This window comes from Streptomyces sp. NPDC096339 (assembly GCF_044762985.1).
GTDB lineage: Bacteria > Actinomycetota > Actinomycetes > Streptomycetales > Streptomycetaceae > Streptomyces.
On the sequence record NZ_JBIWFI010000036.1, the window covers coordinates 1 to 57671 of the forward strand.

At 72.6% G+C, this 57671-nt stretch carries 44 protein-coding genes and 1 pseudogene (1 of these 45 running past the window's edge); 13 read left to right on the forward strand and 32 right to left on the reverse strand.

The window, feature by feature from the left end; translation table 11 throughout:
* The 11 genes from ACIQ5Y_RS32265 to ACIQ5Y_RS32315 all read right to left on the reverse strand — a co-directional run.
* Window positions 1-1600: type I polyketide synthase (locus ACIQ5Y_RS32265; protein ID WP_403888483.1), on the reverse strand; the 1600-nt coding region annotated here is incomplete at its 3' end.
* A gap of 157 nt (window positions 1601-1757) precedes the next feature.
* Window positions 1758-2660 carry an alpha/beta hydrolase gene (locus tag ACIQ5Y_RS32270; RefSeq protein WP_403888486.1) on the reverse strand — a complete coding sequence of 301 codons (903 nt, stop codon included), beginning with the start codon at window positions 2658-2660 and terminating at the stop codon, window positions 1758-1760.
* A gap of 2 nt (window positions 2661-2662) precedes the next feature.
* Entirely contained in the window at window positions 2663-2857 is a 195-nt protein-coding gene (locus ACIQ5Y_RS32275; RefSeq protein ID WP_403888488.1) for a ferredoxin, read from the reverse strand.
* A 47-nt stretch (window positions 2858-2904) separates the two neighbouring features.
* Window positions 2905-4134 carry a cytochrome P450 gene (locus tag ACIQ5Y_RS32280; protein WP_403888491.1) on the reverse strand — a complete coding sequence of 410 codons (1230 nt, stop codon included), beginning with the start codon at window positions 4132-4134 and terminating at the stop codon, window positions 2905-2907.
* Window positions 4131-5303: an acyltransferase family protein gene (locus ACIQ5Y_RS32285; protein ID WP_403888494.1), complete on the reverse strand. Its 1173-nt coding sequence runs from the start codon at window positions 5301-5303 to the stop codon at window positions 4131-4133. Before ACIQ5Y_RS32285 ends, ACIQ5Y_RS32280 begins: the two co-directional genes overlap by 4 nt.
* A 65-nt stretch (window positions 5304-5368) precedes the next feature.
* Window positions 5369-7135, reverse strand: a complete 1767-nt coding sequence (locus tag ACIQ5Y_RS32290; protein ID WP_403888497.1) for a dipeptide ABC transporter ATP-binding protein — start codon at window positions 7133-7135, stop codon at window positions 5369-5371.
* Complete coding sequence (locus ACIQ5Y_RS32295; RefSeq protein ID WP_403888500.1) at window positions 7132-7992, reverse strand: ABC transporter permease; 861 nt, start codon at window positions 7990-7992, stop codon at window positions 7132-7134. The genes ACIQ5Y_RS32290 and ACIQ5Y_RS32295 overlap by 4 nt, the downstream gene beginning before the upstream one ends.
* On the reverse strand, window positions 7989-8939 hold the full coding sequence (locus ACIQ5Y_RS32300; protein ID WP_403888503.1) for an ABC transporter permease: 951 nt from the start codon (window positions 8937-8939) through the stop codon (window positions 7989-7991). The genes ACIQ5Y_RS32295 and ACIQ5Y_RS32300 overlap by 4 nt, the downstream gene beginning before the upstream one ends.
* Window positions 8939-10576 (reverse strand): ABC transporter substrate-binding protein, encoded by a 1638-nt coding sequence (locus tag ACIQ5Y_RS32305; protein ID WP_403888506.1) that lies wholly within the window; start codon window positions 10574-10576, stop codon window positions 8939-8941. Before ACIQ5Y_RS32305 ends, ACIQ5Y_RS32300 begins: the two co-directional genes overlap by 1 nt.
* Before the next feature lie 56 nt (window positions 10577-10632).
* Window positions 10633-11676: an LLM class flavin-dependent oxidoreductase gene (locus ACIQ5Y_RS32310; protein WP_403888509.1), complete on the reverse strand. Its 1044-nt coding sequence runs from the start codon at window positions 11674-11676 to the stop codon at window positions 10633-10635.
* A 108-nt stretch (window positions 11677-11784) separates the two neighbouring features.
* Window positions 11785-13242: a DHA2 family efflux MFS transporter permease subunit gene (locus ACIQ5Y_RS32315; RefSeq protein WP_403888512.1), complete on the reverse strand. Its 1458-nt coding sequence runs from the start codon at window positions 13240-13242 to the stop codon at window positions 11785-11787.
* 79 nt (window positions 13243-13321) lie between these two features.
* On the opposite strand from ACIQ5Y_RS32315, the gene ACIQ5Y_RS32320 reads away from it, so the two are divergent.
* Window positions 13322-14044: a TetR/AcrR family transcriptional regulator gene (locus ACIQ5Y_RS32320; RefSeq protein WP_403888515.1), complete on the forward strand. Its 723-nt coding sequence runs from the start codon at window positions 13322-13324 to the stop codon at window positions 14042-14044.
* Here the strand turns inward: ACIQ5Y_RS32320 and ACIQ5Y_RS32325 are convergent.
* The 8 genes from ACIQ5Y_RS32325 to ACIQ5Y_RS32360 form a co-directional block, all read right to left on the reverse strand.
* The gene (locus ACIQ5Y_RS32325; RefSeq protein WP_403888518.1) at window positions 14034-14516 is read right to left on the reverse strand and encodes a flavin reductase family protein; all 483 of its coding nucleotides are present in this window, start codon (window positions 14514-14516) and stop codon (window positions 14034-14036) included. The genes ACIQ5Y_RS32320 and ACIQ5Y_RS32325 overlap by 11 nt on opposite strands.
* Window positions 14517-14530: 14 nt before the next feature.
* On the reverse strand, window positions 14531-15625 hold the full coding sequence (locus tag ACIQ5Y_RS32330; RefSeq protein WP_403888521.1) for an alpha/beta hydrolase: 1095 nt from the start codon (window positions 15623-15625) through the stop codon (window positions 14531-14533).
* Window positions 15622-16395 carry a 2-oxo acid dehydrogenase subunit E2 gene (locus ACIQ5Y_RS32335; RefSeq protein ID WP_403888524.1) on the reverse strand — a complete coding sequence of 258 codons (774 nt, stop codon included), beginning with the start codon at window positions 16393-16395 and terminating at the stop codon, window positions 15622-15624. Before ACIQ5Y_RS32335 ends, ACIQ5Y_RS32330 begins: the two co-directional genes overlap by 4 nt.
* The gene (locus tag ACIQ5Y_RS32340) at window positions 16392-16619 is read right to left on the reverse strand and encodes an acyl carrier protein (protein ID WP_403888527.1); all 228 of its coding nucleotides are present in this window, start codon (window positions 16617-16619) and stop codon (window positions 16392-16394) included. The genes ACIQ5Y_RS32335 and ACIQ5Y_RS32340 overlap by 4 nt, the downstream gene beginning before the upstream one ends.
* Window positions 16616-18499 (reverse strand): HAD-IIIC family phosphatase, encoded by a 1884-nt coding sequence (locus ACIQ5Y_RS32345; protein ID WP_403888530.1) that lies wholly within the window; start codon window positions 18497-18499, stop codon window positions 16616-16618. The genes ACIQ5Y_RS32340 and ACIQ5Y_RS32345 overlap by 4 nt, the downstream gene beginning before the upstream one ends.
* A gap of 1 nt (window position 18500) precedes the next feature.
* A complete protein-coding gene (locus tag ACIQ5Y_RS32350) occupies window positions 18501-19538 on the reverse strand; it encodes a 3-oxoacyl-ACP synthase III family protein (RefSeq protein ID WP_403888532.1) in 1038 nt (345 codons plus the stop codon).
* Between the two features lie 31 nt (window positions 19539-19569).
* Entirely contained in the window at window positions 19570-19974 is a 405-nt protein-coding gene (locus ACIQ5Y_RS32355) for a hypothetical protein (protein WP_403888535.1), read from the reverse strand.
* A gap of 102 nt (window positions 19975-20076) precedes the next feature.
* Window positions 20077-22707: an RHS repeat protein gene (locus tag ACIQ5Y_RS32360; protein ID WP_403888538.1), complete on the reverse strand. Its 2631-nt coding sequence runs from the start codon at window positions 22705-22707 to the stop codon at window positions 20077-20079.
* Between the two features lie 242 nt (window positions 22708-22949).
* Here ACIQ5Y_RS32360 and ACIQ5Y_RS32365 point away from each other — a divergent pair, with 242 nt between their 5' ends.
* Entirely contained in the window at window positions 22950-25841 is a 2892-nt protein-coding gene (locus tag ACIQ5Y_RS32365; RefSeq protein WP_403888541.1) for an ATP-binding protein, read from the forward strand.
* Here the strand turns inward: ACIQ5Y_RS32365 and ACIQ5Y_RS32370 are convergent.
* The 4 genes from ACIQ5Y_RS32370 to ACIQ5Y_RS32385 are packed head-to-tail and all read right to left on the reverse strand — an operon-like array spanning window position 25778 to window position 28900.
* Entirely contained in the window at window positions 25778-26491 is a 714-nt protein-coding gene (locus ACIQ5Y_RS32370) for a 4'-phosphopantetheinyl transferase (protein ID WP_403888544.1), read from the reverse strand. The two genes, ACIQ5Y_RS32365 and ACIQ5Y_RS32370, sit on opposite strands and share 64 nt — an antisense overlap.
* The gene (locus ACIQ5Y_RS32375; protein WP_403888547.1) at window positions 26488-27357 is read right to left on the reverse strand and encodes a metallophosphoesterase family protein; all 870 of its coding nucleotides are present in this window, start codon (window positions 27355-27357) and stop codon (window positions 26488-26490) included. Before ACIQ5Y_RS32375 ends, ACIQ5Y_RS32370 begins: the two co-directional genes overlap by 4 nt.
* Window positions 27354-28124, reverse strand: a complete 771-nt coding sequence (locus ACIQ5Y_RS32380; protein WP_403888550.1) for a thioesterase II family protein — start codon at window positions 28122-28124, stop codon at window positions 27354-27356. The genes ACIQ5Y_RS32375 and ACIQ5Y_RS32380 overlap by 4 nt, the downstream gene beginning before the upstream one ends.
* Window positions 28125-28126: 2 nt before the next feature.
* Window positions 28127-28900, reverse strand: coding sequence for a BTAD domain-containing putative transcriptional regulator (locus tag ACIQ5Y_RS32385; RefSeq protein ID WP_403888553.1), 774 nt, complete (start codon window positions 28898-28900; stop codon window positions 28127-28129).
* Window positions 28901-29118: 218 nt separating this feature from the next.
* Between ACIQ5Y_RS32385 and ACIQ5Y_RS32390 the strand changes: the two genes are divergently transcribed.
* On the forward strand, window positions 29119-29322 hold the full coding sequence (locus ACIQ5Y_RS32390) for a DUF6059 family protein (RefSeq protein ID WP_403888556.1): 204 nt from the start codon (window positions 29119-29121) through the stop codon (window positions 29320-29322).
* Window positions 29323-29391: 69 nt separating this feature from the next.
* On the opposite strand, the gene drmB is transcribed toward ACIQ5Y_RS32390, so the two are convergent.
* Genes drmB through ACIQ5Y_RS32410 form a run of 4 tightly spaced genes read right to left on the reverse strand, consistent with a single transcriptional unit; the run spans window position 29392 to window position 41212 of the window.
* Window positions 29392-31248: a DrmB family protein gene (gene drmB, locus ACIQ5Y_RS32395; RefSeq protein ID WP_403888559.1), complete on the reverse strand. Its 1857-nt coding sequence runs from the start codon at window positions 31246-31248 to the stop codon at window positions 29392-29394.
* 3 nt (window positions 31249-31251) lie between these two features.
* Window positions 31252-34503 carry a helicase-related protein gene (locus tag ACIQ5Y_RS32400; RefSeq protein ID WP_403888562.1) on the reverse strand — a complete coding sequence of 1084 codons (3252 nt, stop codon included), beginning with the start codon at window positions 34501-34503 and terminating at the stop codon, window positions 31252-31254.
* Entirely contained in the window at window positions 34500-36416 is a 1917-nt protein-coding gene (locus tag ACIQ5Y_RS32405; RefSeq protein ID WP_403888565.1) for a UvrD-helicase domain-containing protein, read from the reverse strand. Before ACIQ5Y_RS32405 ends, ACIQ5Y_RS32400 begins: the two co-directional genes overlap by 4 nt.
* Window positions 36413-41212 (reverse strand): DEAD/DEAH box helicase, encoded by a 4800-nt coding sequence (locus ACIQ5Y_RS32410; protein ID WP_403888569.1) that lies wholly within the window; start codon window positions 41210-41212, stop codon window positions 36413-36415. The genes ACIQ5Y_RS32405 and ACIQ5Y_RS32410 overlap by 4 nt, the downstream gene beginning before the upstream one ends.
* Window positions 41213-41724: 512 nt before the next feature.
* Between ACIQ5Y_RS32410 and ACIQ5Y_RS32415 the strand changes: the two genes are divergently transcribed.
* The 3 genes from ACIQ5Y_RS32415 to ACIQ5Y_RS32425 are packed head-to-tail and all read left to right on the forward strand — an operon-like array spanning window position 41725 to window position 45724.
* Window positions 41725-43812 carry a helix-turn-helix transcriptional regulator gene (locus tag ACIQ5Y_RS32415; RefSeq protein ID WP_403888572.1) on the forward strand — a complete coding sequence of 696 codons (2088 nt, stop codon included), beginning with the start codon at window positions 41725-41727 and terminating at the stop codon, window positions 43810-43812.
* On the forward strand, window positions 43809-44786 hold the full coding sequence (locus tag ACIQ5Y_RS32420) for a hypothetical protein (RefSeq protein ID WP_403888575.1): 978 nt from the start codon (window positions 43809-43811) through the stop codon (window positions 44784-44786). The genes ACIQ5Y_RS32415 and ACIQ5Y_RS32420 overlap by 4 nt, the downstream gene beginning before the upstream one ends.
* Window positions 44783-45724, forward strand: a complete 942-nt coding sequence (locus ACIQ5Y_RS32425; RefSeq protein WP_403888578.1) for a DUF6339 family protein — start codon at window positions 44783-44785, stop codon at window positions 45722-45724. Before ACIQ5Y_RS32420 ends, ACIQ5Y_RS32425 begins: the two co-directional genes overlap by 4 nt.
* On the opposite strand, the gene ACIQ5Y_RS32430 is transcribed toward ACIQ5Y_RS32425, so the two are convergent.
* Window positions 45714-47609, reverse strand: coding sequence for an alkyl/aryl-sulfatase (locus tag ACIQ5Y_RS32430; RefSeq protein WP_403888581.1), 1896 nt, complete (start codon window positions 47607-47609; stop codon window positions 45714-45716). The genes ACIQ5Y_RS32425 and ACIQ5Y_RS32430 overlap by 11 nt on opposite strands.
* 326 nt (window positions 47610-47935) lie before the next feature.
* Between ACIQ5Y_RS32430 and panD the strand changes: the two genes are divergently transcribed.
* The 3 genes from panD to ACIQ5Y_RS32445 are packed head-to-tail and all read left to right on the forward strand — an operon-like array spanning window position 47936 to window position 49382.
* A complete protein-coding gene (gene panD, locus ACIQ5Y_RS32435) occupies window positions 47936-48355 on the forward strand; it encodes an aspartate 1-decarboxylase (protein ID WP_403888584.1) in 420 nt (139 codons plus the stop codon).
* Between the two features lie 11 nt (window positions 48356-48366).
* The gene (locus ACIQ5Y_RS32440; protein ID WP_403888687.1) at window positions 48367-48711 is read left to right on the forward strand and encodes a GNAT family N-acetyltransferase; all 345 of its coding nucleotides are present in this window, start codon (window positions 48367-48369) and stop codon (window positions 48709-48711) included.
* The gene (locus ACIQ5Y_RS32445) at window positions 48708-49382 is read left to right on the forward strand and encodes an aspartate/glutamate racemase family protein (protein ID WP_403888587.1); all 675 of its coding nucleotides are present in this window, start codon (window positions 48708-48710) and stop codon (window positions 49380-49382) included. Before ACIQ5Y_RS32440 ends, ACIQ5Y_RS32445 begins: the two co-directional genes overlap by 4 nt.
* Before the next feature lie 229 nt (window positions 49383-49611).
* On the opposite strand, the gene gndA is transcribed toward ACIQ5Y_RS32445, so the two are convergent.
* On the reverse strand, window positions 49612-51057 hold the full coding sequence (gene gndA, locus ACIQ5Y_RS32450) for an NADP-dependent phosphogluconate dehydrogenase (RefSeq protein WP_403888590.1): 1446 nt from the start codon (window positions 51055-51057) through the stop codon (window positions 49612-49614).
* A 185-nt stretch (window positions 51058-51242) separates the two neighbouring features.
* Between gndA and ACIQ5Y_RS32455 the strand changes: the two genes are divergently transcribed.
* A complete protein-coding gene (locus ACIQ5Y_RS32455) occupies window positions 51243-52553 on the forward strand; it encodes a transglycosylase family protein (RefSeq protein ID WP_403888594.1) in 1311 nt (436 codons plus the stop codon).
* A 111-nt stretch (window positions 52554-52664) separates the two neighbouring features.
* On the opposite strand, the pseudogene ACIQ5Y_RS32460 reads toward ACIQ5Y_RS32455, so the two are convergent.
* A pseudogene (locus ACIQ5Y_RS32460) lies at window positions 52665-53399 on the reverse strand (DMT family transporter); the annotation flags it as partial.
* Between the two features lie 270 nt (window positions 53400-53669).
* Here ACIQ5Y_RS32460 and ACIQ5Y_RS32465 point away from each other — a divergent pair.
* Window positions 53670-55157 (forward strand): SDR family NAD(P)-dependent oxidoreductase, encoded by a 1488-nt coding sequence (locus tag ACIQ5Y_RS32465; protein WP_403888597.1) that lies wholly within the window; start codon window positions 53670-53672, stop codon window positions 55155-55157.
* Between the two features lie 83 nt (window positions 55158-55240).
* Here the strand turns inward: ACIQ5Y_RS32465 and ACIQ5Y_RS32470 are convergent, their stop codons facing one another.
* Window positions 55241-55726, reverse strand: a complete 486-nt coding sequence (locus tag ACIQ5Y_RS32470) for a hypothetical protein (protein WP_403888599.1) — start codon at window positions 55724-55726, stop codon at window positions 55241-55243.
* 340 nt (window positions 55727-56066) lie between these two features.
* Here ACIQ5Y_RS32470 and ACIQ5Y_RS32475 point away from each other — a divergent pair, with 340 nt between their 5' ends.
* Both ACIQ5Y_RS32475 and ACIQ5Y_RS32480 read left to right on the forward strand, forming a co-directional pair.
* Entirely contained in the window at window positions 56067-56240 is a 174-nt protein-coding gene (locus ACIQ5Y_RS32475; protein WP_384589656.1) for a hypothetical protein, read from the forward strand.
* A gap of 253 nt (window positions 56241-56493) precedes the next feature.
* Entirely contained in the window at window positions 56494-57477 is a 984-nt protein-coding gene (locus ACIQ5Y_RS32480) for an NAD-dependent epimerase/dehydratase family protein (RefSeq protein WP_403888602.1), read from the forward strand.
* A gap of 17 nt (window positions 57478-57494) precedes the next feature.
* On the opposite strand, the gene ACIQ5Y_RS32485 is transcribed toward ACIQ5Y_RS32480, so the two are convergent.
* Window positions 57495-57671, reverse strand: the 3' portion of a protein-coding gene (locus ACIQ5Y_RS32485) for a lipase maturation factor family protein (protein WP_403888604.1). Its footprint extends 1275 nt past the window's final position; only the last 177 of its 1452 coding nucleotides appear in the window; its start codon lies off the right edge, out of view; the stop codon is at window positions 57495-57497.

The following is a 57671-nucleotide window of genomic DNA, read 5'->3' on the forward strand; positions in this document are numbered from 1 at the left end:
GGCTTCCCTGTCCGGTGAACAGGAACGTGGTCCGGGCGGGGCCCGAGGCGTTGCCGGTGACCACGCCGGGGTGGTCCTCACCCGCCGCCAGCGCCGCCACACCCGCCAGCACGCCGTCCCGGTCTTCGCCCACCACCACCGCGCGCTCCTCGAAGAGCGTCCGGGTCGCCGCCAGCGAGTAGGCGGTGTCCACCAGGCCGTACGCCGTCCCCGCCTGCTGTTCGTGCAGCCGCCCGGCCTGGGCGCGCAATGCCCCGCCATCGCGGCCCGACAGCAGCCAGGCCACGGGAGCACCGCCCCGCGAGCCGGTGGCGGCCCCGGGGCGGGTCTCCCGTACGGCGTCCGCCTCGGCCACCACCACGTGGCAGTTCGTCCCGCCCATGCCGAAGGAACTCACCCCGGCGATCAGCGGACCGTCCTGCTCCGGCCAGGCGCTCTCCTCGGTCTGGACCCGCAGCCCCAGCTCCTCCAGGGCGATCGCCGGATTGGCCTCCCGGAAGTTCAGGCTCGGCGGAATCCGCCGCCGCGACACGGACAGGGCCGTCTTCAGCAGCCCGACCAGGCCCGCCGCGCCCTCCAGGTGACCCACGTTCGTCTTCGCCGAGCCGACCAGCAGGGGAGCGTCCGCGGGCCGGCCGCCACCGAGCGCGGCCCCCAGGGCCGCGGCCTCGATCGGATCGCCCACCGGCGTGCCCGTGCCGTGCAGTTCCACGTACCGGACCGATCCGGGACGGGTCCCGGCCCGGGCGTGCGCGGCCCGGATGACGGCCTCCTGCGCGGCCCGGTCCGGGACGGTGAGGCCCTCGGAGGCCCCGTCGTTGTTGACCGCGCTGCCCAGGATCACGCAGTGCACGCGGTCCCCGTCGGCGACCGCCCGGTCCAGCGGCTTGAGGACCACGGCCACACCGCCCTCACCGCGTACGTAGCCGTTCGCGCGGGAGTCGAAGGTGAAGCACCGGCCGTCGGGCGACAGGGCGCCGAACTTCGCGCTGTCCGCGCTGCTGCCTGGCGAGAGGATCAGGTTCACCCCGCCCACGACGGCCAGATCGGCGTCCCCGTGACGCAGCGCCTCCGAGGCGAGGTGCACCGCGACCAGCGAGGAGGACTGGGCGGCGTCCACGGTCAGGCTCGGGCCCGTCAGCCCGAGGACGTAGGAGAGCCGGTTCGCGATGACGCCGCGGCTGAGCCCCGTCACCGAGTGGCGGTCCGCCGCTCCCTCGCCGCGCCGGTGGTGCAGCGCCGCGTAGTCGTCCCAGATGGCACTCGCGTACACCGCGGTCCGGGTGCCCGCGAGCGAACCGGGCACGATCCCGGCCTCCTCCAGGGCCTCCCAGCCGAGCTCCAGCATCAGCCGCTGCTGCGGATCCATGGCCGCCGCCTCGCGCGGCGAGATCCCGAAGAACGCGGCGTCGAAGCGGTCGACCTCGTCCAGGAAGGCGCCCCGGGAGGGAGCCGCCGCGGACCAGCGGTCCGCCGGCGGTTCCCCGACCGCGTCCTCACCCCTGCTGAGCAGGCGCCAGAACGCGTCCGGGTCCTCGGCCCCCGGCAGGCGGCAGGCGAGACCGACGACGGCGATCGGTGCGGAGCGGGGCTTGGCCATGGTGTCTCACGTACTCCCTCGTCGAGGACGAATGCGGTACCAGGCTCACCACCAGCTCTAACGGTGTTCTTACGGCGTTCTAAACCCGGCCGTACGACCCGCCCGCCCCGCACCCGCCCCCGGTCCGCCGCCCCGCGAGGGGGCGGTCGGGCGGCGGTCAGGGCTCCGCCCAGAGCCCCGCCCGCAGTGCCGTCAGGTGCTCCACACCCACCCGCCGCTGCTCCTCGGGCGGCAGGCCGCCGCCGAACGCGTGCCAGGCGCCGGGGAAGTTGTGCACCTCCACGTCCACCCCGGCCTCGGCGAGCCGCAGTCCGTACCGCAGGCCCTCGTCGCGCAAGGGGTCCATGCCGGCCGTGGACAGGTACGCGGGCGGCAGTCCGCGCAGGTCCGGCGCACGGCCCGGTGCCGCGTACTCGGGCACCGGCAGCCCGTCCGCCGACTCCCGGCCGAGGTACAGCTCCCAGCTCTCGGCGGCCAGGCGCCGGCTCCACACGGGCGTGTCCTCGAAGGCCCGCATCGACGCCGTCACCAGCCGGTCGTCGAGCACCGGGGTGCTCAAGTGCTGGAAACAGAGCGCCGGCCCGCCCCGGTCGCGCGCCATCAGGGCCAACCCCGCCGCGAGCGCCCCGCCCGAACTGGCCCCGGCCACGGCGAGCCGGGCCGGGTCGGTGCCGAACTCCGCCGGATGGCCGGCGAGCCACTCCAACGCCGCCCAGCAGTCGTCCAGCCCCGCCGGGAAGGGGTGCTCCGGGGCGAGCCGGTAGGACACGGCGACCACCACCGCCGAGGCGTGCAGTGCGGCCTGCGCGGCTCCGAAGTGCACGGCGTCCACGTTGCCGAGACAGAAGCCGCCGCCGTGGATCCACAGCACCCCGGGCAGGGCCGGGGCCGGCGGCCGCTCGGGCCGGTACACCCGTACGCGCACGTCGGGTGCGCCCGCCGGCCCCGGCACCAGCGACTCCCGTACCGCGACACCCGGTACGGGCGGCAGTTCCCCGATCGCCAGCAGCGGACCGCGGTGGTCGGCCACCGCGTCGGCCAGTCGTCCCACCACCGGCATCGTCAGACCTCCAGCGCCAGTGCCTGCGAGGGGCACAGGGCTACGCTCTCCCGGGCCCGCGCCGCCTCGTCGGCGCCGTCCACCCGGGCCCGCAGGACGAGCACGGTCCCTTCCTCCGACTGGTCGAAACGGTCGGGGTCGGACAGGACGCACTGCCCCGCCCCCAGACACCGCTGGGTGTCGGCCGTGATCCGCATGGTTCTCAGGTCCCTTCTGCTGTACTGACGACCGCGGTTGCGGTGCGCTACCAGGTGACGGGCAGTTCCCAGACGCCCTGGACGCCGCCCGGCTCCTTGAGGGGCAGGGCCCCGGCCGGGACGGCCAGGCGCAGCCCCGGGAGCCTGCGGAACAGGGTGGACAGGGCGATCTCCATCTCCGCGCGCGCCAGGTTCTGCCCGATGCACTGGTGCACGCCGTGCCCGAAGGAGATGTGGTGCCGGGCGCCGCGCCCGACGTCGAAGGCGTCCGCGCCCGGGAAGGCGTCCTCGTCGCGGTTGGCGGTGGAGATCACCACGATCACCCCGTCACCGGCCCTCACCTGCCGGCCGCCCAGTTCGGTGTCGGTGGTCGCGAACCGTGCCACCCCGTCCGCGATGGCCATGTAGCGCAGCAACTCCTCCACCGCGCCCGGCAGCAGGGCCGGGTCGGCGCGCAACGCGGCCAACTGGTCGGGGTTCTGCAGCAGCGTCAGCACACCGAGCGCGATCGCGCTGGCGGTGGTCTCGTGTCCCGCGACGAGCAACAGCAGCGCGATGTCGACCAGGTCCCGGTGCGAGAGGTGGCCCGGGGCGAGCTGCTGCGCGATCAGGGTGTCGAGCAGGCCGTCACCGGGCTCCCGCTCCTTGCGCCGGATCAGACCGTCGAGGTAGGAGCTGAGCTGGGCGAACGCGTCGGCGCTGTCCTCCAGGCTGGTGGTGCCGGTGACGACCCGCCGTGACTGGTGCTCGAAGAACGCGTGGTCGGTGTAGGGGACGCCCAGCAACTCGCAGATCACGATGGACGGCACCGGCAGGGCGAAGTCCGGCACCAGATCGGCGACCGGCCCCTTGGCCTCGATGGTGTCGATCAGCTCGTCCACCAGCCGCTGGATCCCGGGACGCAGGGCCTGCACCTTCTTCACCGTGAACGTGGACAGCAGCATGCGCCGCTGCACGGTGTGCTCCGGCGGGTCCATCCCGATGAAGTTGCGCACCTTGCGGGCGGCCTCGAACCGGGGAGCGGTGGCGGGGTAGTGCGGGTGCACCCGGTCGGAGGAGAAGCCGGCCGCGTCGAGCAGCACCTGCCTGGCCTCGGCGTGCCCACTGACGGCCCACACCCGGCGGCCGTCGTAGAGCTCCACGAGGGAGACCGGTCCCTCCTCCCGGTAGCGCTCGTACCCGGTCGGCGGCTGGAAGGGGCAGCCCCGGGCCTGCGGGTAGGCGGCGAGCGGCCGCCCGGCCGAGGTGCCCTCTCCGGTGGTGATGTCGGTGGTCATTCCTTGGCCTCCAGGACGGGGTGGGGTTCTGCGGCCGCCGCGCGCGGCGCGGGCGGGGCCGCACGGGGGGAACCGAACCGGCGGACGAAGGGGTTCTCCACCGTCTCGTGGAGCACCCAGGCCAGCGCCAGAGCGGCCGCCAGAGCGGCGACGAGCAGCCCGGCACCCGCCGCGCCGGACAGGTCCCGGCCGGCGACCAGCCACCGGTACGCGTACGAGACGACCAGGCCGTGCACCATGTAGAAGGCGAAGGACAACTCCCCGAGCCGCACGAGGACCCGGCCGCGGAACGGCGAGGGCGTCCCCCTCTCGTCGGCCGTGGCCGCGGCGGCCACCAGCGGTGTCAGCCACAGCGCGCCGGTGCCCGCGATGCCGAACAGATAGGGCACCGCGGAGTCGAGGGCGTAACCGCCGACGGCGATGGCGGCGGCGGGCAGCAGCCCGAGCCGGGGCCAGGCGCCCTCGATGACCAGCCGGGCCGCCACCATGCCGAGGGCGAACTCCAGGGCACGGACCGGCGGGAAGAAGTAGACGAACCAGATCTGCTCGAAGGACAGGGTGCCGTCGTCGATGAAGGGGAGCGGGGTGCCGGAGACGAGGTACTGGCCGACGAGCGGCGCGATCAGGGTGAAGGCGGCGAGCGACGCGGCGAGCGGCCACAGCCGGGCCGTCGGGACCCGGTTCAGCAACCGCAGCAGGAACGGGAAGGCGAGGTAGAAGAACGCCTCCACGGACAGCGACCAGCTCACCGCGTTCATGGTGTTGGGGACGGTGAGGTCGGGGATCCAGGCCTGGAGGAGGAACAGGTTCGCCAGGGTCCCCTTCACGGTGAAGGGATCCGCCGCGATCAGCATCAAGACGGCCGCCGCCGCGAAGGTGACCAGGTGATTGGGGTAGATCTTCGCCAGCCGGCGTCTCCAGACGCGCGGCGCGGTGTCGTCGGGGCGGGCCGACCAGGTCAGCACGAAGCCGCTCAGGACGAAGAAGAAGGTGACGCCGTGGAAACCGGCGTGGGCGAACACGTCACCGAGCGCCTCGCCCGCGGCGCCCTCGACGAAACGGGTCTGCCAGGTCGTGTGGAAGAGGAACACGAGCAGCGCCGCGAGGAACCGCAGCCCGGTCAGGGACTGAAGTCTCGCGGCGCGTGGCGGTGCTGGTGGGCGGGACATGGAGGGACCTCCGGCTGGATCGGGATTCGGGCGCGCCCAGGCTGGCAGCCCGTTGTTGGCCGGATCTAAAGCCGTTCTTTCGCCCCGCCGCCGGACGTGCCCCCGGACGTGCCGCCGGACGTGCCGCCGGACGCATCGCCGGACGTGCCCCCGGCCGTGGCTCCGGACGCGGCCCCGTGCGGGCGCCGGGCCCGCCGGGGCACCGCCTCCAGCAGGCCCCTGGTGTAGGGGTGGGAAGGTGCCCGGAAGACGTCCTCCACCAGCCCGGACTCCACGATCCGCCCGTCCTTCATGACCATCACCCGCGTGCACACCTCCCGGACGACCGCGAGGTCGTGCGAGATGAACAGCGTCGACAGACCCCGGGAGGACTGCAGGTTCCGCAGCAGGGCCAGCACCTGGGCCTGGATGGAGACGTCCAGCGCGGACACCGGTTCGTCGCACACGAGCAGCCGCGGCCGGGTGGCGAGCGCCCGGGCGATCGCCACCCGCTGCCGCTGCCCGCCGGACAGGGCGAGCGGCCTGCGGGCCAGGTGCTCCCCGGCCAGCCCGACCTCCTCCAGCAGGCCCAGTGCCCCGGCCCGCCGCTCCCCGCGGGGTGTCCCGGAGGCTTCCAGCGCCTCGCCCACGATCCGCTCCACCGTCCAGCGCGGGTCGAAGGCGCTGAGAGGGTCTTGCGGCACGAGCTGGACGGTGTTCCTGCGTCCCCGCCGCTCCCGCTCGCGGGCGGCGCTCCACGCGGCGCCGTCCAGGAGCAGTTCCCCGGAGTCCGGAGCGGTCAGCCCCAGCACCATCCGGGCCACCGTCGACTTCCCCGAACCGGACTCCCCGACCAGCCCGACCGCCTCACCCGGGCGCAGGGTGAAGGAGACGCCCCCGACGGCGGTGCGCCGCGAACCCCGCCGCCCGGCGAAGGACTTGACGAGCTCCCGGGCCACCAGCAGCGGTTCGGCCCCGGTGTCCGGCGCCTTCGGACCGGTGCCGGTGCCGGTGCCGGTGCCGCTGCCGGGCACGGCCGCCAGCAGCGCCCGCGTATAGGGGTGCCGGGGCCGGCCCAGGACCTCCCCGACGGGCCCGGACTCGACGATGCGCCCGTCCTTCATCACCGCCACCTCGTCGGCCAGCGCCTCCACCACCGCGAGGTCGTGGCTGATGAGCAGCAGCCCGGTGCCGGCCTCCTTCAAGGTGCCCAGCAGAGCCAGGATCCGGGCCTGCACCGAGGCGTCCAGCGCCGTGGTCGGCTCGTCCGCGATCAGCAGGCCGGGCTCCGCCGCGAGCGCCGAGGCGATCAGCGCGCGCTGGCGCAGCCCGCCCGACAACTGGTGGACGTGGCTCGCCGCCCGCTCGGCCGGCTCCGGCACCCCGACCCGCTCCAGCAGTTCGACGACCCGGGCGCCCGCCCCGGAGCGGGGGACGACCCGGTGCACCAGGAGGGGCTCGGCTATCTCCTTGCCGACGGGCCTGAGCGGATCGAGGGCGACCAGCGCGTCCTGCGCCACCAGACCGATCCGCCGGCCCCGCACGCCCCGCCACTGCCGGTCGCCGAACTCCCGAGCGTCCTCGCCGAAGAGCTCCAGGCGGCCGGCGGTGACCCGCGCCGTGGGCCCGGCCAGGCCCAGCAGGGCCCGCGCGAGCGCGCTCTTCCCGGAACCGGACTCGCCGACCAGTGCCGTGCAGCGGCCCGCCGACAGGCTCAGCGAAGCGTCCCGCACCGCGTGCACGGCCGCGGGCCCGGAGCCGAAGCGGACGTCGAGGCCGGCCACCTCGACCAGCGGCCCGGCCTGCGCCGCGCGGTCCGCGGCACGCCGTCGTACACCTGTGGTCCCGGTCATCGGAAGGACCGCCCTTCGGCTCGGTTCTGTGCGTGGCGGCCCACCACCGTGACGGCGAGGACCGTGGCGAGCAGCAGCAGGCCGGGGAACAGGGCGATCCACCACGCCTGGTCGAGGAAGCCCTGCCCCTCGGTGAGCATCGCCCCCCACTCGGGCGTCGGCGGCTGCGCACCGAGCCCCAGGTAGCTGAGGGCCGCGCCCGTCGAGATCGACGCCCCGAGCGTCACCGTGGCCAGCACCAGCAGTGGTCCGAGGGTGTTGGGCAGGACGTGCCGTACGACGATCAGCAGCCGCGGGACCCCGAGCGTGACCGCCGACTCCACATAGCCGGAACGCCGCACCACCAGAGCCTGGGCCCGCACCACACGGGCGAAGCCGGGAGCGGTGCCCACGGCGACGGCGATCGTCGTGCCCGTCACGCCCTTGCCGGCCACCAGCACCACCAGAAGCGCCAGCAACAGGCCGGGCAGGGCCAGGAGTACGTCCGCCGCGCGCATCAGCAGCGCGTCGCCGAACCGCCCCGACAACGCGGCGGCCAGCCCCCAGACGACCGCCAGGGCCACGCCCGCGCCCGTGGCGGCCGCGCCGATGGCCAGCGAGTAGCGGGTCCCGTGCACGACCCGGGCGAACACGTCGCGCCCCAGCTGGTCGGTCCCGAACCAGTGCGCCCCGCTCGGCGGGCGCAGCGCCGCGAGCGGGTCGGTGTCGGTGGCCCCGGCACCCGTGAACAGGGACGGTGCCAGCGCGGCCAGCAGGATCAGCGCGAGCACGGCCACGGCGAGCGCGACCCCGGGGCGGGGCCGCCACCCGGCCCGCCGCGGCGGCGGCACGGTCGCCGCGGCCTGGTGGGACGTCATGCGGCCGCCACCCCCGTCCCCTTGCGCAGCCGCGGGTCGACGACCACGTACAACAGCTCCACCACCGCGCCGACCAGGACGAACGCCACCGCGGACAGGGTCACCACGCCCTGGACCACCGGCAGGTCGCGGCCGCCCACCGCCTCCAGCGCCACCCGGCCGATGCCGGACCGGGCGAAGACGTTCTCCACCACCACCGCGCCGCCCAGCAGGGTCCCGGTGAACCAGCCCGCGAGGGTCAGCGCCGGCAGCGCCGAATGCCTCAGCGCGTGCCGTGCCCGTACGGCGGACTCGCTCAGCCCGCGCGCCCGGGCGGTCAGCGAGAAGGGCTGCTCCAGCGCGTCCAGCAGGCCCTCGCGCATCACCTGGGTCAGCACCGCCGCGACCGGCAGGGCCAGCGTGATCACGGGCAGCACCAGCGACCGCGCGTCACTGCTGTCGGAGACGGGGAACCAGCCCAGCCGGAACGAGAACACCGTCAGCAGCATGATCCCGAACCAGAACGACGGGGTGGACACCACCACGAGCTCCACCAGCCCCGCCAGCCGGCGCGGCCACCGCGACCTTCCGGAGGTCAGCACCGTCACCACGACCGCCAGGACGATCGCCACCAGGGTGGCGTACAGCGCCAGTTCGACGGTCGGGCCGAGCTGCGCGGACAGCACCTCGGCCACGGGCTGCTGGAGCTGGTGGGAGGTGCCCAGATCGCCGGTGGCCAGCTTCCCCAGGTAGGCCGCGTACTGGACGGCGAGCGGCTCGTCGAGCCCGTACGCGTGCCGGATCTCCTCCCGCTGCGCCGAGTCGACCAGGGCGTGCGAGCCGACGATCGCGTGGACCGGGTCCCCCGGAACCAGCTGGAGGACCAGGAAGGCGCAGGTCGCCGCACCCCACACCACGAAGACGGCGGCGGCCAGCCGGCCCGCCGCGAACCGGATGGCCGCCCGCATCACTTGCCCTCTACCCAGGCGCCGTAGAACTCGGGCCAGGCCGAGATCGACAGGCGCAGGTCCCGCACCCGCTTGTTCACCCCGACGTTCGCCTTCTCGACGTACGCGGGCACCACGACCGCCTGCTCCAGGCTCCACTTCTGGACCTTCGCGTACGCCGCGGCGCGCCGGTCCGGGTCCTGGGCCGCCTGGGCCTCCTTCAGCCAGGCGTCCACCTGCGGATCCGCGACCCGGGCGAAGTTGTGGCCGCCGCCCTCGGAGGTCTCCGTGGACAGGAAGAAGTGGCCGAGGATGTCCCCGTCGGCCCGCGCCCACGAGGTCTCCACCACGTCGTAACGGCCCGCGTCCAGGCGCCCGCTGACCTCGGCCGCGTCCGTGGAGGCGGCCAGGTCCAGCTTGATGCCGGCCTTCTTCAGCTCGCCCTGCACGGCCTGGGAGAAGACGCTCGCCTTGCCGTACACGGGGGCGACGACGGTGAGCGGCTTGCCGTCCTTCGTGCGGTACCCCTCGGCGTCCCGCCCGGTCCAGCCCGCCTCGTCGAGCAGCGCCGCCGCGCCCGTCGGGTCGTACGGCCGGCTCTGCTCCAGGCTCTTGTCGTAGCTGTACGGGGTGGCCGGCGACAGGGGGCTCCACGCCCGGGTACGGGTGCCCTGGAACACGGACTTCACGACGGCGTCCAGGTCCACCGACCGCTGGAAGGCCTTGCGCACCCGCTCGTCGGAGAAGAGCGCGCCCTTGGTGTTCAGGTAGAAGGCGTCGACGGCACCGGGCACGTCCTTGGAGACCAGCGACAGCTTCGCGTCGGACTTGACCAGCCCGGCCTGCTGGGCGGGTACGGCGGCGGCCCCGTCCACCTGGCCGGAGGTCAGGGCGCCGACCCGGGTGGCGTCCTCGGCGATGAACCGGATGGTGAAGGAGTCGAGCCGGGCGGGCCCGGTGTGTCCGGCGCCCTCGGGAGCCCAGGCGTAGGAGGCGTTCTTCGAGTAGCCGCGCTGCTGCCCGCGGGTGTAGGCACCGGCCTTGAACGGGCCGCTGCCCACCGCCTCGTTGCCGGAGCACAGTTTGTCGGCGCCGGCCTTCAGCGAGGCGGGGGCGGCGATCCCCAGGTAGGTGGTGCTCGCCGCCTGGAGGAAGGGCGCGTACGGGCGCTCGAAGCGCACCTCGACCTCGGTCGGGCTCTTCACGGTCGTCCCCTCGTACGGGCCGAGCAGGCCCGCCGCGTACTGGGACTTGGTGGCCTTGTCGGTGATGTGGTCGAAGTTGGCCTTGACCGCGGCGGCGTCCAGCCTGGTCCCGTCGTGGAAGGTCACGTCGTCGCGGAGGGCGAAGGTGACGGCCTTGCCGTCGGGGCTGGTCTGCCAGGACTTCGCCAGCCAGGGCTTCAGCTCGCCCTCCGGGGTCTGGTAGACGAGCGAGTCGAACACCGGCCGCTGGACGAACGCGGTGACGTCCTGGGCGCTGGTGTGCGGATCCCAGCAGTCCGGCTCCTTGTTCGTGGCGTAGGTGAGCTTGCCACCGGCCGCCGGCTTGGCGTCGGCGGCCGGTTCGGCCGCCTTGCCCGCCGAGCAGGCGGGGACGGCGGTCAGCAGGAGGGCGGACAACAGGACGGTTCTGCCGGTGGAACGGCGCGATCGCATGGCGGACTCCGGGATGGATAAAGAGTGAAAGGCCGGGCCCACTGTCGCGACCTGGTCTAAAGCCGCACTGAAACCCCGGGCGCCGGAGCCGGCAGCCCCGCCGCGGCCTCGGCCAGCAGTTCGAAGGAGCGCAGCCGGTCCTCCTGGCCGGGGACCACGGTGAGGGCCATGACCTCGTCGGCACCGGTCCGTTCGAGGAGCGCGGCGAGCCGGTCGCGCACGGTGCCGGGCCCGCCGACGAGCTGGGGCTCCACCAGCTCGTCGAGGAAGCGGCGTTCGGCGGTGCTGTAGGCGTGGGAGGTGGCCTCCCGGGCCGTGGGGAAGGCGTCGAAGCGCCGCGCGGTGCGCATCCGTATCTTGCCGAGCAGGTACGGCGCCGCCACCGCGCGGGCCGCCTCGTCGCTGTCGGCGACGGTCACGAGGACGGAGACCAGGGTGCGCGGCCGGTCCAGGTGGGCTGAGGGCCGGAACGCGGCGCGGTAGCGCTCCAGCGCGAACGCCGAGGCGTGCGGGTTGATCTGGTGCGCGAAGGCGTACGGGAGGCCCAGCGCTGCGGCGGCCTCGGCGCTGGCCGGGCTGGAGCCGAGCATCCAGACCTCGGGCCGCCCGTCCGCGGCGGGCACGGCGACGATCCCGGACGCGGGGTCGCCGGGCGCGAAGTAGCCGCTCAGCTCGGCGATCTGCCGGGGGAAGTCGTCCTCGCCGCGGTCGGGGGAGCGGCGCAGGGCGCGCGCGGTGTTCGGGTCGGTCCCCGGGGCGCGGCCGAGCCCCAGGTCGACGCGGCCGGGGTGCAGGGCCTCCAGGGTGCCGAACTGCTCGGCGACGACCAGCGGCGCGTGGTTGGGGAGCAGCACCCCGCCGGAGCCGACGCGCAGGGTGGTCGTGGCCGCGGCGAGGCGGCCGATCAGGATGCCGGGTGCGGAGGTGGCCAGGCTCGGGGTGTTGTGGTGTTCGGCGACCCAGTAGCGGTGGTAGCCGAGGGCCTCGACCCGGGGGGCGAGGGCGACGGTGTCGCGCAGGGCGCCCGTGGCGGTGCCGCCCTCGAAGACGGGCACGACGTCGAGGACGGAGAGCGGGGTGCGGTGGCTGGAGCTGGTCATGGCTGCGTCCCTGTGGGAGTCGGGCGGTGAGGTGGGCCGGCCGGGCGCCGTCGCGGAAGGTTCCGCGGGCCGCCCGGCCGGCGGACGGAGGAGGGGGTGCGGCCGGGGTCAGGCGGGGTCCGGTACCGGCTCGGCCGCGGCGTCGGGCGCGGCGGCCGGCGCCGGCTGCGGCTTGCCGGGGAGCAGCAGGCCCGCGACGAAGACGACCACGGCGGCGGACACGGCCCACCAGAAGGCGTTGCCGAAGGTCTCGTCGGTCGGAGTGGCGTGTGCGCCGCCCCCCTGGAGGATCAGGGCGACCACGGCGATGCCGAGCGAGGCACCGATCTGGTTCAGGATGAACACGGCGCCGGTCGCCCCGGCGACGGCCTCGCCCGGCACGGTGCGGTAGACGGAGCCCATCGTCGGCGCCCCGACCAGCCCCATGCCGAAGCCCGCGGCGAACTGGGCGACGGTCAGCACGACCTGCGAGGTGTCCGGCCCGGACTGGGTGAAGATCAGGGCGCCGGCCCCGATCAGCAGGGCCCCCGCCGGTACGAGCACGCGGGCGCCGAACCGGTCGGCCAGGTTGCCCGCGAGCGGCATGCCGATCAGGGTGCCGAGGCCGAGGGGAGCGAGCAGCAGCCCCGACTGGAGCACGCTGTGACCGTGGACCTGCTGGTAGTACAGGGGCAGCAGGAAGAGCAGCGAGAACAGGCCGCCGCCCAGCAGGAACATGGTGGTCACACTCGCGCTGAACCCCTTGTTGGCGAAGAGCCGCAGGTCCAGCAGCGGGGTCTTGTCGGTCCGCAGGGCGTGCACGGCGTATCCGGCGAACAGGGCGAGTCCGACGGCGAGTCCGACGAGCACCCCGGTGCTGCCGAAGCCGTCCGCGCCGGCCCGGGAGAGGGCGTAGACCAGCGCGGCGAAGCCGGGGGAGAGCAGGGCGACGCCGAGCACGTCCAGCGGGACCGGGTCACCGCTCGGCGGCGGATCGGCCGGCAGGACCTTGACGGCCAGGACGATCGCGGCGAGCGCGAAGGGGATGTTCACCAGGAACAGCCACTGCCAGGAGAGGCTGTCCAGCAGCAGCCCGCCCACGATGGGGCCGACGACGGGCCCCAGGGTGATCGGTACGGAGATCAGGCCCATCACGCGGCCGATCCGCTCGGGCCCCGCCGCGCCCGCGACCACGGTCATCATGATCGGGTCGATCATGCCGCCGCCGAGGCCCTGGACGATCCGGAAGGCGATGAGCGATTCGGCGTTCCAGGCGAAGGCCGACAGCGTGGAGCCCACCAGGAACACCGTCAGCCCCAGCAGCCACATGCGCTTGGCGCCGAACCGGACCAGGGCCCAGCCCGCCAGCGGAATGGCCAGGGCCACGGCCAGCAGGTAGCCGGTGGTGACCCACTCGATCGTGGCCAGCGAGGCCTTGAACTCGCCGCCCAGGGTGCTGATTCCGACGTTGACGATGGTCGCGTCCAGGTAGGACATCATCCCGCCGAGCACCATCACGCCGAGCAGTGTGAGCAGCCCCGAATCCAGGCGGGCGGGCCCGCTCTCCACCGTCGTTTTGTCCGACACGACTACTCCTTTGAACCAAGCAGCTTGTTTATTTGAACTGGGTAGTTCATTTCGATGGCTGGGACGGTAGCATGACGGCATGAGCGTTGGCGAGACCCCGAAAACGAGTGCGGCCCCGGCGGACCGGGGCCGGATGGACAAGCGCCGGGCCATCGTGGAGGCGGCCCTGCGGGTCTTCTCCCGCGTCGGCTACAGCCAGGCGAGCCTGGACCTGATCGCCACCGAGGCGGGCGTCGCGAAGCCGACGATCTACAACCACCTCGGGTCGAAGGAGAACCTCTTCCGGCACGTGATGACGGAGACCGCGGCCCGCTCCAACGCGAAGACCCTCGACGTGCTGGAGTCCTTCCCCACCGGCCCCGACGGCCTGCGGCCCGGCCTGGAGGACGTGGCCCACAAGCTGGTCGACTGCTACTGCGACGAACAGTCCGAATCGGTCCGCCGGCTGCTGTACGCGGAGGCCGTCCGCTTCCCCGACCTCTTCGACGAGGTCCGCGCGAGCGGCCCCAACCAGTTCACCGACGCCCTCGCCGGACGCCTCGCGCGCCTCGCCAACGCGGGACACCTGCGGATCGAGGACCCGGAGCGCGCCGCCAACCAGTTCATCGCCCTCGTGTACGAGGAACTGCCGGGCCTGAGCGCGCTCGGCACCCGGCCCCTCGACCCCCGGCAGGTCACCCGGATCGTCAGCGCCGGCGTGGACACCTTCCTGCGCGCCTTCGGCCCCGGCCGGCCGGCGGACGGCGAAACCGGGACCGGGACCGGGACCGCGGACGGAGCCGGGGCGGGCGTCAGCGGCTGATCCGCCCGTACTCCCCGCGGAAGAACACCAGCGGCTCACCCTCCCGCGACGCGTCGAGGCGGAGTACCCGGCAGACCACGATCACGTGGTCGCCCGCCGGATGCTCCGCCTCCACCGCGCATTCGAGCCAGGCCAGAGCCCCCTCCAGAAGAGGGGCCCCGCCCGGCGACCGGGTCCACGGCAGCCCGCCGAACTTGTCCGCGCCGCGGACCGAGAGCCGGGTGGCGGCATCCCGCTGGTCCGCGCCCAGGATGCTGATCCCCAGCAGGCCGGCCGCCCTGACGAGCGGCCAGCTGGTGCTCGTGTGCGCCACGCAGAACGAGACGAGCGGCGGATCGAGCGAGACCGAACAGAACGAGTTCGCGGCCAGTCCCGCCCGGGCGCCCGTCGAGGGATCGCTCGCCGTGACCGCCACGACCCCGGTCGCGAACCGCCCGAACACACTGCGCAGACATCGGGAACCGTCGGCCACGGCCGCCGCCCCCGTCACGGCCGGGCCGCCCGGGCGTGGTGTGCGTAGCGCAGCCGGGCGAACTCGCGGGTGAGGGCGACCCGCTGTTCGCCGTACCCGCCGCGCATGCGCAGCACGGACAGCAGCGTCCACAGTCTGGTCTGCGCGAAGTACGACGGGGACCCGTGCACGTCGTCATGGGCCAGCAGCCGTACCCCGCGCACCCGCTCGCGCAGCAGCCGCGCGTCGGCGGGCGGGATGATCTCGTCGCGCAGGCTGGTGACATGGGCCACCGGAACGTCGAGGGCGGACAGCTCCGCCGGGTCCAGCGCCCAGGCCCCGGCCAGCGAGTACACCTCCCCGGGCGTCGAACGTGCCAGGTGGGCCAGGGTGTCCGTGGTGATCCGGGGCACCGTCCGCTGCCACTCGGCGTCGGTGAAGAAGGAGTGCAGCGGGGCGCCGGCCCCCACCACACCCCGGATCCGGTCGTCGTGCAGGGCCGCCCGCAATGCCAGGTGGCCGCTGAAACTCAGGGCCAGCAGGTAGGTCCGCGCGGTGTCGGCCCGGTCCCCGACCGCGTCCAGCACGGCCGAGAACATCCGGTGGCTGTCGCCGTCGTAGGGCAGGGTGTTCTCCCCGACGCCCGGCATCTCGGTGACCACACCGGCGAAGCCCAGTCCGGCCAGCTGGAGCAGGACCGGCGCCCACTGCTCCTTGATGGAGACGATCCCGCCGGTCATCACCAACAGCGGTTTGGGGTCGTCCGGGTCCAGGCCGGTGGTCCAGCAGCGGATCCGCCCCTCGGGCAGTTCCACGTCCAGGCGCCCGATCGCGGGGAAGTCCCCGGCCCACTGCCCGAAGGCGGCCGTGCACCGTTCGAGTGCGGCGGCCCGCGCCGGGCCGTCCACGAAGGGGAACCGTGCCATGTTGAAGTGGACGGAGGCCTCCAGGGGCCGGCCCCCGGCCGCCAGCCGCTCCGCCTCCGCGCTCCACTCGTACGTCCAGGAGCCCGGTGTGCCGCCCTCGTCGTGGCGGATCCGGGCGAGGAGCGGATCGTAGTGCTCGGCGGGCAGTCCCTGCGACGCGGTGTGCGCCACCACGAAGTTCTTCAGCTCGGCGATGTCGTTCATACGCCCTCCAGCGCTTCCTTCACCTCGGTCAGCACGTCCGCCGCCTCCGCCCCGTCGATCGCCCGGTGGTCGAAGGCCAGGCTCAGCCGCAGCACCGGGGCGACGGCCACCCGCCCGTCACGGACCACGGCCCGGTCCACGATCCGTCCGACGCCGAAGGTGGTCGTCGTACCGCCCACCGAGTGGAAGGAGTCCACCGCCCGGTGCCCCAGCGAGGTCACCGAGAAGGTCCCCGTCAGATGCGGTCGCAGCGCCAGCGAGCGGGCGGCCTTGCGGAAGGCCAGCCGACCCTCCGACCAGGACAGCCGATGGAGCCGGCGCACGCCCTCGAAGTCGGCGAGCTCCCCCGGGTCGCCGTCCCGGACCCGGGCGATGTGCGCCTGGATCGCGGGCAGTTCGGCGTCGTGGAGATCGGGGACGACGGTCCCCAGCACCACCCGGCGGCCCTCCAGGGTCCGGTCCAGGGCCAGCTTCCCGTTCACGAACGGGTAGTGGGCGATCCGGGGCCGCTTCGGGCCGCCCTGGACGGCCGCGTTGGCGTCCGGATGCCCGGCCAGCACCCGGCCCGCCGCCCGCAGCACGTACGCCGTGACGGAATGGCGCACGCCCTCCTCGGCCACGGCGGCGGCCCGGTGCGCCAGCACCCCGGTCATGTCCACCTCCGTGTCGAGGAAGACGGGGGAGAAGTCGCGGATCACCTCCAGGAAGAACAGGGTGTGGTGGCGCTGGCGGGGCAGCGGCACGCCCTCCGGGGCCGGCCGGGTGCTCACGGCGAGACCGCGAGCAGGTAGAGGGCCTCCAGGCTGGGGGCCTCCAGGACGTCGGCGAGCGACAGCGGGCGGCCCGTCTCCCGTTCCAGGATCGTGCACAGGGCCAGCAGGTGGACGGAGTCCCAGGAATCGACGGTGTCCAGCCCGCGGCCGAGGTCCTCGGCCGTCACGGACAGCGCCAGTTCGTCGTTCAGCAGGCCGACGAAGTCCTCCACGGTCTTCACAGGGCGTTCCCTTCGGGGTGTACGGAATCGAACCGCGCCGTCAGCCGCACGTGCGCGGCGGGCTCCGGCAGCGGCTCCAGGGCGTGGCGGTACGCGGCGGCCTTCTCGTCGAAGGCGACGGTGGAGAAGCCGGACCGCGGATAGAAGTCGGCGACCTTGCCGTTCTTCGCGGTGCGCCGGTAGCGGGCCAGCACCTGCGCGGCGCCCGTCTCCCGCGCGTGCCGCAGCACGGCGGCCAGGACCGTCTGCTCGATTCCGCGGGAGAACACCCGGCAGCTGAGCAGGAAGTTGTCCAGGTGCACCGTGTCCCCGTCGCGGCGCAGCAGCACCGCTCCCACCAGCCCGTTGTCACCGAACCGGTCACCGGAGGTGATGGTCAGCAGGCCCGCGGAGGGGTCCGCAGCCAGCGCCCGGACGTCCGACGGCTGAAGACGCTGGGTCGTGAGGTTGAACTGGTTCGTGCGCAGGGTGAGTTGGGACACCCGGTCGTACTGGGCCGGAGCGGCCGGCGCCAGGGTCACCGACACGTCCAACTCCCGGAGGTAGCCCTCCAGCGAGTCGAAGGTGTCCAGGAAGTCCTGCCGGGCCCGCTCCTCCCGGTACCGGTCGGGCCGGGCGAGGTCCTCCGCGGTCAGCCGGCGGGCGTCGAACCACCCCTCCTCCAGCAGCGCCGCCGTGTGCAGGGCCGGCTCTTCGCCCAGCCCGACCACCGCGACCCCGGGGAGCTCCCGCCGGACCAGACCGCACTCGAAGGCGCTGTCGTCCGCGAAGACGATGCTGTCCACGCCCACGTTCAGCTCGCGGGCCAGCTCGGTCAGATTGTCGTGCTTGGGCCGCCAGTTCGCCTTGATCCGTACGAAGTCCTCGTCCCGCAGCGTCAGATCGGGATGCTCCCGCAGGGTCTTGACCACCACGTCCTGGTCGTTCTTGCTGACCGCCGCCAGCAGGACGCCCTGGGAGCCGAGCTGCTTCGCGGCCCGCTGGAAGCGGCGGAACGCCTCGCCCCGGTAGCTGCCGGCCGTCTCGATGCCCTCCGGGCCGACCTCGCCCAGCACCCCGCCCCACACCGTGTCGTCCAGGTCGAGGGCCAGGACCTTCTTGGCGCCTCCGGCCGACTGCCGGGCCAGGTGACCGACCTCGCGGGCGTACCCGGCCAGCAGGGCGTCCGACAGGTGGGCCTTGGCGTACACGCTCTGGCGCACGTCCCGGGCGGCGATCCCCTCGGCGAGCAGCGGGTCGAGGTCCACGGTGACGACCTCGGGGTGTTCCCCGGACAGCCGCAGCAGGCGCACGTTCGCCTCCCGCCACAGCGCGCCCAGCCGGGCTCGGGCCCCCAGGTCCACCAGCTGCGCGGTGAGTTCGCGGGGCAGCGGGAGGGTGTTGAGGACCAGGGTGGCCGAGCGGGCGGTCTCCACGAAGACGGCGACGGCCCGCTCGACCTGGGCGAGCTTCTGCGACAGGACCCGCTCGGCGTCCTCCACCCTCCAGGGCAGGGGAAGTTCGTCGGCGACCAGCGCCGCGTCGAGCACGCACAGGGCCAGCGCGGGCCGGGCCGCGTACAGCGCGCTGGAAGGGTCGGCCAGGTCGAAGAGCCAGCTGCCGAAGTCCGAGGTCCGGACCCGGGCCAGGATCCCGTGCCGGGCCAGCTCGGCCGTCAGCAGCGGGGCCAGGGCCGACAGCGTCCCGTGCCCGGTGACCGCGACGACCGGGGCCGGGGTCGCCGGGTGCGCTGCCAGGACGGCGTCCGCGTCCAGCCGGGCGAGGAGCCGGCCGGCCCGCGCCAGCTCCTGTCCGGAAAGCCCGGCCAGCAGGCCCGGCACGGCCGGGTACCGGTCGACCAGGTCGCCCGCGCGGTGCAGCTCGGCCAGTGAGTCCGCCACGTCAGCCGTTCCCTTCGAGGGCGAAGCCCGCCTTGATCCACTTGCTGGACTCGATCGAGATGCCGACCGCCCGTGTTCCCGCGCCGACCGGACCCGCCAGCGCCCGCTCCAGCTGGAGGAAGACGATGGCGTTCCCGCAGTTGCCGGAATCGTCCACGACGGACACGTCCACCGCCGAAGGCAGGCCGAGCCGTTGGGAGATGAGCTTGGTCATCCGCCCCGACAGCTGGGGCGGAAGCAGTACGTCCACGTCCTCGGGCCGCCAGCCGAGCCCGTCGAGGAGCTCCGCCAGCACCTCCTGCGCCATGACGGGCACGTGCTCCTCGATCGCCTTGTAGTCCTCGCTCGCCGCCGGTCGGGTGCTGTCCCGGTCCGCGGGCCCGAACCACTCCAGCACCGCCCCAGGTTCCCGGCCCCGCCCCACCAGGCGGGTGAACAGGCCCCGCACCCGCGCCGAGCCCGGCGCCGGCTCCGTGCTGAGCACCGCCGCCCCGGCCGCGTCCCCGAAGAGCACGTAGTTCACCAGCTCGGCCGGCGCGGCCTTGCGCAGGTCGGCGCCGACGTCGTAGAATCGCGCGATCACATCGCCCCCGAGTACCAGTACGGTACGGGCGTCACCGCTCAGCAGGATCTGCCGGGCCACGTCCAGCGCCTGCACGGCCCCGGAACACCCCGACTGGAGCTGGAAGCTGCGCACCCCGTCGATGCCGAGACGATCGGCGACGATGTTGACGGTGGCCGGCATCAGCCGGTCCGGGGTCGCCGTGCCCAGGACCACCGCGTCCACGTCCCGCCCGGTCAGCCCGGCCGCGTCGAGCGCGCGTCTGCCCGCCTCTTCGGCGAGGTCCGCCAGCGAGCTCGTGATCTTCCCCGACTCCAGGTCCAGCGCCAGATGGCGGGACCGGGTGCCGATGAACGCCTCCACCCACTGCTCCCACAGCGGGTCCATCCCGAACCGCCGGGCCAGCGTGACGTTGTCCACGGGGGGCCCGGGCAGCGCGGAGGCCGCCGAGAGGACGTGTACGTCGCGACCGGTCATCAGTGTTGCTCCCTCCTCGCAGCGTCGGGCGTCAGTCGGACAGCAGGATCCGGGCCTCGGCGGACGCCCGGACCCCGGTCATCCGCCACTTGCGGAACCCGGTCAGGCCCTCGTAGCGGCCGCTCGTCCCGGTGGCCGGGTAGTACACCCACTCGCTGGTGCGCACGTCGTTGAAGTCGGCCCAGCCCTCGGCGTGGATGGTGCCGTCATCGAGGGTGATGTCCTCGGTGTAGTAGGTCAGCAGCCCGCCGTCGGCCGGGCGCACGTACTCGATCCGGAACGAGCCGTGCGAGGTGCCGATGAGCTTGCCCGACTCGTCGAAGAGCTCGTCGTCGAAGGTGCCGGTCTGGCCGATCTGCGGATCGGAGACCTCCACGTCGTCGACGACCTTGACGACGATCTCCTTCGGGACGCGGATCACGATCTGCTCTGCCATGTGCCTGGTTCCTTTCGATGGGGGTGAGGGGTGATGGGTGAGGGGTGATGGGTGGGGTGTGATGGGTGGGGACGCGCCCGGTGCGGCCCGCGTCCCGGGGTGTCACAGAACGGTGGACGGCGGCTCGCCCGCGATCAGCGGCGGGCCGCCCGGGACGGCGCCCGCACCGGTGAACCGGGCCGCGCCGGCCGGCCCCAGGCCGTCCCGGGAGGACGGGTGGGACCCGAGGAACGCCTCCTCGGCCGGCAGGTGCGGCCGGGCCAGCACCCGCCAGAAGCTGGTGCCGGTCCCCGTGCCGCCGCCCAGCGGGTCGTTGTCGGAGAAGGTGTACGGCGCGTACTGGCGTCCCGTCGGATCGGGCTGGGTGAAGCGGCCCCAGAACCCGTTGTAGAGGTGGTGGTCCAGGACGTGCGCGCTGCGCAGCAACTGGTAGGCGCCCCGGTAGCGGAACGGATTGGCCGAGGCGGCCGGCCCCGTCGCGGTGACCGCCCCGTGCGGGGTGTACCGGTAGCGGGCCGCGAGCCGCCCCTCCCCGTCGACCAGGGCCAGGACCGAGCCCCGCTGGTCGGTCACCGCCCAGTGGGTCCGCCCGTCGGAGGTCACCACGGCCAGCAGAGACCCGTCCGGCGCCCGCACGAAGTCGGTCGGCACCCCGTCGTCGGTGACGCGGACCACGCCGAGCGGACCGTGCGTCAGGACGTGCGTGACCGTACGGCCGTCCACGGTGGTCTCGGTGATCCGGCGCGGCGTCTCCTGGCCGAGCCCGTCGTAGGCGATGTCGACGACGCGCTGCCCGCCGAAGACGCCGGAAAGCGTCTGGTGCGTCGGGCTGTAGGCGAACGAACCCGTCGGGTTCTGCTCCTCGGTGAAGTTCCCGGCGCCGTCGTAGTCGAAGGTCGTCCGTCCGAAGACCTTGACCTGACCGGCGGGGTTGAGCGTGAACCGGACATCGCCCAGGCGCACCAGGTGGTTGGCCGCGTCGTACGCGAACTCCGTCTCCCCGGCGCGCACCAGGCGCTTGAGGCCGTCGTACGCGTACCCGGTGAACTCGCCGTCCTCGATGGTGTGGCGCAGCACGTCGTCGTCCGCGCCGCCGCCCGAGCTGTACCCGTACTCGACCGACAGGAGCGTTTCGCCGGAGGCGTGGCCGCGTACCGTCAGGCGGGTCCTGCGCCCCGACGCGTCGTACGCGATCTCCTGGACCGCCGGACCGAAGTCCACGGAGACCAGCCGGCCCGCGGCGTCGTGGGCGAACACGGCGGTACCGCCGGCCGGGGTGGTGACCGAGGCGGTGCGGCCGGCGGCATCGTGTCCGTACAGGGTGGTGCCGCCGGGCGTCTCCAGGGACGTCAGGAGGCCCTCGGCGTCGTACCCGGCCCGAAGTTCCTCGGAGCCGTCGCCGTCGGTCCTGCGCACGGACGCCGGACGGTCGCCGCCGGCGGTGCGGATCCACTCGAAGGCGTGGGACCAGCCCGGTCCGGAGCGGCGCACGACCCGGCCGAGCCCGTCGTGGGACAGGGACAGCAGCGCGGTCCCCGACTCCTCGTCGGTCACTTCGTTCAGCCGGCCCGCGGCGTCGTAACCGCGGCCGAGCGTACGCCCGTTGCCGTCGGTGACGTGCGAGAGGCGGCCGAGGACGTCGTACCGGTAGGCGGTGGCGCCGAGCGGAGCGGGCGGGGCGACCTCGACCAGTCGGCCCGCGGCGTCGTGGCGGAACGCGGTGGTGGCCCCGTTGCCGTCGGTCAGCGTGCTGATCCGCCCGTGCCCGGGGTCGTAGGCGCGGGTGTCCACCGGGTTCTCCCGGCTGGGGACCCGTGCGACGGTGACCCGCCCGGCGCCGTCGCGCTCCAGCAGCAGTTCGTTCCCGGCCGGGTCCCGCACGGCGCTCGGCAGCGCCGGATGAGCGGGATCGCCGTACCTGAACGAGGCGACGGCCGAGGTGGGCAGGCGGACCGACACCAGCCGGCCGGCGTCGTCGTAGGAACGCAGCAGCGCGGCGCCGGTGGCGTCCGAGGAGCGGGTGGGCAGGCCGCGGGCGTCCCACTCCTGCTCGGAGGTGTTGCCCAGCGGGTCGGTCACGGCCACCGGACGCCCGGCCCCGTCGAAGGCGTACACGGTGGCGTGGCCCGCCGGTCCGGTGACGGTGGTCCGGCCGCTCCCGTACGCGAACCCGATGGCGACGGGGCCGTCCGGGCCCTCCCAGCCGAGCGAGGACACCGAGGCACCCTCGTAGCCGAGGAGCACCGGCCCGTCGTGCGGCGGGGTCACCCGGACGAGCCGGCCCTCGCCGTCCCACGCGAACGTGGTCTCCGCTCCGGTGGCGTCGCCGTGCCGCACCAGCCGCCCGGAGGCGTCGTAGCCGAACGAGGCGGCCTGTGCCCCCGCGGGATCTGTGATCTTGGTGATCCGGCCGTCCGGGTCCCGGTGGAGCGTCGCCACCCCGGCGTCGGCACCGGTGACCGCCACCGGTTCGAGGTCCGGTCCGCGGCCCTGGTCGACGACGAGCCCCGCGCCGGCCTCCAGCGACCAGCCGGGCCCGAAGCCCTCGTCCCGGTCCACGTGGCCGCGGTACTCGCGCACCAGGCGCCGGTCGCGGCCGGCGCCGCCGACGACGAGTTCGAGCGTGCGGACCCGCGGCTCCCCGGAGAAGAGGTCGACGACCAGTTCCGTACGGTCGCCGAGGGGCAGGCGCCGGACGGCGCGGCGGGTCGGTACGTCCCCGAACGTGGGCACGGCGGCTCCTCGTGGCAGAGTGGGTGGGCGCCCGGCGGCGGGGGCCGCCGGGCGGAACGCCAGGCTCGCCCCGCCGTCTAAAGCTCGTCTAAGGCCCTCCCCGGGTGTGGCGCGTTCCCGTGCCGGAGCCAAGGGTGCAAGGGCGATGAACCTTCTGTAACAGGCCAGTTGTGGCCAGAGAACTTCTCTTAGGCTGTCGCAAGCCCAGCACTTCCCGGACACCGCCAGGAAGGAGACGTGCCGTGCATCCCCACGACGTCGTCACAGTGCGGGGAAGCGCCCCGGCTTCCGCACCCGCACCCGCACCCGCCCCCGCATCCGCATCCGCCCCTGCCCGCGCACCCGGCCCCGCCCGCGAGCCCGCGTCCGCCACCGTCCGTACCGTCGAACTGGAGCGCCTGGAACAGGTCGTCACCGCCGCGGCCCAGGGCCGCCCCGCCCTCGCCGAACTCACCGGCGACCCGGGTACCGGCAAGAGCCGTCTGCTGACGGCACTGGCCCGCCGCGCGGACGACCGCGGAGTCCGGACCCTGCGCGGCCGCTGTGCGCCGGCCGATGCGGCGGTCCCCTACCAGCCGATCCTGAACGCCCTCTCCTCCTGGCGCTCGGACTGCGGCGACGGGGCCCCGCCCGCTGCCGCCGCCGGCCTCATCCGGGCGCTGTCCGACACCTCGCACGGGGCCGGAACAGGTTTCGGCGGACACCCCCGGCGGCGGGGCGAACTGCGCCGCCTGATCGGCGCCTGCCTCGCCGAATCCCCCGGCGGGCTGCTGCTGGTCCTCGACGACTACCACTGGGCCGACCCCCACACCGCCGGATTCCTGGAGACACTGGTCCAGTGGCCGGTGGACGGCGGGCTCGGCGTGGTCGTGGCCCACCGGCCCCGCCAGATACCCGCCGCCGTCCGCGCCCCGCTGCACGAGGGGGTCGAGGAAGGCTCCGTGGACCTCGTCGAACTGACCGGACTCGCCCCGGCCCAGACCGCCACGCTCCTGGGGACCGGCCCCGACGACCCCACGACGCTCGACCTGCACGTCGAGGGCGCCGCCAACCCCCTCTACGTCCTGGCCCTCGCCGCCGTCCGGCCGCGGGGCGAGGACGCCTCGTACGCCGGGTCCGCCGACGTCCGGGCCGCTCGCGGTCTCGGCGTACGACTGCACGCGGAGACCCAGCCGCTCGACGGGGAGACCCGAACCGTCATCCACGCGGCCGCGGTGGTCGGCGACGCCTTCACCGTCGACACCGTCGCCGCGGTGGCCGGCATCGAGCGGGGCCGCGCGTGCGCCTGCCTGGCCGAGCTCCGCAGGCTCGACCTCGTCCGGACCGAAGGCCCCGGACGGCTGACCTTCCGCCACCCCCTGCTGCGCCGCTGCGTATACGAGGAGACGGACGCGTGCTGGCGGGCCGGCGCCCACGGCCGGGCCCTCGCGGCGCTGCGCACCGGGGGAGCGCCGGCCACCGAACTCGCCCCCCACGTCGAACGCGCCGGCATCGGTACGGTCCCCGCCGACCGGCGGATCCTCGCCACCGCCGCACGAACGGCCCTGCATCTCGGCAGACCCGCCACCGCCGCCCACTGGCTGACGGTCGCCATGCGCCTGGACCGGGCCACCGGAACGCCCCGGGAGGAGCAGGTGCCCGCCGAACTGTGGCGGTCCGTGGTCCAGGCCCTCGCCGCCGAGGGCGACGCCGACCGGGTGAGCCTGCTGGCCCGCGAGATCCTCGCCGCACCGTCGGCGCACGCCGGCGCCGGCGCGGTCGCCTTCCTCTCCGGCGTTCAGGCGGCCCTGGGCCGTGACGAGGAGGCCCAGGCGCTGCTGGCCGCCGAACTCTCCGCCGACACCGGCGCGGATCCCGAATCCGTGGCGCTCCTCCAGCTCCAGCAGCAGGTCTCCCGGGTCCTCGCCGGCCAGGTGCCCGCGCGCGCCGACATCGAGTCGCTCGTCAGGCGCACCGCGCACCGTCTGCCGCTCACCGCGGCCGGCGCCCTCGCCCTGCGGGGACTGTGCGCGGTGGTGGCCGGTGACACCTCCTCCGCGGAGTGGGCGTTGGACGCCGCCGCCCAGACGCTCGACGGCCTCGACGGTCCCGACGGCAGCGGTGACGGCACGGCGGCCGACGGCCGGATGAGTCCGCTGCTTCTCCTGCTGAGCTGGGCCGAGGCGCTGATGGGCTGGTACGGGCCCGCGACGGGCCACGCCGAGCGGGCCGTGGCGGCCGTCCGGGAAGCCGGCGACGTCCACCTGCTGGTGCCGCTGCTGGACACCCTCGGCTACATCCACTACCAGTCGGGCCGGATGCCCGAGGCGCTGGCCGCGGCCCAGGAGTGCCGCGACCTGGCCACCGCGGCCGGCCGGAGGGACCACGTCAAGCTCTCGGACGCCATCACCGCCGCCGCCTGGGCACAGTTGGGACTCACCCGGTCGGTCGGCCGGCACGAGGGCCACAGGCCGACGGGCGATCCGCTCGCCGATGCCCGCACCCCCCTCAACGCGCTGCTGCTGGCGGAGGCCCACCTCGCCCGCGGCGAGGGGGAAGCCGCCCTCGGCCTGCTCCTGCCCCGCCGCGAGGCATGGCGCGTCTGCGAACCCGTCGCGGTGTTCGCCGCCCGGGGCTACGAACTGCTGGCCGCGGCCGCGCTCGCGGCGGGTCCGGAGCGGACGGGACTGGACCCCGCCACCATCGAGGAGTGGGCGGACCACTCCGCCGAAGCCGCGGTGGCCGTCGGAATCGCCGAACAGCGCGGCCACGCCCTGCTGGCCCGCGGCCACGCCCTGCTGAGCAGGCGCCAGACGGCCGAGGCGGCCGGCCGCTACGCGGAGGCGTACGAGCTGCTGGGCGCCGACAGCCCCGCGGGCGCCCGGGCCCGGGAACTGGTCCGAGCCGTCGGCAGCGGCACGGCTCCCGCGCCCGGCACCGCACCGGGAACCACGTCGGAGGGCCCGCTCGCCGAACTCACCCTGCGCGAGAAGCAGGTGGCGGAGCTGGCGGGGGAGGGCCGCAAGACCAAGGAGATCGCCCTGCGCCTCACAGTCAGCCCCCGCACGGTCGACGCCCATCTCACCCGCATCTACAGCAAGTTGGGGGTGAACTCGCGGGCCGAACTGGTTCGTCTGGTCGCGCTGGCGGACTGAGGGACCGCCACCGCGGTGGCCAGCAGGCCGCCGCGGGCGCTCCAGCGTCCCTCGAACCGGCGCAGCTCCCGCCCGTCGTCCCGGTGGCCGGGCACCAGGAGCTCGGCCCGGAAGGTCCGGTCCACCGGATCGAAGGACAGCTCCGCCTCGTGGAAGTCCAGCAGCCTGCCGGTCAGCGGGAACCAGGCCTTGTACACGGCCTCCTTGGCGCTGAACAGCAGCCGGTCCCACCGCGTTTCGGGGCGCAGGGCGAGCAGGGCCCGGATCCGGTCGCGCTCCCGCGGCAGCGACACCGACTCCAGCATCCCGCGCGGCAGCGGTTCGTCCGGCTCGGCGTCGATCCCGACGGCCAGGCCGTCCCGCGTCCGGGCCGCGACGGCCGCCCGGTAGCCGCGACAGTGCGTCATGCTCCCGACGACACCGTCGGGCCACCCGGGCGCCCCGCGCGCCCCGGGCAGCAGCGGCTCGTAGGCCACGCCCAGCTCGTCCAGGGCCAGCGAGGCGCAGTGGCGCACGGTGGTGAACTCGCGCCGCCTCGACGCGACGGCCCGGGCCACCACGGCCTCCTCCGCCGGGTGCAGGCGGGCCTGGGGCGGGTCGCCGTACACCTCGGCCGCGACGGCCCAGGACGGCAGCAGCGACCGGATCACGGAGCCTCCCCCACGGAGCCGTGGCCGCCGGCGAGGACCAGCCGGGGGCCGGGGGGACGTGCGGCGCGGCGCCGCCATTCACGGGGATAGCCCATCGAAACCTCCTCGAAGCGGACGCCGTCGTACCAGGTCGTCCGCGGAATGTGCAGATGGCCGTACACCACGGCCTCGGCGTGGAACCGCACGTGCCAGTCGGCGGTCGCCCCGGTCCCGCACCACAGCGCGAAGTCGGGGTGCCGCAACACCCGCGTGGGCTCACGGACCAGGGGGAAGTGGTTGACGAGTACCGTGCGGACGTCCGGCCCGAGCGCCGCGAGCCGCCGCTCGGTCGACGCCACGCGGTCCCGGCACCAGGCGTCCGCGGACGGATACGGATCGGGACGCAGCAGCACCTCGTCCGTGCACACCACCCCGTTCTCGGCGGCCAGGGCCAGCGCCTCCCGCTTGTCGCGCACGCCCGGCCGACGGAAGGAGTAGTCGTACAGGAGGAACAGCGGCGCCACCGTCACCGGCCCGGCGGGCCCCTGCCACACGGGGTACGGATCCTCGGGAGTGTGCACCCCCAACTTCCTGCACACCGCGACCAGATGCTCGTACCGGGCCACTCCGCGCAGCTCCAGCGGATCGCTCGGGTGGGACCACAGCTCGTGGTTCCCCGGCGCCCACACCACCGTGGCGAAGCGCCGGCTCAGCAGGGCCAGGGTCGCCTCTACCTCGGAGGCGATCTCACCCACGTCGCCCGCCACCAGCAGCCAGTCGTCCTCGTGACGGGGGCGCAAGGCCTCCAGCGCGATGACGTTCTCCTCGTACGAGACGTGCAGGTCGCTCACGGCGAGCAGGCTCCCGCCGGTGCGCCGGGCGCTCACGCGGGCAGGGGCAGCATGCCGCACACCAGCTCCGCGAGCGCCGCCACGTGATCGGTCAGGAAGAAGTGGCCGCCCGGCAGGATGCGCAGCTCGAAGGGGCCGCTCGTCTGGGCGCCCCAGGCGCGCACGTCGTCGGGCGGTGCCTCGGTGTCGCGGTCGCCGGCCAGCCCCAGGACCGGACAGGACAGCGGGGTGCCGGGCGTGGGCACGTAGTGGGCCAGGGCCCGGTAGTCGGCGCGCAGTACGGGCAGTACCAGCCCCAGCATGTCCTGGTCGTCGAGCAGCCCGGAGGCCGTGCCGCCCAGGGAGCGCACCTTGGCCACCAGCGCCCGGTCGTCGGCCGGCCGGTCCGCCTCGGGGTGGCGCCGCGAGGGGGCCCGGCGCCCGGACAGGAGCAGCCCGTCCGGTCCGCCGGCGGGGGTGTCCGCGAGCCGGACGGCCACCTCGTACGCGAGCGAGGCACCCATGCTGTGCCCGAGGAACAGCCGGGGCCGGGCGCCGGCGGCCGGGGGAAGGGCCGCCGCGATCCGGTCGGCGAGCCGGTGCAGATCGGTGACCGGAGCCTCCTGGTGGCGCTCCTGCCGCCCCGGGTACTGCACGGCGAGCACCTCGACGGCCGGGGCCAGCGCCCGGGACACGGGGAACCAGTAGGCGGCCGAACCTCCGGCGTGCGGGAAGCAGACCAGCTCCGCCGAGGCCTCGGGGGACGGGTGGAAGCGGCGTACCCACGCCGAGGGGTCCTCCGCGGGAGCCGTGTGCGGCGCCATGGTCAGCCCGCCAGCGGAAGGTCGAGGAGCCGGTCGGAGGTCAGGATGGCCTGGTGCAGCCGGCGCAGCGACCGGCACGGCTCCAGCCCCAGCTCCGAGCGCAGCACCTGCTGGGCCGAGCGGAACACGCGCAGCGCCTCGGCCTGCCGCTCGGAGCGGTAGAGCACCAGCATCAACTGGCGGTAGAAGGACTCGCGCAGTGGATACTCGGCGATCAGCCCGTGCAGCAGGCTGATCACCTCGCGGTGCCGGCCCAGCGCGGTGCGCGCCTCCACCGAGAGCTCCAGGCAGTCGAGCCGCTCCTCCTCCACCCAGGTGGCGAAGGCCGAGAGGGCCGGCCCCTCGGCCGTGCCGTCGAGGACCGGCCCGCGGACGAGCAGCAGCGCCCGCTCGAAGGACTCCAGGGCCGCCTCGTGCTGCCCGGCGTGCTGGCGCGCGCGTCCCGTCCGCATCAACTCCTGGAAGTCGGCGACGTCGTAGCTCGCCCCGTCCAGCCGCAGCACGTACCCGGAGGGCTTGGTGACGATGGCGGTGCCCTCGTGGTCCCCGGCGGAGGCCAGGAACTTGCGCAGCTGCGAGAGGTAGACGTGCACGGCGGCCGAGGCCCTGCGCGGCGGCGCCGCACTCCACAGCTCGGCGACCAGCTGTTCCTTGGTGGTGACCCGGCCCGCGGCGATGAGCAGGGTCGCCAGGGTCATCTCCATCTTGGGGGCGCTCAGGGAGCGGTGTTCCGTGCCGTTCGACACGAGTAGCGGACCCAGCAGTTCGTAACGCATCGACACCCCGTGAGTAGTGGGAACACACTTTCGCGTCCCTCTGTGACCACTCTCCGAGGGGCGGTGTTGTCCACGCATCGGGGAAAGTACGTACGTACGCCGATTGGCCGAAAAGCACACGGTGCCGCGCGTGTCCGAAGGCCGCCGGGAGACGCCCTCGACACACGTGTCACCAGCGGTTTTGGAACGGCTTTGGCGAGGGGCCCGATCATGCGCGGATGCCGTCGTTCATGCTGCGTTGTCTGAAAGGCCTGGGGCGCTGGCTCGTGGCCGCCGGCGCCCTGTGGCTCCCGCCCCAGCCCGCCCCCGAACCCCGCCACCCGTACGGCCCGCCCCCCGACCACCCCGAACGCCTCATCCCGAGCACCCCCCTCACCGAAACGGAACGCGTCCTGCGCGCCGAACTCCCGGGCTGGCCCTGACCCGGAGCCACCCCGCCCACCGGGCGGCCCGGCATCCGGGCGCGCGTCACCCCCCGTACTTCCGGGGGGTCAGAGAGCGAAGAAGCCCGGTACCCGGCCGTCCGGTGTTCCGACGAGGGCTGCCCGGTCGAGCAGGATGTTGTTGTTCTCGCAGCTCGTCTCGGGGAGCAGCAAACAGGCGTGGCAGGCTGCCACGTTGAGGCCGTCGACGCCGCTCGCCTCGGCTTCCATGCACAAGGGGTCGTTCGAGCACCAGCTCGCCCTGTGCAGGGCGGACCGGAGCGATCTTTCGAGACGGTCCGGTTCACCCTGTCCGACGACACCACCGAGGCTGCCCGCCGAGTCGCTGGTGGCCGTGTAGACGAGCACCCCGGCCATGTCACCTTCGCCATAGATCCGTTCACGAAGGGAAGCGGCCGGGTAGCCGCCGTCGAGGCTCCATTCGTTGATCAGGACGTGTGCCAGGGCGTGCAGCAGGAGGAAGCGGGGCGTGGCGGGCGAGGACGGAACCGGTTTGCCGGAGTCTCCGGCACGTGCCGACAGCAGCCGGTCGTGGTTCTCCCTGACCCGCGCGGCACGAGCCACCTGGCCGGGTTCCTGCTCCCAGCTCCGCAGACGGTCCGGGTCGAGTCGTACGAACACCCCTTCGCCACTGACCTCGAAGGCCGGCAGCCAATTCGGCTTGGCCAGGGAGATCGGGGCCTCGCGCAGGGCCGAGTCCGCATCGCTCGGTTCCTCCACACGACGGAACGACTTCAGCGCCCGCACCTCGCGCAGTCGTTTGACCAGCATCACCTGGGCCAGACCGTGGGAAGACCGCAGCGATCCGATGGGGGCGACCGGGGGCTCGCAGACGAACTCCTGCTGCTCGTCGGCCACTTCCGGGTGTTCCTTGATCAGGCTTTGGTACTCGCCCTCGTAGATCTCCCGCCGATGGTCGCGGGCCCGGTTGCCGGTCTCGGTGTCATCGGCCGTCCGGGCGGCGACCGATTCGGCGGTGCGTCGCCGTTCGACCTCGGCCACCACGTCGTCCCCGGTGTACTCCGGGTGATGAACGAGCAGCTTCTGCATGCGCACGTACGCCTTGATGGAAGCGTCGTCCTCGTCTTTGAAGATCTCGTAGAACGGTGCGACGACCTTGGCGATGCCCTGGCTCCACGGGGGGATGGACAGAGCCGAGTGCATGACCGGGAACCAGACCGAGGAGGAACCTCGCTGGAGCGTGCGGGGCGGCTCCTGACAACCGGCGGCCGGAGCGTCCCTGAGCCATGGGCTGCGGCCCGCGCACCGGATTCCGAGGTCCCGGAGGGCTTGCCGGCGGAAGGACCCCTCCATGGAGACCTCCTCCACCCCGCACGTGCAACCGATCAGCACGGAGCGCAGCGATGCGGTCGAGCCGTCGGCGCGGAACGTCAGTCGGCCGCCACAGGTCCCGGGTTCCGTTCGGTTGCCCCGGTGGACCCACTTCCAGTAGGGGAAGTCCTCGAGATGCCCGTGCGTGCAGGCGATCACGAAGCGGGACGGGACCAGGTTCTCCTGGCAGGTCGAGCACTCGGCCCGGCCGGCCCGTGAGTTGAACTTGCGGAACGGGAGCAGCTGGTGACAGCCGGGGCACGAGTACATCTCCGGGAAGCGCACCGCCCGTACACCGTCCCTGGCCCGCTCGGAATCCGGTGCGGGGGGCAGCCGGAAGCCGGAGACGCCCAACTGGCCCGCCAGGCGGGGCTCCGAGATGGGAGGCGCCTCGGACACGTCCCAGGAGTCGATGCCTCGGATCAGGAAGGACTCGTTCTCCACCGCGATCATGGCGCCGACGCCGTAGGTCGTGACGAGCTGGCTCCGGCGGATCTCCCCGAGCCTGCGGACGGTGCTCGCCGGGGTCGACGGGAGCCCGCGGCGACGGGTGCGGGGCGGGGCAGGGCTCATGGCTCAGCGCTCCTCGAAGAAGGTGGACGAGGCGTCGACATCGCGCAGACTCCACAGCGTCTTCCACGGCGATGCGTCGGCCGACTCGTCGTCGTAGTTGGCCAGAAGGGAGGGAACACCGGAGCCGCGCGGCGACTCGTAGACCAGGTCCGGTCGGGCCAGCGCCTCGTCCCGCCACCACTCGACGAACTCGTCGAAGGCCTCGGCAGTGGCCTTGAGCTCCGACGGTTCGACGGCGGAGACCCGGTCGAGGAGAGCGGTTCCGACCGTGTCGCGGAGGTCGCTCACGAAGTCCTCGACGCGTGCCGCCGCGTTGTTGTCGCGCGCGGCGGGCAGCATCAGGCGGGCCAACGCGACCACCACGGCGTGCAGCCCGCGCTCGCGGGCCCGGGAGGAGAAGGGAGTCACACTCGTGGACTCGACCTCCCGGTACAGGGCGGAATGGAAGCTCTGGAAGTCCTCGTAGTGGGAACGGTCGCGCGAGCGAGTGGAGTTCAGCATGACCGCGACGAAACCGGGGTGTTGACGGCCGACCCGGCTCGTCGCCTGGATGTACTCGGCGGTGGTCTGCGGCTGGCCCATCACCGCCATCAGCCCCAGCCGATCGACGTCGACTCCCACGGAGATCATGTTGGTGGCGAGCAACGTGTCCAATGCGCCCGGCATCGGGAGTCGTAGCTCCATCTCCTTGAGGCGCCTGGAGATGTCGCCGGAGTTCACCCGGCTGCTCAACTCCGTGAGGATGTCGGCGCGGCGTGCCTTGCCGCCGTCCCGCAGGGCGAGGTGCGCCAGACGGTCCTGGACGTCGTCGCGGACCTGGAGCTCGGCCGCCGACAGCAGTCGCAGACTGTTGAAGTAGCCGATCAGGGTCCAGTACGCGTCCTTCACCTCGGCCGGAGCCTCGTGCGTGTGCGCCCGCTGGAGCAGCGTCGCGTAGACCCGGATCAACAAGGTGGCCTGGCTGGTGGCGGCGGTCAACAGACCGACGTACCGGCGGGCCGCCTTGCGTTCCCGCGGGGTCTCCACCGCGAACCAGGAATCCCGGGCGTCGAGGCCGGCGGGCGGGAACTGCGCCACCGAACGGGCGAAGAGCTTCTGCCCCTGCTCGTCCGCGCGCCGGATGGTCGCGGTGGAGGCGATGACCTTGGGCCGATCGGCCAAGGCGTCCACGGCCGTCTCGTAAAGGCCCGTCAGCGTACCGAGCGGGCCCGAGATCAGGTGGAGCTCGTCCTGGACGATGAGTTCGGGCGGTCGGACCCCTTCCACGTCCCGGTTGAACAGGGATGCGGAAGCGGGTCGCCACGGCATCGAGGCGAACTTGTCCACGGTGGCGATGACCAGGGTGGGACGGTGGGCGTAGACGGCCTCGTCCACGAGGTGAACCGGCAGGCCCCGGCGGAAATCGCAGGTGAGGGACGGGCAGGTGACGGTCATCCGCACGGCATCCTCGTCGACCGCGTAGTCCTTGGACCGCAACGGCTCGCCACACCAGGGGCAGCCGCGCAGTTGGACCGGGTTCTCCGTCTGCAACTGGAAGCTCTCGTTGCGCGAGAGATCGGCCAGCTTGCTCGCGGCGACCGACAGCGTGTTGGGGGTCGCGGAACGGCCCACCCACATGCCGATGGAGATCTCGTCGTCGCCCAGCGTGGCAGGGTCGCCGGCCCGCAGCAGTTCCATGGCACAGATCAGCGCCGCGGCACGCTCGAACTGCTGGAGGGTGAGCAGTCGCAGCGTGTACCGCATGAGCACGGTCACGCCGCCCCCGGCCTCCCCGTCGCGCAGGCGCCGCAGGAAGGTGGTGAAGGCGATCAGACCGAGGTACGCCTCGGTCTTGCCACCACCGGTGGGGAACCACAGGAGGTCCGAGACGGCCCGGTCGTCGTGGTCGGGCCTGACGATCCCGGCCAGGCAGAGCAGCATGAAGGAGATCTGGAAAGGACGCCACCGGCCCGCTTGCTCGTCCGGCTCGCCCGACTTTCCACCCTTGATCCACGAGGTGCGGGCACGCTGTTCGGCCATCGCGAGATTCGCCAACCTGAAGGCACGCAGAACCTCGGGTCGTTCGGCGTCCGCGAGCAGGTCCACGCCCTCGCGCATCCGTCCGAGTGCCTGTCGGCACCTGATGACCTGTTCCGCCGCGGCCTTGCCGTGTTCCGTGCCGGCGAGCAGACGCGCCTGATCCTCCTGCGTCTCGATCCATCGCTCGTAACCGGACAACAGGTCCCGAAGGGCCGACACGACCTCGTGCGCCGGGTCGGTGCCCAGCTTGTACATGGTCAGTGCCTTGTCGTCGATCCCGGGGTTGGAGTCCGTCAACAGCACCTCGTGGGCGGGGACGAAGTCCGTACGCAGCATCGCGACCGAATGCCGGTCCGTCCGAACGGAGTCCACGGGAGGCGGCGTCCAGTCCCACTGGGCCGCGCAACCATGACCCGTGGCGAAGCCGGGGGCATGGCGGTACAGCAGCCGGCTCAGCGCATGCTCGTCGTCCACCGCACCCAGAGTCGTCGTCCGCGCGACGAACGCCGGACTCGTGCCGTCCTCGGCGGTGACCGTCAACTCGGGTTGGTAGAAGCAATGCGCGTCCCGGAGATCGAACTGGCCGACCTCCAGGCTGTTGACGACCGTGGCGGTCACGGTCACGGTGCCGTCCGAACCGGACCGGGCGCGGACCAGCACCCGCAGCTCCAACCCGGGGTGAAGAGGGATGGCCGGGAGCAGGCCGGGCCGCGTGACGTCCACGTACGCGGGCTCGATCCGCAGGGCCACACGTCTCCAGTGTTCCCGTTGGGCCTTGGTGCTGCGGGCCTCGGTCCGCTTCGCGGACACCGGATTGCCCGCCGCGTCCTCCGGGTTGTAGCCGGCTGCCCGTACGGTCAGGCGAATCCGAGAGGACACCGTCGGGTCCACCGCGAACGTCAGGCCGATGGACGACGGCATGCGGACGTTGGCCAGGGAGACGCCGAGGTCGCCGGGGCCTTCCTCGGCGTCCCGATGGGCATGGAGCGCAACCGTGTCCAGCCCGTCCCGCTCGGACTCGAGTTCGCCCCGCTCGACCGCACCACCGTGATCCGAGGTCGCCGGACCGGCCGGTCGCGGGCGCGGGAAGAGGACGCCGACCGGGTACGTGGTGATCGGCGGGTCGAGTTCGAGGACCTCGTCCTCGCCGCCCACCGGACCGAGGAGGTCCTTGCGAAGAGCATCGAGCAGCGAGTCGCACACCTCGTAATGTGCCTGGTGGGTCGAGCTGCTCATGCGTTGTCTCCTTCCGGTTCGTCCTCGTACCAGTGAAAGCGGCCCAGCCCGCACAAACGGGGCGCGAGCCATGCGCCGTGAGTGCCCAGCCCGGCGGCCTCGGTCGCCGAGGGGCTGCCCGCGACGCTTTCCACGTCGTCGACGCGCAGACCGGTGATCAGCGGTGGCCAGCGAACGACCTCGGAGTGCGCGGTACGACGCAGCATCCGGTGCAGGTCGGTGCGGAACCGCTCCGACACCACGGCGATCGGCCGACCCCCCACCACCACCGCGTAAGGCGGCGACTGGTCGGCGGCCACGGGGACGCCGTGCAGCAGGACGAGCTCCGCCTCGGCTCCGGGGGTGACCTCGGTCAAGAGGTGGCGCCACAGTTCCGCCGCGTCCTGACGGATGTCCTCCGTGCCCGCGGGCTGCTCGTGGGACACGTCGGAGCCGGTCAGCTCGATGCCGTTGCGTGCCCACGTGCTGCGACCGCCCAGGTACCAGCGGTCGATCCGCTTGTCCTTGCGGACGAGCCACGAGTTGGGGGCGTCCAGGACGTACAGATCGTCCCGGGCCCGGGTCATGGCCACGTACAGGAGCCGGGCTTCCGCCGCCGGGTCGTAGTCGCGCTTCTTCTTGCGCACCTGGGTCGGTTCCCTCAGCGCACGGGGCTCGGTGATCAGGACCCGGTCGAACTCGAGACCCTTGGCACGGTGCACGGTGGAGATCACCAGCGAGGACGACCGCGCCGCGGTGAGGTCGTCCGGCAACCGACCCTCGGCGACCGCGCGGTGCAGTGCGACGACATCGAGGGTCCCGCGACCGCTGCCCCTGGCGACCTTGCGCAGCGACCGCCACAGCGCCTCGGGTGAACTGCCGACCGGAACCCGCAGGTCGACCATCAGCTCCTCGAAGCGGGCACGGCTCACATCGGACACGCCGGCCGAGGCCAGGAGTTCGGCGATCCACACCGGGGCCGAGCGCTCTCGGGCCGAACGCTGGAGCGTGTGCGGGACGTCGGCGGCGGCCAACATGCCGGACAGCGTCAGAGCCTGGCCGTTGTCGCGGCACAGGATGGCCGTGGTGTCGGGGAAGTCGCGCAGGGCCGAACGGACGAACTCCTCCTCCAGCCCACCGAAGTTCGGCGCGGTGAGGAGCAACGCCCGCAGGTCGCCGTGGAGGCGCTCGGCCACGACGGCGGCCTCGGCCCGATCCCGCGGCAGCCCCTGCAACCGCGTGCCGTACGGAAGCGCCATACGGGCCGCCTCGGTGCGGGCGCGGAAGTTCTCGCCGAGGTGGAGCTCCACCAACTCCTCGCCGAACGTGACACGCACCCAGTCCAGGAACCGGTCCGTCTCGTCGGCGCGCTCATCCGGATCGGAGACCTGGAACCCGTACACCGCCTGAGTCGAATCGCCCACCAGGGTGAATCCGCTGTTCTCCTGGAACCGGTCGAGCAACGCCTCGACCATCTCCCGACGGACTCCCACGAGGTCCTGGACTTCGTCGATCACCACGTGGGCCGGCACGTACTCCCCGCCCTCGACCGCCCCCTTGTCGATCGCCTCGGTGGCGGCCTCGATACGGCCGTCGAAGGTGTACGCCGCCCAGTCCGTGTCCGGGTAGGCGCGATTGAGCAGGGCCGCGGCCCATGCGTCGAACGTGTGCACGCGGATCCGCTGTGCGGCGGCGGCATGCCGCTCGATCCGGTCGGTGAGTTCCCGGACCGCGGCCCGGGAGAAGCTGAGCACCAGGATCTCCCCGGCCTCCAGCTCCTCCCGTTCCACCAGTACGTCGAGCCGCCGCACCAGCGTGTGGGTCTTGCCGGCGCCGGCGCCCGCGGTGACCAGCACCCGGGCGTCCCAGGGCTGATCGACCACGGCCTGCTGCGCGGCGGTGAGCCGGTGTTCGGTGGGGTGGACGGTCGTCACTGGCCTTCGCTCCACAGGTACTCGAACTCCGTGAAGGCCAAGTCCTCGCCGAAGTTGGTGATGTTGTCCCGCACGTTGAGGATGAGGCAGCTGTCCTTGCCGCCGTTCTTCGGGCCGCGCAGGCCACGACCGATCATCTGCTGGTAGACGTTCGGGCTGTACGTCGGGCGGGCGACGACCACGGCACGGGTGGCCGGTGCGTCGAACCCCTGTGAGAGGACGCCGTAGTTGGTCAGGACCTGGATCCTGCCCTTGCGGAAGTCGTCGATCTGCTTGCGGCGTTCGTTGGTCGGAGTGTTCGAGTCGATCGCCGCCGCCTTGATGTCCCGGTCCCCGAGCTTGGCCGCGAGGAGCTTGGCGTGGGCCACGGAGGTGGCGAAGACCAGTACGGGCCAGTCCGCGGGCATGGCGGCGATCTCGTCGACGATGCGCTGGCTGCGCTCGTGGTCCTCGGCCAGGCGCTGTTCGGCTCCCTTGGGCAGCGTGGCGAACTTCTCGGACTGGGCGAGTTCGTCGGCGGTCAGAGAGATCGACGCGCCGACCAGTTCACGGTGTTCGACCTGGGCCAGGACTCCGATCTGCTGCAACCCCTTGATGGCGACGGACAGGTCTCCGTCGAACACGCCCGTGTCGAGGCGGCTGCCGAACCGCTGCACCAGCAGGCGGGTGAGCTCCTCGTTGTTCCGGTACGGGGTCGCGGTGAGGCCGACCAGATGGCGACTGGTCCGCCGGTGCGTCAGGTCCAGGTGTTCCAGCAGCCGCGTGTAGCGCGAGGACATCGCGGTGTGCGCCTCGTCGATGATGACGAGGGCGGCGGTCTCCCTCAGCCAGGCGTACTCCTCCTTGTCCAGGCAGCTGTCCAGCTTCGCGTCGGTGGCGACGACCAGGTGCGGGCGACCGTCGACGGGGGTCGCCTCGTTGGAGGCCCAGAGGCGGCTGATGACCAGCGGGAGTTCGGGACCGACCTTCGACCAGACGAACTTCCAGCTCTGCACGGCCTGCTCGCACAGTTCCTCGGTCTGCGCGATCCACAGGACCGGACCCGGCAGGTCCTCCCGGTCACGGATCCAGCGGATGACGCCTTCCGCCGTGACGCGGGTCTTGCCCGAGCCGGTCGGCAGACTCAGCATGCCGCGCTGGGGCATGGGCCTTTCCAGCAGTCCGAGCAGCGCCTGCGCGAGTTCTTCCTGGTAGGAGTGGAGGGCGGGGAACTCCGAGGGGCCGTCGACTTCGAGTCGGGGTTCGAGAGAGGGCACCGACGCGCCGGCGAAGGAGTCCGGGAACCCGAGGTCGGTGACGAAGCGCAGGGCTTTGGTGTTGCCGGTGAAGGAGCTGGGGGCGCGGGTGGGGAAGTCCAGGGAGAGATCGCGGGAGTGGACCCGCAGGATCGCCTCGCCGTGGGCGTTGAAGGCCATCTCGGCGATGCGTCGAGGGCTCGGCTCGCCCTGCTCCTGGATCTCGCTCTCCATGAGACCCGGAGGAAGTTCTCCGCGCAGGGCCTCCTCGCCGATGAGCAGAGCGATCTTGTCGATGATGCTCTCGCTCTCCCGCACCTCGCGCAGTCGCGCCAGGAGCGCCTGGTCATGCTCCTGACGGTCCTGGAACGCGAGGACCTGACTGCAGCCGGCCACACCGAAACCCCACTTGAACTCCTCGTCCGCGGCCTGCAGCACCTCCAGCCGTTCGAGGGAGTCCAGCACGAACAGGGTCTGGCCCTTCTTCGCGAACCTGAGCGGCTTCCGCTTGCTGCCCATGGGGGTGCGCACGACCTGTTCGAGCTCCGAGCAGCGCTGGATCCGGTAGCTGCTGCCGGCGTGACCGAGGCGTGCCTTGACCGTGGTGAACTCGTCGAACAGGGAGATCGTCCGCCCGATCTTGACGGGCTCGATCTCCTTGCTGATCACGTCGGAGACCTTGAGCATCCCCCATTCCTCGATCATCTCCTTCGCCGTGGCCACGTCCGACTTGTCGCCGACCAGGAGGGCGGGGAGCCGATGGCGGACCAGTTCCTTGAACTCCAGGGAGTTCATCGCGACGGCGATCTCGTTGTCGGGGCGTCCTTCCCAGTCGCCACCCACCCGGCAGCGGGTGGGTACGCCCTCCGGGAACTCGAAGCCGACCCGGTGCAGCAGGGCGTAGGCCCGGCCGATGAACTCGTCGTCCTTGCTCTCGAGCAGCAGGTCCAGCAGCTTGGCCCAGCGCCGGCTGGGCACCTCGTCGGCCGTGGTGGGCATGCCGAGCTTCCGTGCCGTCTCCTCCGAGACCTCGGCGACGGGGAGCACCGCGCGGTAGTTCCCCAGCTGGGGACCGACGGCCTCGGACACCCGGGTCAGTCCCATGGAGGTCTTCACACGCCCGTGCTTGGAAATCATCCAGCGCAGCGGGGAGACGACCGGCTTGCGGGAGTTCGCGCTGGTCCCGTACTGCATCTGCCAGTACTGGGAGATGTCGGTGGCGGGCAGAGCCGCCACGAAGGACGCGCGCCCTTCCTCGGACAGTACGGGCAGCAGGTGCAGCGGCCCCAGGGTCGGGGCGCCCTCGACCGTGAGGCGGGTGATGCTGGGCCGCGGGGCCGAGCTGGCCAGGCCGCGCAGGTGCCGGTCGTGGACGGCCTGTCGGTACTCCTCGAACCAGGGCTCCTCGTTCGGTCGGTGTCCGCCGGTGGGACGGTCGAAGAGGCCGAGTTCGCGGAAGACGGCCTTGTCGCTCTCGTGGAAGTCCATGTCCACGGCGATGGCCTCGTCCCGGCTGCCGTCGCCGGGCACCACGGGTCCCGGCAGCAGGCAGTCGCGCATCGCCCGGTACCGCCCGTCCAAGGTGCGCACGCGCAGGGTCTCCAGCGGCTTGGGGACCTTGCTCCGGATGCGGTTGACCTGTGCGCTGCCGCCGGCGCTGCGCAGCAGGACCCAGAAGTTCGCCCAGGCGTTGGCGTCGTAGTTGTCGAAGCCCTGATCGAGGACGCCCTCGAACCGTCCCTGGGCGTCCGCGACCCGGATGCCGATGTTGTGCAGGTGACGGGCCATTTCCGGGCGATCGGAAATCGACGGGTGGACGTAGACCATGTCGTCGCGGAGCGAATCGGCGGACGTGCGGTGGAAGATCTCGCCCGCGATGGGGGCGACCACCCCGTGCTCCTCGGTCACCACGATCTTGGCCCGGCGGGCCTCCGCGGTGAGCGGTGAGTCTCCGAGCAGGCGCGCGGCCTGATCCTTGAGGACCATCAGGGACAGGATCTCGATGGCGTGGCACGAGGCCTCCGGGGACCCGTCGGCGACGAGTGCCTCCAGCCAGTCCTTGACGCTCTCGGGGGTCTTGCCGGCCGCCTCGAGGATGTGGTTCATCTTGCCGCGGCGCAGGGTGGTGTCGGCCGCGTCGACGGAACCGTGCACCCAGTTGACGGGGCGGCCCTCGTACTCCGACCAGATCCGGACCCACTCCTTGTCCAGGCCGGCGGGCGGCACGAACAGATCGCGGGGGACCTGGAGCACGCCCTTCTGGTCCGGCAGCGAGGGGCGCTGGGCGGCCATGTCCCAGAACTGGCGGAGGAAGTGCTCGTCCGCCCAGTTGAGCTTCTCCTTGGTGCGACCCGGAAGGAGCGGCAGGTAGGCCGCCGGGTCCTCGTCGGGCACCAGCTGCGGGAGGGTGTCGATGACCAACCGGGCCGCGACCTGGAGCAGTTCGCGATTGAACGGGCTGCCGTCGAGGAGGTGCTGGCGGTCCTCGTTCGTCTTCCACGGGGCGTTGAGGATGCCCGTGAGCGACACGTCGTACTTGGTGGGGAAGAAGGCCCAGAAGGCGCCCTTGCCGACAGGCGTCGTGTGAAGGCCGTTGCTGCGCACGGTGTACTCGGGCACGGCCCAGGAGATCTCGAGCACCGGGCGGTTGTGGAGTTCGCCGGCGCTGTCCGCGACCTTGTCGGTGGGGGAGTGGGAGACGGAGAACACCTTCCACTCTTCGGTGGTCTGCTTGGCGCCCCGCGCGACCTCCTTGAGGGTGCGGTGGACTCCGTTGGGCTCGATCGAGATTTCCCGGCGGGTGGGGGGCATGGTGCGCTCGTCGTGCAGCATCACCTGCCCGACGTGCGAGGAGAACAGCTGGAAGTGGGCCGGGAAGGGATCGGTCACCCGCCCGTCGCGGCTCCTGTGCCCGCTGATGTCATGTGCGAGACGCTCGGCGGCACCGCGCATCAAGGGGAGTCGGACGACGGTGGTGGCCCAACGCAGCAGTTTGTCCAGCACGTCGTCGTCGGCGCGCTCCTGCTCGACGTCGAGGGGGCGGGCCATGCGGAGCACCGGGGTGTCCATGCCGATGTCGCCCTCCCGGCCGAGCGCCTGGGCGATCTCCGCGGCGGACCAGTCCCGGTCGAAGCCGAACCCGAACGAACCGTTGCCACTGAAGAACTGGGGGGAGTCGCTCACGGAGAGGACGGACTTGACGCCGACGCCGAACCGCCCGATCTGACCGCCCCGTTTGCGCGAGACGCTCATCCGCAGGATCGTCTCGGCGCCCTCCTCCGTGACCGGGGTGCCCTCGTTCGCGCAGTAGAGGTGGTCTTCGGTCAGGACGACGTGCAGTCTGCCGCCGGGCTTGGCCGCGATCTCGTCCGCGGCGTTCTGCACCAGCTCGAACAACTGCCGCTCGCCGTAACCGCCCTGCGTGATGCGACGCTCGCCGTTCGCGTGTTCCTGCACGAGCCCCGGGTCCACCCGATACGTCTGCAGCACGACGGAGGACTGGCGGATCACGGTCTGGATCACGGGAGAGAGAGGACGGTCGGCGAGCTGCCGGTCGGTCATGAGGCACCTGTCTCGTACATGAGAGAAAACGGACCTGGGACGCGCGGGGGGATACGGAGGTGCCGGCACCTCCGGCGGTGCACAAGAGGAAGAGGGCTGGAGGGGCTGACGGGTGGGGAACGGGTGGGGAGGGAGGTCGGCTTTCGGCCGTGGTGACCGTGGTGACCGTGGTGACCGTGGTGATCGTCGTGACGGGTCGCTTCCCCTCCCGCGGGTACGCCGATACGCACCCTGACTGGATTTGCGCATGCGAGCAGTGCGGTTGACCTGAAGGCAGAGCTCTCCGCCCCCCTGGATGACACACCCTCAACATCCGCTGTTGGTAAGGGAGTTGCCGAAAGGAGCATACCTGGCGATCGACAAGTCGATCAAGGGGCGGACTTTTCGATTGCGGCACTGTGCTGGCGCACCGGAGGATCGGTGATGTCAACGACTGTTTGACGCCGACGACTGTGTCAAATGCGGTGTTAGTGTTGCCCGGTCCGGAACCGAGGGAAGTGGGGTGGAGGCCAATGGAGGACATCGAGGAGTTCGGTGTCTGGCTCGGCCGCCAACTGCGGCGCAACGGGATGTCGCAGGCGGAGTTCGCCAAGAACCTGGGCTTGTCGCGCGCGGCGGTGTCGGCGTGGGTCACCGGCAGGGCGCGGCCTCGTGCCGAGGTCATGGTCGAGATCGCCCGGCTCCTCGACACGGACCTCGCCACGCTCGTGACCAGGGACGCCGACGCGGGCTCTGCCCGTCCGATCGGCTGGTACCACCGCGGCGCCCACCAGGACGGCGGTCGGGAGTACGGCAACGCCGCCGCCTTCGCCTTCGAGCCGAACCTGGCCGTGCTGGTCCGAGAGGTCACCCAGAACTCGCTCGACGAGCGGCTCGACCCGCGACGTCCGGTGCGGGTGCGCTTCACCCTGCACAAGCTGACGGGTGAACACAAGCACGCTTTTCTCTCGGCCTTGAAGTGGGATGAGCTGGAGCCCCACTACACGGCCGCGGCGCAATCCCGACAGAAGGTGGGGCGAGTCCTCGCCGAAGGGCTGCGAGCGCTGCGCGATGACTCGCCCCTCCTGCTCCTGCGGGTGGACGACTACAACGCCTCGGGTCTGACCGGACCCGAATACGGGGACGGCCGCTACGCCGCCGTGGTCCGCCGGCAGCTCGACAGTCACAAGAGCAACGACCGGGCCGGTGGATCGTACGGGCTCGGGAAGGCCACTCTGTGGGCGGCCGGCCTGCTCGGCCTGGTTCTGATCAACAGCACCCTCTCCCAACCGCACGAGGGTCAAACGGCGCGCCGTGTGGTCGGTCGTCTCGACCTTCCCTGGCGCGAGGTCGAGGGTGTCGCGTACGCCGGACCCGCGTGGCTCGGCGAGCCCGACACGGAGAAGGAACACGAAGGCGTGGCCCGGTCCTGGTGGGCGGACGAGCGGACCGTCGTCGATCTACGGCTCGATCGGGACGGCGACGACCCCGGAACCTCCTTCCTCGTCGTCGGAGTCCACGACGAGGCCGGTGACAGCGACGACCTGAACGAGATGTGCGAGGCGCTCCAGCGGGCACTGGCGGACAACTTCTGGGCGGCCATGACGTCCGGCCGCTCGACGTCGGCCATGCTCGAAACGTCGGTCCGCGCCCTTCTCAACGGAGAACCGGTGGTTCCGGAGCGGCGGGTCGACCCGACCGAACGACACCCCGCGCTGGTTCACGCGCTCCGCGCCCACATCGACGGCGAGACGGTCGACGAGCTCACGGCCGCGGGACAGGTCGCGGCGGCAGAAGTGCCCCTCGTCGTACCGCCGCTGCGCACCAGCGGGCCGAATGTCGAGGCGCACGGCCATCGTGCGGTGCTCCTGGTCACGTCGGCCGCCGACACCGACGAGGCGCACAGCCGCATCGTCTGCATGCGCGGAACCCGGATGACGGTCACGGCCCGACGCCCGCGCGGCCTGGGAATGGGAGCGGACCCCTTCCACGCCGTCCTCCTCGCCGGATTCGCCACCGGCGACGACGGCGAGGCGACCCACGCCGCCGAGGCGTTCCTCCGAGCGGCCGAGCCGCCCGAGCACGACAGGTGGGGGGTGACGGAGGAGCTCACGGCGGCCTACGCCAACGCGCCGCGCCGGCTGACCGACTTCAACACGGCCATGGACGCGGCGCTGCGGGGGGTGGTCGGTCGGCGCGGCACCGGTCGGGATTCGACCGGTCCCGAACTCCTGCGGAACCTGCTGCGCTTCGACGCGCCCACCGCGTCGAGCGGCCGCCGCGGAAGGGTTCGTCCGGCCGTGGACCGGGTCGTCGGCAAGGTCGACGCGAACGGGGCCTGGACCTTGGACGTGACGGTGACCGTTCCGCAGCGCGACGACGTCTGGCAGTTGCTGCCGGTGGTCAAGTTCGACGTACGGTCCGGGGGACGCCCGTCATTGCAATGGGCGGAGCTGTCCGCGAAGGAGAACTGCGAGATCGTGGACGGTCGGGTCCTCGTCGACCCCGACGTGCGGTCGGCGCGGTTCGAGGGGATCACGGCCATCGGCAGCCATCCCGTGGCCGCGGCCATGGCCGGTGTGATCGTGGACGTCCAGCAGGCGCGGGAGGCCTCGGCGTGAGCACTTTGTACGCGTATCCGACCCTGGTCGGGAAGATCGAGGTCACCGTGCGGGGAGCGCACATCGACGGGAAGCCGCTCCCACTTTCCCTGATCTCCCGGCAAGACCGGGTCGTCGCCCTCCACCAGGCCGAGCGGGACGACTGGACCGAGGGTGTCATCGACCTCGAAGTCTCCCTCCCCATGGACGAATTGGCCGACGGTCCGTGGTCCGGAGTCACCTGCGTGGCCGTCCTGACCGAGGGAGCCACCAACACCCGCGTGGTCAGCCGTCTGGAGCGCCGCCGAGAGGACAGGCACTGGCGGGGCGAGGTCCGGGTGCGGCGCTCCACCCATCTGGCACGCGCACTCCTCCAGGTGAGCGTCGTCGGCACCCACGGCGGTGTCGACGGACGAGTGCTCGGCACGAGCGACTCGCCATGGGTCGTGGACCTGCTCGCCCGCACCCCCACCGGACAGTGCGACCTGGAGATCCGTGAGGTGGACTTCCGCGACGGGCCGGACGAATGGCTGCGCCCGTTCATGGAGGCACCCTGGCTGATCGACACCACCGGGGAGTCGCCGACCGTCCTGCTCAACAGCTCGTTCGAGGGTCTGGTCGAGCTGCTGTCCGGAGCACGAGGCCCACTGGAGAAGGCGACCGCAGGGCTGGTGGCCGGGCAGATCGCGACGGATGCCTGGGCGACCATGTTCCACGCCGCGCTGAGCGACCTCGAATTCGACGAGGACGGCACCCCCCGCCTTCCCGGCGGATGGCAGGAGTCGGCGCTGCGCTCCATGCTCCCCGAGGTGTTCCCCGGGCTGTCCCTCCCCGAGGCGCTGAGCGAGGCCCACGGTCGACGAAGCGATGGTCGGGGCTGGGCGGAGGTGCAGTCCCGCATCCGGTTCGCGGCGGCACGACGCGGCCAGGTGCCCAAGAACCTGACGGCGTCGCTGCGAGCCGTATCCCGTGCCCAGGAAGGGGCGAGCAGATGACCCGACACCGCATCGAGCCCCCCGAACGACTCGCTTTGCTCCCCACCCCCCGCGCTTCGGCATTCCTCACCCACGGGGTACTGGCGGGACTGGACGCCCTGCCGCAGGTCACGGTCCTTCGCGCGAGCACGACGATCGAGGACGACTCCGTCCGTTGGTCCGCCGCCCCGGTACGCGAGCTCGTGGACGAGGCGATGAGCCGGTTCGACGCGAGGCGGACCGATGCGGACGCCTGGCTGGCTCCCCGGCTGCACGCGACCCTCCGGATGACCCGCGCGGAGGCGGCCAACGCCGCTCTGTGGAACTTCCTCGCCCTGTGCGTGGCGCCGGACTACGTCCTGTGGCGGCATGCGGCGCCGGGGGTGTCCACCGACGGCACGCCGGGAAAGGTCAGCGGTCCCCGGTTCGTCGGCCCTCACCACAGCCAGGCCTTCGCCCGGTTGTGGTGGGCCGCGGAAATGTTCCGCAACGGGTCCGACTACGCCTCCGCCGAGATCGCCTGCCTCAACCAGGACATGATCAATACGGCCCTCCGGTTGGACGCCATCGACCACAAACCCACGGCACTGGCTCTGGTCGGCGTCCTCAAGGGGATGGCCGACGCCGGGGTCACCCGTCTGGGAGACAGGGTCAACGCGTTGTGCACGGCGGTCAACACGGCCGGAGGCACGCTCATGTACGACGTGATCGCCCCGGACGAAGCGCCCGATCACGCCGCACTCACGGAGTGGATCGACGACGCGGAATCCGCGCCGGCCGTTCCGTGGAACCGCCTGCCCGAGGGGCCGCGGGACGGCACCGCCCGGCGCTCCTCCTGCGAGGTCCTGTCACGGATGTTCGAACGCTTCGCCGCGGAGGCACCGTTGCGTGACCGGACTCGGCCCGGGGACTGGCGCGACCCGTGGGACAACGGGAGCGAAGGCCGTGTCAGGGCGTGACGATCGCGAAGTCCGGGTCGGGTTCGGTCAGGCAGCCGAGCAGCTCGGTGAGCCTTGACGGGTCGCCGGTGATACGGGCGCGCCCGGCGAGCTCCGACGGGGGCACCGTCCCGAGCAGGACCGCGCGCAGATCCTCTTCGGTCAGGGCGATCTCGATGTCCGGATCCCGGTCTTGTCCGCCGTCACCGAAGCTGTGGACGAGGACGCCGTTGCGCAGCCACTGGGTGACGCGCCGGCCGTCGTCCAGGTTCCAGCGGACGGTGACGTCCTTGTCCCAGCTGCCGGGGCCGTCGACTCGGATGGCGAGGGCGTCGAAGAGCTGGTCGAGGGTCAGGGCGGCCAGCAGGTCCGGGACGACCGCGACGGTGGGAGTTCCGACCGGGCCCTGGCGCAGTTCGAGGGCGGCCATGAGGAACGAGTTGCGCCAGGTGCCGTTCTCGCTGCCGTAGCCGAGCTGCTCCAGGGCATCCGCCTGCAGGGCGCGGGCCTGCCGGTTGTCGGGGTCGGCGAACACGACGTGGTTGACGACCTCGACGACCCATCGATAGTCGCCTTCCTCGAAGGAGGCGCGGGCCCGGCGCAGGACCTCGTCGGCGCCGCCCATGAACTCGACGTACCGCTGCGCGGACTCGACCGGCGGGTACGCCCACAGGCGGGCGGGGTTGCCGTCGTACCAGCCCAGGTAGCGCTGGTAGACGGCCTTGGTGTCGTGGTTGACCGAGCCGTAGTACCCGTGGGTGTGCCACGCGCGCTCCAGCGCGGGCGGCATCTCCATCCGCTCGGCGATCTCCGGTGCGGTCAGCCCCTGGTTGAGCATGCGCAGGGTCTGGTCGTGCAGGTAGGCGTAGGCGTCGCGCTGCTCGGACAGGAACCCCCGCACCCGCTCGCGACCCCACACCGGCCAGTGGTGCGAGGCGAACGCGACGTCGGTGCCCGCCAGGTACAGCTCCATGGCCTCGGTGAGGTAGCGCGCCCAGACGCGCGCGTCACGGACCTCGGCACCGCGCAGGGTCAGCAGGTTGTGGAGGTTGTGCGTGGCGTTCTCCGCCATGCACAGGGCGGCCCGGTCGGGAAAGTGGATGTTCAGCTCGGCGGGGGCCTCGGTGCCCGGGGTCATCTGGAACACCATGCGAATGCCGTCGACGGTCTCGGTCTGCCCGGTGCGGGTGACGGTCAGCGTCGGCGGGATGAGCCCCACCGACCCCGTCGAGGCGGTCTGGCCGAGCCCGGCGCTGATCTGGCCCTGCGGGCCCTTGGGCAGTGCCGCCCCGAACATGTAGGCGGCGCGCCGGGCCATGGCGGTCCCGGCGTAGACGTTCTCGCTCACGGCGTGTTCGAGGAAGCCCTCGGGGGCGATCACCGGCACGCCGCCCGCGACGTCCGCCTCGGTGACCACGCCCCTGACGCCGCCGAAGTGGTCGACGTGGCTGTGGGTGTAGAGCACGCCGGTGACAGGGCGGACGCCGCGGTGCGCGCGGTAGAGCGCCAGCCCGGCGGCCGCGGTCTCCGCGGAGACCAGCGGGTCGATCACCACGATCCCCCGGTCGCCCTCCACCAGGGTCATGTTCGACAGGTCGAAGCCGCGCACCTGGTAGATGCCCTCGGTCACCTCGAACAAGCCGTGGCGCGTGGTCAGCCGTCCCTGCCTCCACAGGCTCGGGTTGACCGTCTCCGGGCAGTCCCCGCCCAGGAACGCGTAGGCGTCGAGGTCCCACACGCTCTCGCCCTGCGCACCGAGGACGCGGCTGTCCTCCAGCGATCCGAGCCAGCCGCGTGAGGCGTCGTCGAAGTCGCGGGTGTCGTCGAAGGGGTAGCGCATGAGCACCGCCTTGTTGGCGGCGGCGATCTGCGCCTGGGCCGCCTTCGACCGACTTGCCTGCTCCATGGTGCTCCCCTTCTCCCCGCCAGGCCCGGGCCGTGGCGTAGCCATCTCTCCAGCCGTCGACGCCACTCTTCGCACCGGGCCGGCGCGGCGCCGGCCGGGTTGCTCCGTTCGGGGCCCCGACCGCGGAGGCACGGGCAACCCGCCCGGACGGCTCGGCCCCGGTCGCCGGGGTGCGGCAGGCCGCCCGCACCCTCCGGCCGCTTGATCACGGTGGGCAAGTCCGAGGTCTTCGGCGGCCGTCCGATCCGACGCCTCCCGGTGTAAAGTGCACAGCGCCCTTGACCTGCAATGAGCGGGCAGGGAGCGGACGAGTCGGGAGTTTCCTCATGCTTCGCACCATGTTCAAATCCAAGATCCACCGGGCCACCGTCACCCAGGCCGACCTGCACTACGTCGGCTCCGTGACCGTCGACGCCGATCTGCTCGACGCTGCGGACCTGCTGCCCGGCGAGCTCGTGCACATCGTGGACATCACCAACGGTGCGCGGCTGGAGACCTACATCATCGAGGGCGAGCGCGGGTCCGGGGTCGTCGGGATCAACGGGGCCGCCGCGCATCTCGTGCACCCCGGGGACCTGGTCATCCTCATCAGCTACGCGCAGGTCGAGGACGCGGAGGCCCGGGCGCTCAAGCCCCGTGTCGTGCACGTCGACGGCGACAACCGGATCGTCGAGCTGGGTGCGGATCCCTCCGCCCCGGTGCCGGGTACGGATCAGGAGCGCAGCCCCCACGCGGTGGCTGTCTGAGGGGAGCGGGAATCGTGGCGATCGAGTTCCAGGACGAGCGCAAGGCCGGGCGGCTCTTCGCGGTCGAGGACGGCACGGTGGTCGGGTTCATCGCCTACTTCGTGCTCGCCGAGGCGCCCCACGCCCTGGTGGCGGTGCACACCATCGTCGAGCCGGACCACGAGGGCCGGGGCATCGCCGGCGGGCTGGTGAAGACCTTCTACGGAATCGCCGCCGCCGAAGGGGTGCCCGTGGTCCCGCTCTGCCCGTACGCGGCCAGCTGGGCCGCCAAACACCCCGACCAGGCGCCCCTGGCGCCGGCCGCGGTCGTGGCGGCGGCCAAGGCGCAGCTCGACGCGGACTCCGACCTCTGGTGACGGCCCCGACGGCCCCCGCCCTCGTCCTGCTGCACACCTCGGCCGCGCACGTCCCGGTCTTCGACGCGCTGCGCGACCGGAACCACCCGGGGGCCGTCCTGCGCCACCTGGTGGTTCCGGAGCTGCTGGACCGGGCCCGAGCCGAGGGGCCCCGGGCGGTGGCTCCGGCCGTACTGGACGTGCTCGCCGCGGCCCGGGCCGGGGACGAGGCCGGTTCCGGTGCCGGGTCCGGGCCCGTGCTGGTGACCTGCTCGACGATCGGGGCCACCGCGGAGGCCCTGGCCCCGCTGCTGGGCGCCCCGGTGCTGCGGGTGGACCGGCCCATGGCGGCCGCGGCGGTGCGTGCGGGTGCTCGGATCGCCGTACTGGCCACCGTGGAGTCGACCCTCGCCCCGACCGCGGAGCTCCTGGCCGAGGAGGCCGGCGGACGGCCCGTGTCGATCCGTACGCACCTGGTCGACGGGGCCTGGGAGCGCTTCGCGGCGGGCGACGGGCCCGGCTCCCTCGAACTCGTCGCGGCGGCCGCCGACGCCGTCACCGGAGCGGACGTCATCGTGCTGGCCCAGGTCTCCATGACCGGGGCCGCGGACCTGGTCACGACCCGGATCCCGGTGCTGTCGAGCCCGGGCGAGGGCCTGGCCGAGGGGCTCCGCCAGGTGGCGGTGCCGTAGGGGGCATTCCTCGCGCCATCGCGGGAAGGTGGTCCATATGGTGCGAAAACCCGAAGAAACGCAGCCTCCGGTCCCCGAGCCGACTCCGGACCCCAGCCCCTTCCCGGACCCCGAGCCGATCCCGCGCCCGGTGCCACCCGTGCCCGGCCCCTTCCCCGAGCCGGACCCGGTGCCTCCGCCGCCAGGGCCCGCGCCGGTACCGCAGCCCGGGCCCTGGAGCTGAGGGGACTCAGCCGGCCTGGACCTCGGAGCGGTCGCCGCTCCAGAGCGTGTGGAACGAGCCCGCGCGGTCCGTGCGCCGGTAGGTGTGCGCCCCGAAGAAGTCGCGCTGCCCCTGGGTGAGGGCGGCCGGGAGCCGTTCCGCGCGCAGCGCGTCGTAGTACGCCAGTGAGGCGGAGAAGGCCGGCACCGGGATGCCGTGCTGCACGGCCGCCACCAGAACGGCCCGCCAGTCCTGCTGCGCCGCGCCGATCTCGCCCGCGAACTCCGCGTCCGCCAGCAGGCTCGGCAGATCGGGCCGCGCGTCGTACGCCGCCCGGATCCGGTCCAGGAACGCGGCCCGGATGATGCAGCCGCCACGCCACAGCGAGGCCACCGCACCCAGGTCCACGCCCCAGCCGTACTCCTCGCTGCCGGCCCGGATCTGGTGGAAGCCCTGGGTGTACGAGACGATCTTCGAGGCGTACAGGGCCTGCTCCACCTGGGCGGCGAACGCGTCCGCGGCCTCCGGGGACAGCGGGGCGGCGGCCGGCCCCGGGAGCCCGCGCGAGGCCGCGCGCAGGTCCGCGTGGCCCGAAACCGAGCGGGCGAAGACCGCCTCGGCGATGCCCGACACGGGAACGCCCAGGTCCAGGGCGATCTGCACGGTCCAGCGGCCGGTGCCCTTCTGCTCGGCCGCATCGGCCACGACGTCGACGAACGGGCGGCCCGTCGCGGCGTCCGTGTGGGCCAGCACCTCCGCCGTGATCTCGATCAGGTACGAGTCCAGGCGCCCCCGGTTCCAGGTGCGGAAGGTCTCCGCGATCTTCGCGGGGGAGTAGCCGGCCACCTCGCGCAGCAGGTGGTACGCCTCGGCGATGAGCTGCATGTCGGCGTACTCGATGCCGTTGTGCACCATCTTGACGAAGTGTCCGGCGCCGTCGGGCCCGACGTGCGAGACGCACGGCGTACCGTCGGCGGCCTTCGCCGAGATCTTCTCCAGCATCGGGCCCAGGGAGGTGTACGACTCGGCCGAACCGCCCGGCATGATGCTGGGGCCGAGCAGCGCGCCCTCCTCGCCGCCCGAGATGCCGGCGCCCACGAAGTGGATGCCCTGCTCGCGCAGCTCCTTCTCGCGGCGGCGGGTGTCCTCGAAGTGGGCGTTGCCGCCGTCGATGATGACGTCGCCCTCCTCCAGCAGCGGGGCGAACTCGCGGATCACGGCATCGGTCGGGTCACCGGCCTTCACCATGATGACGAGCCGTCGGGGGCGCTCCAGCGCGTCGACGAACTCCTTCGCCGACTCGGCCGCCACGAAGGCGCCCTCGTGTCCGAACTCCTCGACCAGGGCCCGGGTTTTCGAGGCGGTGCGGTTGTGGACGGCCACGGTGAAGCCGTTGCGGGCGAAGTTGCGGGCGAGGTTGCTGCCCATGACCGCGAGCCCGGTGACGCCGATCTGGGCTGTGCTCGTGCTCATCGTTGCGCTCCTGCGTGCGTCGGTGTGCGGGGAAGACCGACGCTACCCCGGTGCCGGGGCATATCGATCTCCAACTCGTCGTGGTGGGGTCAAATCCCGCTGGAGTGCGCCCTGTTGCGCCCCTTGTCATGCCCTGGTCGGATGGTTAGGTTGTGGGGTTCCTGATGTCTTCGATGGGGGCTCCCATGGGTGTACGGGGCCGGCACCGCCGGTATCAGCCGAGCAGCATCAACCGCGCTTCGCTCGTCGTCACCGCGGGCGGGGCCGGGATCGCGCTCCCCTTCATCGGCGCCGGATCCGCGCACGCCGCCTCCGTGGACACCTGGAACAAGGTCGCCGCCTGCGAGTCGACGAACAACTGGCACATCAACACCGGCAACGGCTACTACGGCGGCCTCCAGTTCAGCCAGAGCACCTGGCGCGCCTTCGGCGGCACGGCGTACGCGGCCCGCGCAGACCTGGCCACCAAGGACCAGCAGATCGCGGTGGCCGAGAAGGTGCTGAAGGGCCAGGGGCCGGGAGCCTGGCCGAACTGCGGGAAGGCGGCAGGACTGTCGCGCGGGGGACAGGCGCCGACGGTCACCCCCAAGACCTCCCGGGGCACGGCGGAGCAGCCGCAGCAGGGCGGGCGGTCCCCACAGCCGCAGACCGGACAGACCAAGGCGATCCCGGCGCAGGGCACGGCGCCGCGTCCCACCGGGACCTCCGTCCTGCCGAACCCGTACGTCGTCGCGCCCGGCGACTCGCTCTCCGCGATCGCCACCGAACAGCACGTCGAGGGCGGCTGGCAGGCCCTGTACGAGACCAACCGGGCCACCGTCGGAGGCAACCCGGACCTGATCTACCCGGGGCAGCGCCTCACCCTGCGCATCACCGCCGCACCGGCACCGGCGCCGGCCGCGCCGCCGTCGCAGAATCCCGAGAAGCCGCCGCGCACCGCGGAACCCGTGAAGCCGGTGGAGCCGGCGGCCGCGAAACCCGCCGAAAAGCCGGCCGCGAAACCCGCCGAAAAGCCGGCCGAGAAACCCGCGGAAAAGCCGGCCGAGAAGCCCGCCGAGAAGTCGGAGTCAGCGCAGCAGCAGCCTGCCGCCGGCGGATTCACCGCCCCCGTCGACGCCGCCATCGGCACGCGCTACCACGTGGCGGGATCCTCGTGGTCCAGCGGCTACCACACGGGCGTCGACTTCCCGGTGGCGACCGGTACGTCCGTCAAGTCCGTCGGCCCCGGAGAGGTCGTCTCCGCCGGCTGGGCCGGGGCGTACGGCTACCAGGTCGTCATCCGGCACACCGACGGCCGGTACTCCCAGTACGCCCACCTCTCCGCGCTCGGCGTCAAGGCCGGCCAGCAGGTCTCCGGTGGCCAGCGCATCGGCCGCTCCGGCTCGACGGGCAACACCACCGGCCCCCACCTCCACTTCGAGATGCGCACGGGACCCGGCTACGGCTCCGACATCGACCCCCTCAAGTACCTCCGCTCGCACGGGGTCGACATCTGACCCCCGCACGTGCGGGGGCACGGTCGTCAGCAGGATCAGGCCCGCGGCCGCCGTCACCGCGCTGACCAGCGCCGCCGTCGCACCGAGGGCCCCGTAGCGGAAGCCCTCGCCGAACAGCGTTATGCCGACCGTCGCCGCGACCACCGGATTGACCACGGTCACCGTCGCCAGCGGCGCGGTCAGCCCGGCTCCCCGGTAGGCGGCCTGCGAGAGCAGCAGGCCGCCGGCGGCCAGTACCGCGATCGCCGCGAGGTCCGGCCACAGCCCGCCGAGCGCACCCGGCGCACCAAGGCCGGCGGAATCGGCCACGGACTTGGTGAACACCGAGGCCATGCCGAAGGCGGTGCCCGCCGCCGCGGCCAGCAGCACGGCGCGCAGCACCGCCCGGTGCACCCGGTGCGCAGCCAGGAACAGCACGGCCACGGCCGACGCGGTCACCATGAGCAGCAGGCTCGACTCGGAGTTCGCCGGCGCCCCCGCCGTGCCCGCGTTCCCGCCGGTCAGGGCCAGCAGTCCGGCCAGACCCACCGTGGCCAGCACCGCCCCGCGCCAGGCCGCCGCACCCGCGCGGCGCCCCACGAAGACGGCGGCCATGGGCAGGGCGAAGACGATGGTGAGGGCGCCGAGCGGCTGGACGAGGCTGAGCGGACCGTACGCGAGGGCCACCACGTGCAGCAGCGCGCCGAGGCCGTTGAGCCCCACCGCCACCCACCAGCCACCGCGGCGCAGAGGTGCGTAGGGCCGGTCCGGCGTGCTCACCGCGACCCGTTCCTGGACGATCGCGCCACCCGCGTACGCGACGGCGGACACGAGGCAGAGCAGGACCGACAGCGCCAGTGCACTCATGAAGTCCACAATGCCCGACCCAACTGCGCTATTCCTCCGCCCACAGGGGGTCACGAGTCGTACTCCGGACGTAGTACGGGAGTACTCGATCAAGCCCTCCCGGCGAGGTGCGGGACACCGGACGCGGTGCGTGCGGTGACTGCCCGATCGCGGTGCGTGAGGGTTCGCGGAACGGGTTTGGTTCCGGCCGCATCGGATCCGTACAGTTTCCCTTTTGGGACTTCCGCAGCAGGCGGATGCGGACGAGTGATCAAGGAACGGGCAGCGGCCATGACGGTGACCGACGAAACCAACGAGCACGCGCAGGCGTACGGGCCGGGCATCGACCCCGAGCGCCTCGCCGTCTGCCTCAGCGTCCTCGACGAGCTCGACAAGATCGACGTCGACCACCCGGACGCCATCACCGTACGCCGCGCCACCGCCGGCATCTACCGGACGGTCAAGCAGCGCCGCCGCCAGGAGCGCCGCGCCGCCAAGACCGCCAACGACAAGGCCGTCACCGAGGCCACCGCGACCGGTTCCGCCGAGCGCATCGACGACGAGACCGAGGGCATCCTGCCCACGTCGGTCACCGAGGCGGGACGGATCGCCGGAATACTCCAGCGCCCGCGCTCCTGCTACATCTGCAAGACGCGGTACGTCGAGGTCGACTACTTCTACCACCAGCTGTGCCCGGACTGCGCCCTGGAGAACCGCGCCAAGCGGGAGGCCCGCGCCGACCTCAGCGGCAAGCGCGCGCTCCTCACCGGCGGCCGGGCCAAGATCGGCATGTACATCGCGCTGCGGCTGCTGCGCGACGGCGCCCACACCACGATCACCACCCGCTTCCCCAAGGACGCCATCCGCCGCTTCAAGGCGATGGAGGACTCCGCGGACTGGATGCACCGCCTGGAGGTCGTCGGCATCGACCTGCGCGACCCGGCCCAGGCCGTGGCGCTCGCCGAGCAGGTGACCGAGGCCGGTCCGCTGGACATCCTGATCAACAACGCGACGCAGACCGTGCGCCGCCTGCCCACCGCGTACGCGGCACTGGTCGAGGGGGAGAGCGCCCCGCTCCCCGCCGGCGAGCTCCCCGCCCACCACGTCATCGGCGCCTTCAACTCCGGTGCGGTCGACGGCTTGGCGGCGCTGCCCATCGGGGTCAGCGGGCTCGAGGCGCAGAAGGTCGCCGACCTCGCCCTGGTCGCGGGCAACGCCAGCCTGGAGCGGCACATCGCCGGCACCGCCATCGACGCGGGCGGCCTGCTGCCGGACGTGGTCGAGACCAACACCTGGGTGCAGACCATCGACCAGATCTCCCCGGTGGAGCTGCTCGAGACCCAGCTGTGCAACTACACCTCGCCGTTCATCCTGATCAGCGCGCTGCGGCCGTCGATGGCCGAGGCCGCCCGCAAGGCGGCCAGCGGGCGCGCCTACGTCGTGAACGTCTCGGCGATGGAGGGCGTCTTCAGCCGCGGCTACAAGGGTGCGGGGCACCCGAACACCAATGCCGCCAAGGCCGCCATGAACATGGTGACGCGGACCAGCGGCCAGGAGATGTTCCAGACCGACCGCATCCTCATGACCTCGGTCGACACCGGCTGGATCACCGACGAGCGCCCGCACTTCGACAAGCTGCGCCTCGCCGAGGAGGGCTTCCACGCCCCCCTCGACCTGGTCGACGGCGCCGCCCGCGTCTACGACCCCGTCGTCCGCGGCGAGGCCGGCGAGGACCTGTTCGGCGTCTTCCTGAAGGACTACGCCCCCGCGAACTGGTAGCCCGCCCCGGCCGCCCGGCCGCCCGGCCGCCCGGCCGCCTGGCTGCCCGGCCCCGGTATCCGGCTTGGGTGCCCGGCCCCGGCCTACTGGATCCCCGCGATCGACCCCCTCGGTGAACCGAGGGGGTCGTCGCCGTTCAGGGGTCGTGCCGGGTGGGCGGGCCGTACGGGCCGGTAGGCCCCGGCCGCGACCAGCTCCAGTACCGGCTGCCAGTCCTCCAGTACGCCCGCGTCGAGGCCGGCCGCCACGGAGGCGTCCCGGGCCTGGCGCAGGGTCGCGGCCGCCTCCCGGGTCTCCTCCGCCACTCCCGGCTGCCGGGTCCCGCCCGCCACGTCACACCCGGAGCCCCCGGCGAGAGCGACGAGCAGGGCCACCCGTTCGCCGAGGAGGGGCCGGACCGCCGCCGCCGCGAGGTCGGCGCGAAACGCGCGGTCACCCGGACAGAGCAGCGTTCCGATCTCGTACACCAGGCCCGCGACCTGGAGTTCCTTGTCGAAGGGATGCGAGCGGCGCAGCAGGGCGGCGGTACCGAGCCCCCGGCCGCCGCGGCACGCGTGCAGAAGATCCATGAGCTCCTCCACGCTTGTGACGCAAGGGACTTCGGACCTCGACACCCCGGACCTGGCCACTGCCGTTCCTCTCCGTAGCACCGCGTACACCCGACATCGAGCAGACCACCCGCCCGGGACCCGCCGTCCTACGACTTGCTGAACTCGCGGCGAAACTGGGTGGACGGAGCGGATTTTGCCTTTCCATCGAGCGGGGGTCCGCTCATATGTGTACTCTGGGGCATCAAGACGGCCCCTATCCGGGCCGCGCTCCATAAAAGGCGCCACCGCGTCCGGAACCCTTTCCCTCCCTGCCCGACGCGGTCAGCCCGCCGGGTTACGCGACACAAAGGAGTGCGCGGTGACTGAAAAGACGAAGCCCGAACCGGAGTTGCTGGAGCGACCGGCCTCGCGCCGCAAGACGCGGTCCGACGAGCTCGGAAGCCTCGAAGTGTGGGCACGATCCGCCCCGATCCGACTGGCGGGGTACGAGGACGACCTGGCGGAATCGCACATCCTGCCCGGCATCGACTGACGCGAAGCAGCACCAAGCGCCCCCGTGCCCTCCCGCGCCGGGGGCGCTGCCCTGACCGCACCCCGGCCGGCCCGGGTGCCTGCCCGCGCCCCGGCCGGCCCGGGTGCCTGCCCGCCCGGAATCCGGCCTGGTCAGCGCGACGGCGCGATCGTCCGAGCGTGCCGTGGAGTTCCCCGAACCCGTACGCCGTGAGCGTCATCGCTGAGGGCGATCAAGGGTTCCGCCGCCCCCTCCGCCCGGGCAGGCTGCCTGCATGAAACTCCTGATGCTGGGTGGTACGGAATTCGTCGGACGCGCGATCACAGAGGACGCCCTCGCCCGGGGCTGGGAGGTGACCGTCTTCCACCGCGGACACCACGCGCCCCCGCCGGGCACCACGGCCCTGCACGGGGACCGCACCGCTCCCGGGGGCCTGGACGCCCTCGCCGAGGGGGAGTGGGACCTCGTCGTCGACACCTGGAGCGGCGCCCCCACCGCGGTCCGCGACAGCGCCCGCCTGCTGAGCTCCCGCGTCGGGCGGTACGTCTACATCTCCAGCCGCTCGGTGTACGCCTACCCCGCCCCGGCAGCGCTCGCGGAGAGTGCTCCGGTGGTCGAGAGCTCGCCCGACGCCGAGGCCACCGCCTACGCCGAGGACAAGCGGGGCGGTGAGATCGCCGCCCAGGACGCCTTCGGCGAGCGCGCCCTCCTGGTACGCGCCGGACTGATCATCGGTCCGTACGAGAATACCGGCCGGCTGCCCTGGTGGCTGAACCGCGCGGCCCGCGGCGGCCCCATGCTCGCCCCCGGCCCGCGCGACAACCCCCTCCAGTACATCGACGTACGCGACCTCGCGCACTGGACCCTGGACGCGGCCGAGGCCGGGCTCGGCGGCGCCTACGACCTGGTCTCCCCGCCCGGACACGCAACCATGGGCAGCTTCCTGGACGCCTGCACCGCCGCCACCGGTGGCCGGGCGGAACAGCGCTGGACCGACCCGGCCGTCATCGAGGAGGCCGGCATCGCGCCCTGGACCGAGCTGCCGGTCTGGCTGCCCCCGGGCGAACTGCACACCTACATGTTCGGCGGTGACGTCTCCAAGGCCCTCGCGGCGGGCCTCACCTGCCGCCCGGTCGAGGAGACGGTCACCGACACCTGGGCCTGGCTGGGTTCGATCGGCGGGGTCCCGCCACTGCGGCCGGACCGCTCCGCCAAGGGCATATCCGAGGAGCAGGAGGCCGCCGTCCTCGGACTCTGAACCGCCGGGACTCCGATCTACCGCGGCTGCGACCAGGAAGCCGCCGCGAGACGGGTCGGCGGCAGGTACTCGCGCACCAGCGTGCGGTGCCACCAGTCGCCCGTCTCGCGCAGCTCCCGCCAGGTCGTGTAGCGGTAGCGGTAGAGCCGTGCCCGGACGTACAGGGGCGGGGCGTCCGGGAACGGGTTGTGGCG

Coding starts and splice junctions, on each gene's coding strand:
- ACIQ5Y_RS32280 (WP_403888491.1), bottom strand. CDS start 4,134: ATGACCACCGACATCACCACCGGAGAGGGCACCTCGGCCGGGCGGCCG.
- ACIQ5Y_RS32275 (WP_403888488.1), bottom strand. CDS start 2,857: ATGCGGATCACGGCCGACACCCAGCGGTGTCTGGGGGCGGGGCAGTGC.
- ACIQ5Y_RS32385 (WP_403888553.1), bottom strand. CDS start 28,900: ATGCGTTACGAACTGCTGGGTCCGCTACTCGTGTCGAACGGCACGGAA.
- ACIQ5Y_RS32390 (WP_403888556.1), top strand. CDS start 29,119: ATGCCGTCGTTCATGCTGCGTTGTCTGAAAGGCCTGGGGCGCTGGCTC.
- ACIQ5Y_RS32380 (WP_403888550.1), bottom strand. CDS start 28,124: ATGGCGCCGCACACGGCTCCCGCGGAGGACCCCTCGGCGTGGGTACGC.
- ACIQ5Y_RS32410 (WP_403888569.1), bottom strand. CDS start 41,212: ATGACCGACCGGCAGCTCGCCGACCGTCCTCTCTCTCCCGTGATCCAG.
- drmB (WP_403888559.1), bottom strand. CDS start 31,248: ATGAGCCCTGCCCCGCCCCGCACCCGTCGCCGCGGGCTCCCGTCGACC.
- ACIQ5Y_RS32295 (WP_403888500.1), bottom strand. CDS start 7,992: ATGACGTCCCACCAGGCCGCGGCGACCGTGCCGCCGCCGCGGCGGGCC.
- ACIQ5Y_RS32320 (WP_403888515.1), top strand. CDS start 13,322: ATGAGCGTTGGCGAGACCCCGAAAACGAGTGCGGCCCCGGCGGACCGG.
- ACIQ5Y_RS32430 (WP_403888581.1), bottom strand. CDS start 47,609: ATGGAGCAGGCAAGTCGGTCGAAGGCGGCCCAGGCGCAGATCGCCGCC.
- ACIQ5Y_RS32400 (WP_403888562.1), bottom strand. CDS start 34,503: ATGAGCAGCTCGACCCACCAGGCACATTACGAGGTGTGCGACTCGCTG.
- ACIQ5Y_RS32330 (WP_403888521.1), bottom strand. CDS start 15,625: ATGAACGACATCGCCGAGCTGAAGAACTTCGTGGTGGCGCACACCGCG.
- ACIQ5Y_RS32350 (WP_403888532.1), bottom strand. CDS start 19,538: ATGACCGGTCGCGACGTACACGTCCTCTCGGCGGCCTCCGCGCTGCCC.
- gndA (WP_403888590.1), bottom strand. CDS start 51,057: ATGAGCACGAGCACAGCCCAGATCGGCGTCACCGGGCTCGCGGTCATG.
- ACIQ5Y_RS32465 (WP_403888597.1), top strand. CDS start 53,670: ATGACGGTGACCGACGAAACCAACGAGCACGCGCAGGCGTACGGGCCG.
- panD (WP_403888584.1), top strand. CDS start 47,936: ATGCTTCGCACCATGTTCAAATCCAAGATCCACCGGGCCACCGTCACC.
- ACIQ5Y_RS32415 (WP_403888572.1), top strand. CDS start 41,725: ATGGAGGACATCGAGGAGTTCGGTGTCTGGCTCGGCCGCCAACTGCGG.
- ACIQ5Y_RS32290 (WP_403888497.1), bottom strand. CDS start 7,135: ATGACCGGGACCACAGGTGTACGACGGCGTGCCGCGGACCGCGCGGCG.
- ACIQ5Y_RS32300 (WP_403888503.1), bottom strand. CDS start 8,939: ATGCGGGCGGCCATCCGGTTCGCGGCGGGCCGGCTGGCCGCCGCCGTC.
- ACIQ5Y_RS32470 (WP_403888599.1), bottom strand. CDS start 55,726: ATGGATCTTCTGCACGCGTGCCGCGGCGGCCGGGGGCTCGGTACCGCC.
- ACIQ5Y_RS32355 (WP_403888535.1), bottom strand. CDS start 19,974: ATGGCAGAGCAGATCGTGATCCGCGTCCCGAAGGAGATCGTCGTCAAG.
- ACIQ5Y_RS32305 (WP_403888506.1), bottom strand. CDS start 10,576: ATGCGATCGCGCCGTTCCACCGGCAGAACCGTCCTGTTGTCCGCCCTC.
- ACIQ5Y_RS32285 (WP_403888494.1), bottom strand. CDS start 5,303: ATGTCCCGCCCACCAGCACCGCCACGCGCCGCGAGACTTCAGTCCCTG.
- ACIQ5Y_RS32270 (WP_403888486.1), bottom strand. CDS start 2,660: ATGCCGGTGGTGGGACGACTGGCCGACGCGGTGGCCGACCACCGCGGT.
- ACIQ5Y_RS32310 (WP_403888509.1), bottom strand. CDS start 11,676: ATGACCAGCTCCAGCCACCGCACCCCGCTCTCCGTCCTCGACGTCGTG.
- ACIQ5Y_RS32480 (WP_403888602.1), top strand. CDS start 56,494: ATGAAACTCCTGATGCTGGGTGGTACGGAATTCGTCGGACGCGCGATC.
- ACIQ5Y_RS32425 (WP_403888578.1), top strand. CDS start 44,783: ATGACCCGACACCGCATCGAGCCCCCCGAACGACTCGCTTTGCTCCCC.
- ACIQ5Y_RS32455 (WP_403888594.1), top strand. CDS start 51,243: ATGGGTGTACGGGGCCGGCACCGCCGGTATCAGCCGAGCAGCATCAAC.